This is a genomic window from Bacillus velezensis, assembly GCF_001461825.1.
GTDB classification, from domain to species: domain Bacteria; phylum Bacillota; class Bacilli; order Bacillales; family Bacillaceae; genus Bacillus; species Bacillus velezensis.
In genome coordinates this window covers 1-57,671 of sequence record NZ_LLZC01000021.1, presented here as the reverse complement: position 1 = coordinate 57,671, position 57,671 = coordinate 1, and the positions used below count along the sequence as shown (strand labels likewise).

The window sequence follows — 57,671 nt, the reverse complement described above, 5'->3', positions numbered from 1 at the left end:
TGAGCGGGCCGAAGAAATTTAAAATGAACGCATCAAAAACATACGGGTACAAGACAAGCACGCGATCCGCCGGAGAATGCTTAAAAAACGCCTTCTTCCATTGGAGCGAGTTTACAATGCCGCCGTGTTCAACCATGACCCCTTTCGGCTTTCCTGTTGTACCCGACGTATAAATGACATAGGCTAAATGGCTGTGTCCCGCTACTGGTGATAACAATGAGCAATCGGCATGGTATGATGTTTCATCATTCAAATCGATCACCGGGCCGTCAAAGGCGAGACTGTTTTTTAAATGATGCTGAACAAGGAGAACGTCTGCATCCGCATCATGAAGCAAATATTGAAGCCGCTCTTTTGGATATTCAGGATCCAGGGGCACATAAGCGCCCCCTGCCTTCCAAACGGCTATAATGGATACGATCATCTCTAAAGAACGATCAGCGAGAATGGCGACTAACGTATCGGGTTGAACCCCGCAATTACGCAATGTTCTTGCCAAACGGCTCGCCTTCTCATTCAGTTCCCTGTATGTCAAATGGTCGTTTTTAAACTTGACGGCCGCATGCTCAGGCGTTCTTTCTGCCTGCTCTTCAAATAATTGATAGACTGTTCTGCTCCCGGAGAAATCTGCGCCGGTGTCGTTAAAATCAAACAATAGCTTCTGTTTTTCCGCTTCCGGTAAGATCTCTGCCGTATGGATCGCGGCTTGAGGCTGAAACAGGATCACAGACAGCAGCTGATCCAAATGGGATACAATTTGATTGATATAGTGCTCATCGTACAGATTGCCGTTATAAAAAAGCTTCAAATGAATCCCGTTGTTCTCCAAATCAAAGTGAAACAGCGTATCGGCTGCAGTATCTTCTTTAAATTGCAAGGAATGAATTTCGTTAAGCGAAACGACGGTATGAATCAAAGGCAAATGCTCGTCATTGTATTGCACGCTCAGATGCCGGACCATTTTTCTAAACGGCAGGTTTTGATTTTTCAGAGAATCATTAACGGCTTCTTTCAGCTGCCCGAATACGGTTTTAAATGTGCTCTCGTTTGAAAGCGTATTTTTTAAGAGGACAATGTTGTTAACGGCTGACTGGCCGGCTTTTTGCTTCGATACCGTTGGAATGCCAAGAATCAGGCTCGTTTGATCCGTATATTTATATAACAAGCATTCAATACCCGCCAATAAAATCAGATAGGCCGCCATATCGGAATGATTCGCCATTGTGATGATTCTTTGAGATACTTCCGGAGATAAGGAACGGCAGATGCATTTTTCCTGGTAGCCGGTACGGGCCAACGATGCTTTATCCGCTGCTTTAAAGTAAGGGAATGCGCTTAGGCCGTCTTCTTCATCAAACAGGTTTTCCCAGTACGTTTCTTGAGTTTTAAATACCGACATTGGAGCACCTCATTTTATATATTTTAAAGAAATAATGCTTTTCCCTAAAAGTTCAATTGAATAGAATCAAGCGCGTTCTCTTCTTCCTCATTGCTGCCGCTCAATCCGATATGTTCGATTAGAATGCTTGGCTGTTCCAAAATCGCCGATAGGATGTGTAAGTAGTCGTTTGATAAAACCTCGATTCTGCTTTTCTTAAACAGTTTTTTCGAATATTCAAACAGTCCTTGATAGTTGTCGCGGTCTGCCTGAATCGACAAGGTCAAATCGAATTTGGCAACCGGATGATGAAATGGATACGGCTTGAGTTGAAGGGAATCGAAAGTCAATTCAGCATGATCAAGATTTTGCAGCACAAACATCGTATCGAATAAAGGATTACGGCTTGAATCTTTTGGAAGATGCAGATGCTGAATTAATTCTTCCAACGGATAGTCTTGATTTTTATAGGCGTTCAGCATGTTTTCTTTTACTTCGTTTAAGTAGGCATCAAATGTTTTACGGCCCGCCGGGTGATTGCGAATGACTAACGTATTGACGAACATTCCCACGACCGGCTCTACATCCAAATGAGTCCGCCCGGCAGATGGCGTTCCTACGATAATATCTTCTTGTCCGCTGTATTTGGATAAAAGAATCGTATAGGCTGCCAATAAAATCATATACAGTGTTGCTCCTGTGTCTTCTTCCATTTGGCTTAAACGCTGTTTCAAGTGTTCGGGTATAAGAAATTCAAATGATTCGCCTTCGTAATCGCGTATGGCAGGCCGCTCATAATCCGCAGGCATATCCAGTACAGGAATATCACCGTGAAACTGATCCAGCCAATACACTTTCTGGCTCTTGATGTTCCGTTTCTGAATGTCCGATTGCTGCCAAACTGCAAAGTCTTTATATTGAATAGAGAGCGGGTCCGGTTCGTTCCCCTCGTAGATTCGGCTTAAATCTTTCATCAGAATATTGACGGACACGCCGTCAGAAATGATATGATGCATATCAACCACAAGCACGTGCCGCGCAGGTTCAATTTCAATCAGTCCGGCCCGCATCAGCGGCGGTTTGGCTAAGTCAAACGCTTTGATGAAATCAAGCACACGGTCTTCCGCTTCTTCTTCGCTTGCTTGAATTCGTTCTATCGTAAAGTCGACGTTCTGATGAATACGCTGTGCCGGCTCGCCTTCATATAAATCAAAGCTGGTCCGCAACGCTTCATGACGCGCGATTAATTTTCGGAAAGCGGCGTTTAACCGTTCGGGATCGATCGTCCCTTCCACATTCATGGCACCCGTCATATTGTAAGTCAGCTCGCCGCCTTCTGTGTGACTTAACAAATACATCCGCCTCTGAGCTGAAGAAACCGGATAATATGGCATTTCCTTTGCAGCCGGAATCGGTACATATCGATTTTTGTCCATGTGTAACGCCTTGTCAGCCAATTGTTCAATGGTAGGAAACTTGAATATGTCTTTGAGAGACAGATTCACATCCAGCTCTTTGTGAATTCTGGCGGCTAAGGCAGCCGCTCGGATGGAGTTGCCTCCGAGATCAAAGAAATTATGTTTGATCCCCGCATGGCTTATTCCGAGCACTTCCTTCCATAAATCTGTCAGTTTGGACTCCGTCTCATTACCCGGCGGTACATATTCAGCTGTCTGCTGCAGACTCGCTTCTGGTGCAGGCAGTGCCTTACGGTTTATTTTCCCGTTGGATGTTAACGGCATATGCTCCAGATGGACAAAATAGGACGGAACCATGTAGTCCGGAAGCTGCGATGACAATTGTTCCCTAAGCTGCGCAGCCGCTATAGGCTTGTCGCTTACGTAATACGCGCATAATTGTTTTAAGCCGTCTTCTTCTTCTTTCACTGTAACCGCGGCTTTTTGCACCGCTTCCGCGTTATGCATTGCTGCTTCAATTTCACCAAGCTCGATTCGGTGTCCCCTGATTTTGACTTGTTCATCAACGCGCCCAATATATACAAGATTTCCGTCCTTCAATCGCTTAGCCAAATCCCCTGATTTGTACATCTTCGCTCCCGGGACATACGGGTTTTCAACAAATTTCTCTGCCGTTAAATCCGGGCGGTTCCAATACCCTCTGGCAACACCCGGTCCGCTGATATATATTTCGCCGATTACCCCGAACGGAACCAGGTTTCTGCTTGCATCGGCCACATAAATATCCGTGTTGGCAGCCGGAGTGCCGATCGGTACAAATTCCCGCTTGTCCCGTTCTGCGTCGAAGTGATAAATCATACATCCGACGACTGCTTCCGTCGGTCCGTATTCATTGAAAATGTCCAGCCGGCCTTTAAACTGCTCGCTGACACTTTTGGCCAGACGGGTGCTTAAATTTTCTCCGCCGACAATCATTTTCCGTATTGCGGTGCCGCCAGCGATATTCATCTCTTTGATGACGTGCAGGTGTGCCGGGGTCAATTTGATCATGTCTATTCTTGAGTCCCGCATAATCTCAGAAAGCACAGCGCTTTTGTCTTCGCCGTCAAAGACAATGATGGTATTTCCCGTAACCAGCGGTGTAAATATCGAGGTCACAGTCAGATCGAAAGAGATGGAAGAGTATAATGGGAAGTTGGTTTTCTCACCTCTTACATAAACCTCTTTCGCCCACCAAATATAATCAGCCAGTCCCTGATGCTCAATGAGTACACCTTTTGGATTTCCCGTGGAACCTGACGTATAGATCATGTAGGCCAAATCATGCGCATCGCTGTCCGGTTCAAGATTCGAGTGATCCCCATGGTATGAGTTTTCCTCATCCAAAAGCACAATGTCACCATCATACGGTAATTGATCCAGCAGGCTGCGCTGTGTCAACACAACCTCCGCCCTTGAATCTCTCAGCATATATTGAATCCGATCTTCCGGATATTCAGGATCAATGGGCACGTATGCGCCGCCGGCTTTCAGAACAGCCAAAATTCCGACAATCAGCTCGATCCGATGCGGGCAGATGATGGCAACGAATTGATCCGCTTGTACGCCTTTTGTCCGTAACGTCCGCGCCAATCGGTTCGCCCGTTCATTGAGCTGTCTGTACGTATACCGCTCATTGCCAAAAATAACGGCTTCATGATCGGGACTCTGTTCCGCCTGCATTTCAAACCACCGATATACCGTTTCCTTATGCGGATACGGCGTCTTTGTGCCATTACACTCCGTCAGCAGTTGATGCCGTTCGGTTTCAGACAGCATAGGAACGGAAGACAATGTCATCTCCGGCTGCTCAGCAAGGCTGTTTAAAATGCCGGTATAGTGTCTGGTGATCTGTTCAATGGTGTCTTTTGTGAATCGTCCCGGTTTATAATCAAAATGCATCTCTATCTGTTGACCGGCATCTTCGATCGTAAGCATCAAATCATATAAAGAGACCCCTGGATTTCGTTCTTTCACTTTAAATGTACATTCATTGTGCCGGATTTCATGAAATTCAATGTTTTGAAACACAAACATCGTGTTAAACAGAGACTTTCCGGTTGTTTCCCGCTGCACATTTAATTTTTCCACAAGCCGGTCGAATGGATAGTCTTGGTTTTCGAAAGCGTCAAGCGTCTGCCGCTTTACTTCTTCCAGATAATCCGTAAACGTTCTATTGGCGTGCGGCTTCGTCCGGATTCCGATGGTTTGTATGAAAATACCGATGATTTTTTCGATATCCGGATGATTTCTTCCTGAAGCAGGCGTGCCAACGACAATGTCTTCTTGTCCCGTATATTTATGAAGCAGCACATTATAGGCGGCCAGAAGCACCGTATAGAGAGTCGTTTCCGCCTTTTGTGCTAAATCTTGAAGCGAACGGATGACATCCGGCTGTAAGGAGCATGTCACACGCTGTCCCTTAGAAGACCGTTCTGCCGCTTTGGAACCGTCTGTCGGCAGGTCAAGGATGGGAATTTCGTCTTGAAATTGTTCCAGCCAATATGTCTCCTGCCGCTTCATGGCATCGTCATTCAGCCGTTGGTTTTGCCATTCTGCGAAATCTTTATATTCAAATTCAATGTCCGGTAATGGTTTCTGATGATATAAAGCCAGCAATTCATTTGTCAGGATGTTGACGGAATAACCGTCCGAAATGATATGATGCATATCGATGAGCAGTTCGGCCTGCTCGTTTTCAATCTTGATCAGCTCCGCACGAACTAACGGAGCTTGGTCCAGGCGGAACGGTTTTACAAACCGGTCTGAATAGGCATCAAATTCATCCCGGCTCATTGTCCGGACATGAACGTTAAAATCAACTTCGTTTTTAAGTTTCTGAACGATATCGCCATCTATAATGTCGAAATACGTGCGAAACGCTTCGTGCCGCTGCATCACTTGTTGAAGAGATGAGATCAGGGCTTGCTCATCGTACTTCCCTGTTATTGAGATGTGGCCGAACATATTTTGCGCCAGCTGATCCGGTTCCAGTTGGTGCAGGAAATATACTCTTTGCTGCGCCGGCGATGTCGGGTAATACGCTTTTTTCTCGGCAGCCTTCATCGGGAGGTGCACGACTTTCGTTTCGTTCTGAATGAAACGTGCTAATTCCTTAACAGTCTGGTGATTGAAAAATTGTCCGATGGAAACCTTTTGATGAAATGTCTTCTGAACTTTGGAAAGCATAAGCGTCGCCTGGAGTGAGTTTCCTCCCAGAGCCAGGAAGCGATCTGATCTGCCAACCCGTTCAAGGCCGAAAAGTTCCTCCCAAATCCGCGCCAGCTGCCGCTCCGTTTCATTTACCGGCGCCTCATAGGCTTCAGTAAAATTTGCCGTATTGCTTCCTATTGAAGAGACCCGCTTCTGGTGTTCGGCGTAAAGTGCTTGTAAATCATGCTGTTCTTCATCGGAAAACATCATCATGGCGTCAAGAGGGATTGAATCTCCCTCAACCATTTTTTGCAGCAATTTTGTAAAACCCGCTCCCCACTTTTTCATGATTTCCGGACTGATGACGTTCGTATTAAAGTCGAAATCAAGAACATATTCTTGATGCGCATCTGTTATGTTAAGAAATAAATCGTACAGGGTGCATTTTACCGGGTATGCAACGGGCTCCGCTTCCGCTTTTCCGAAATGCAGCTTTCGAAAAGGCCTGTCTAAATTAAAGATAATACGCATATCCGGCACTTGATCGTGCGGAAGCTCTCTGGCCACCAGTGTCATCGGGACGGCTTGGTGCCGCATTGCAAGATTCACGCTTTCTTTCATACTGCCAAGATAACCGGATAAAGTGCTTTCTGAAGAAGACGTGTTCTTCACCGGAATCATATTGACGCAATTTCCAATCAGATCATGCTGTTTCATATGCGATTGACCTGCTGCGGGGACCCCGATCACAAGGCCTGACTGTTTGGTAAGCCGGTGCAGAAAAAGATGAAATGCGCCCAGCATCGTCACAAATACGCTATTTTTCATCTGAATGCTTAATGACCTTAAAGCCTCGCTCAATGGCCGTCCAAGCCTGACGGTACACCGGTCTCCCTCATACCCGTTCGGATAACGGACAGAAGCTGTGCTTGGCAGAATTGGCTGCTGTATCGGTTCAGAGAAATGACGCCGCCAATAACGGACCCCTTCTTCATAATGGCCGCTGTCAATCTGTTCCTGCTGCCAGTCTAAGTATTGGCGAAACGAAACATCTGCCTCTTTCGGCGAAATCGGTTTTCCTTGTACTATTGCCGCGTAGTTGCTCTCCAGTTCTTGAACAAAAACGGCGATTGACCATCCATCGGCAATGATATGATGGAACGTGAGCACAATCAGATGTTCATTGTGAGCCGATGTAAGCACATGGATTCTAAACAAAGGCTTTTGTTCATGGAAATGAAACGGCTGCTTGGCATCTTCTGTCAGCCATTTTTGGATTTCCGGCCCCCGATGTTCATGCGGGAGGCCGGTAAAATCAATGACAGGTATATCTATATTCATCCGTTCCTGCACTTGCTGTACCTCGTCATCGGGATGAATCACCGTACGTAAAGCTTCATGACGGTCAAAGATATGCCGGACGGCTTGTTTTAATGATGTATACTGCAGTTCGCCCTTCACTTTCAGCATAATGGACTGGTTTAAAGCGGCGGAAGCTTCATTCCCGTAATGGGATGCCATAACCAACTGCTTTTGTTCAGGTGAAAGCTCGCGCGTCCCGGACTTTTTACGGCCTCCGCCATCAGGGGAATCCGGACCTTCCGGGATAAATCCGCCTCGGCGAAGATCCTCCACCGTGTCTTTCACCGCTTGAATAATATTTTCGATATCATCCGCGGTATGCGCGGCAGACAAGAAGCAGTTGCGTCCTTCCCACACATAGACCCCTTTATAGTTGAGGTGGTAAAAGAACAAGTCATTATCAAGCGATGAGACAAACCGGAATAAAGAACCGAATCGAACCATGCGGATAGGCACTTGCGCTTGTTCGAAGCAGCGATTCAGCTCATCGACCAGGTAGGCTGTTTTTTGATTAAGCTGCTCATACAGATGTTCTCCCTCGGTTTGCAAATGGCGAAGGACGGCTAATGACATCCTCATGGTAAGCGGGTGAGTATTGAAGGTGCCGGCCACAAACGTGCGCTTCGCCTCGTCTTGCGGGTAGGAATCGTCCCCATACTGCCAGGTACCCCCGTCGATCGCATTCATGAACTCAGCTTTTCCGGCAACTACCCCTAACGGCTGTCCGCCGCCGATGATTTTTCCGTAGGTCACTAAATCAGCCTGAATGCCGAACCATTCCTGTGCGCCGCCGAGACCGATCCGAAATCCGGTAATAATTTCATCCATAATCAGAGCTGTTCCGGATTGCTGCGTGATCGCCCGCAATTCTTTCAAAAATGCCTGCGGCTGCAAAGCCGGTCTGCGGCTTTGTACCGGTTCCACCAGTACGGCTGCCAATTCATCACCAAGACTGCGGATCACATCCAGCGAATCGGGATTGTTGTAATGTAAAATAATCAAATCATCCATAAAGCTCTGCAGTATACCCGGAGCCAGCGGATTCGCAGACGCAGCCCCGCCTTTTGTGCCGGCAACCCCTAATACGCCGTCAAACGTGCCGTGATAAGATCCTGAGAACGCCACGACTTTCTTTCTTCCTGTCGCCGCCCGCGCCAAACGCAGGGCAACCATGACGGCCTCTGTTCCGGAATTATAGAAAGCGACCCTTTCCACTCCGGTACATGTGCGGATCCGGTCGGCAACTTCACCGGCGACATCTGACATCGGGCCGAGCGGAGGCAATGATGAACGGGTTGAATCATCGATAACCTGTGTAATAAAGGAAGGATGATGCCCGAAAAGGTTAACCCCGAATCCCATGGTGATATCGATATATTCATTTCCGTCAATATCCCACATTTTAGAACCGTCAGAACGTTCGGCGATAATCGGGTATACGATTTCCTTCCAATACGAACGGAAGCTGGACAAATTGCGGTTGTTTGCATGAGCAAATCGGGTATTGTCCGTATATTGTTTGGAACCTTTCGTTTTATCTGCGTATTTCTTGATGAAATCTTCTAAGTATTGTTTTTGCCGTGCGGTATAGTGTCCCTGATCATTCAGGTTCTGAGGCTGGAAAGGAACATAGGGTTTCGCTTCTTGAGCCGCTTTCTGTTCTGCAATGACGGTCGGAGGCCCCTGCTTGACAGAAGGAATTGATTTCTCTTGCGCTTTAGCGTATTCTTTCTCATCGGAATGATGTCCGCTGTTTCTCAACAAATTAAAGCTATTTAATTGAGCTTGCAAGGCATCCTGAATTAATTGATTTTGAGATGCGATTATTTTTTCGAGCGTATGCTCTTGATGACCATCTCTGCGATCCGATTCAGGCTGCGCTTCTGAAATGACCTGTTTTTCCTGCGCCGGAACATTCTCTTGAGGCGGAGCGGATGCAAAGGACGATGGAACGGTATCAGCCAAGTAATCTATGACACTTTGAAGGTTGGTCAACGTATCAAAAAAACGATCCATCGGGATATCTACCCCAAATTCGTCCGCGATGGCTTTTTTGACCTGTGACAGCATGATAGAATCCATTCCGAGCCCGATAAAATGAGCATTCAGATCGAGTTCCTCTCCCCTGATCCCTGAAGCATTGCTGATTACAGTTTTCAGGAAGGATTCAATATGCGCCTTCGATTGATTGATATTCAATGCCGCTTCTCCTCTCTTTTCGCCCTCGTTTAAGCGCAATTGGTCAGCTTCAGCCCAGCATCGGCTCCGTTCAAACGGATACAGGGGCAATGGCGTCTTTTGTACAGTTTCACCGGAATACAGCGCGCGCCAATCGATAACGGCTCCTTGCACAAATAATTCGGCTGCGCGATGCAGCCATGTGATCCGTTCATCTTGCGTACGTAAACGCTGCTTAATCAGAGCGGCTGCTTGTTGATTCAGCTCTTCTTTATGAGCAGGCAGCATTTCCTTCATATTCTTGTAACCGATGTATACACCGGGAAGGTTTCTTTCTCCCTGAATCAGGCGGGTCAGCTTATCCGATAGTTCTTGTTTACCGGATACAATCATGGCAATGCCATGATCCAAATGAGCCCTGCCCGTACTGGCTGTATAACAAATGGACTTTAATGAAGCTTGGCTGTCATCCGATACATATTGCCGGTACTGCTGTGCGAGTTCATAGAGTGATTTTTCAGTATGAGCGGATAAAACAAATAGGTGCGGCCCATGTTCATCCTCGGGCGCATACTCACTTTGAGAAATATATTCTTCCAGTACCACATGAGCGTTCGTTCCGCTAAAGCCAAATGAGCTGACTCCGCCTCGCAGCGGCTCATCACCCGATGTGAACTCCGAAACTTCCTGATTCACATAAAATGGTGATGAGTGAAAATGAATGAGCGGATTAGGTTCATTAAAGTGCGCTAACGGCGGATTTTTCTTGTGATTCAGCATGAGGACAGATTTGATCAGCCCGACGATGCCTGCCGCTTCAAACAAATGACCGATGTTCGATTTAACAGAACCAATCGCACAAAATTGTTTTTTTGCCGTATACTTTTCAAACGCTTTACAAAGCCCGTTAAATTCAACCGGATCGCCGAGCTTCGTTCCGGTGCCATGCGCTTCGATGAAAGATAGTGTTTCAGGAGCAATGCCCGCGTCTTTCCAAGCCGTCTCAATGACCTCAGTCTGAGCTGCCGGATTCGGTGCTGTAATCCCGGCGGTTGTTCCGTCTTGATTCATCGCGCTTCCCTTGATTACGCCGTAAATATGGTCTCCGTCGCGAACAGCCTCCTGCAAAGGTTTTAGCAGGACTGCGGCGGCGCCTTCACCTGTGCCCGTGCCGTCTGAATCTTTGCTGAACGTTTTCGTGTACCCGTCCGAAGATTCCATATCAAGTCCGATACAGATCGGCAAGAGCGATGTCCGGATACCGCCGGCAAGAGCCATTTCACAATCGCCGGACATTAAAGATTTACATGCCATATGAACGGCGGCAAGCGATGAGGAGCATGCCGTATCCACTGTGACCGCCGGCCCTTTTAAATTTAAGAAATAAGCGATTCGGCTGGCTAGCACGGAAGGGAGATTGCCCACGATATATTGATGAAGTTCCTCCGGGTAATTCGCAGAAAGGAGACGTTCATAATCGTAGCCCACCTTTGAGTACCCTGCATATACCCCGACACGGCTCCCGTTCATGCTGCCGCCGGCATAGCCCGCATCTTCAATCGCATGCCATGCAGACTGCAAAAACAGTCTTTGGTTAGGGTCCATAAACTGAGCCGCTTTAGGAGCTAAACCGAAGAACGAATAGTCAAAGCGGTCGATTTCATCTAAATAGCCGCCCTTCACAAACTGATTCTCATTGAACTCGCTTTGGATGGACTTTAAATAATCCGCCGCATCTTTCAGCCGGGATTCGGGGTATTCTCGAATGCTGTGCTCACCTTTTTCAAGCAGATTCCAAAAATCACTTTTCGTTGACGCTCCCGGGACATTGAGCGACATCCCGATAATGGCGATATCTTTCGGTGTCACATGGCTTGGTTTCGCTGCCGCGTCCTGCTTGATTTCAGCCCGGCTTTCAGACAGATATACCGCTAAATCAGTGATAGAAGGATACGTAAAGAGATCTGAAACGGAAAGCTCGCGTCCGAATTTCTGTTCTATGCGCTCGGCAATCTGCGATAACTGTAATGAATTTGCTCCCATATCAAAATAACTGTCAGCGAGGTGAACCTTTTTTCCATCGAGCACTTCGGAAAAGATAGACAGCAATTCCGTTTCTATCTCATGAATGGGTGTCTGTCCGGATGTTTCCGTGCTGCTCTCCAAACATTCATTGATGGCGGCGGACTCTGTTGAAAAATTCCCTGCCTCATACTGTCTGGCAAGTTCGTAGCGTTTAACCTTTCCGCTGGTTGTTTTAGGGAGTTTTCGGATCGGAAGGACTTCTTTTATGCTCCAGCCGCCCCGCTTGTACAAATGTTTTTTTATCTCTTTGACAAGCGGTGCAAATTTTTCAGGTGATTTTTTGTAAACAACAAAGAGCACGATTTCTCCGCTTTGTGTCTTTTGATCATATACACCGCAGGCGGCAACCCTTCCTAAGTCAACCTCTTCCATTTCAATCGCGACCCGTTCAATATCGTGCGGGTAGATATTTTTTCCGTTCACGAAAATAATGTCCTTTTCTCTTCCGGTTACGACTAAGTTACCACTTTCACTAATGAATCCGAGGTCTCCCGTTTTTACCCAGCCGTCAGAAGTCAGCGCTTTTTCCGTACTCTCGGGGTTGTTGTAATACCCTTGCGTCACATTGTCTCCTTTGATTTGGATATGGCCGATGATTCCGTCTTCTACTCTTTCATTTGTTTCATCGGAGATCCGAAGCTGACAATAGTCAATAGGTTGTCCCACCTCGACGAATGAAGCGCAATTTTGGTCCTCTTTGCTGACTTTTACAGCTCTTTCACCAAGATTTAAATAGTCACGATGCAAATAAACGGGAACGAATTCTTTACCTATTTTAGAGAACGCTGCGCCAACCGAAGCTTCCGCTAAACCGTAAACATTCAAAATGGCGGATCTTTTCAGATTGAATGCTGCGCATCTTTTCAAAAATTCGTCACACAGCTCCGGCAATATCGGTTCTGCACCGTTTGCGATGACCTTGATGTGGGATAAATCCCAGTCTGGTTCGTTTTTCAGAAATTTAAGGAAGTAGTTGTACCCGAAATTAGGAGATGATAGAATACTGGCTTTATGTTCATGAGCTTTTTTCATCCAAAGAATAGGTCTGCGAATAAATAACTCTGTAGGCATTAGATTTTGATTGATTCCGGTTATGAAGGGAACAAGGTGGCAGGCGATGAGCCCCATATCATGCGTTAAAGGCATCCATGATAAGAAAGAGTCTTTCGAATGAACGTGTAGGGCATTCCCAATGGCGCACGTGTTATGTATTAAGTTGTGATGCGTTAACATGACTCCTTTTGGATCTCCTGTCGATCCGGAAGAAAATTGGATAAAGGCGAGTTCATCCGCATCAGGTTCATAAAACGAAGCGGGGTAATCGTAGGTTTGATCTTGAATGACGTCAGATTTTTCGTTTAATTGATAATGGAAATCCTGTAAATCGTGTTCTGCAGCGTATTTCTTTATTTTGTCCAATACTTTTTCAGAGGCAATCAGAAACGGATGATTTAATATATTCCAAATGCGCCAGACCTTCAGCTTATGGTCATCATCTTCTCCGATACTGACCGGCACCGGGATCATTCCTCCTAATATACAGGCCCAAAAAGCAACGACAAATGATTTGTTTTCTTGGATTTGAAATACAATTTCCTGCTTCGGCTGAATGCCGAGATGCTGTAGATAGCCAAGATACCCTTGCGCCTCTTCAAACAATTGGCGATAAGAGACAACCGTCTCGTTTTTATCGGATTCGATAAAACGGATCCCGCGATCAGAGATATTGCTTCTTTCCCGAATGACATCTACTAAGGTTTGGAATTGACTGGTATACATAGGTCCCCTCCTGGGCGCTTTATTTTAAAATCCGCAATTCTTCCCAAGCCGGAAGCTGTTTAGCTTCACAAATTAATTTGCATAAATGGATCGAATGTTCGAGTTCTTGTTCTGAAAGCACGTCTTCATGCCTTTTCATTCTCTCTTTCAGCTCTTGGATTTGCGTAAATAATGGCGTCGTTATATTGGAATAAGCCGCTGAATCCTTGTTGTAATTTCGCGCAATGACGGATTGAATCATCAATTTATTCAGTTGTTTTTTGCGTAAATGGACAATATGTTTCTTTCTTTCCGCTGAATTGGAAAGCGGGGGAACATCGGATGTCTGTCCTAAGGGATAAGGTACAATGTGATTCGTTGTTTTTCTCAGCAGACCGGCTAAGACATTGTTCGGACCCATTTCGATGACTTCCGTGACTCCGTGTAAAAGCAAATAATGCATCGATTCTGTCCATCTTACCGGCATCATCATGTGCTGCTTGAGGTGTTCGCTGATCGAATTTCCGCTGCTGTAAGGGCGCGCGGTGACATTTGAAATGATCGGCCATGCGGCATCCCGGAAGGAATACCGGTGTAATACAGTCTGGAATTGTTCGGAGGCTGATCGTATCATCGAACTGTGAAAAGGCGCACTGACATTCAAATAAGTGTATGCCGCACCCTTTTCCTCCGCCATCTTGATGACACGTTCCACAGCTTGCCGGTGTCCGGAAATCACATGCTGCTGTTCTGAATTCATGCAGGCTACTCCTGCCGGAAAGTCTTCCGTCGACACTTTCGAACATATTTCCTGTAACGTTTGAAGAGAGAGGTGAGTCACGGCGGCCATCGCCCCCTGCTGCTTGGGATCCGCATTTTGCATAAGAATTCCCCGCTCCCTTACAAGTGTAACGGCATCCTGAAAAGAAAGGGCGCCGGCACAGACAAGCGCTGAATATTCGCCTAAGCTATGGCCTGCCAGGAAGCGGGGCTTCACCCCTATTTCCTGCATATACACTTGAAAAGCAATCACACTGACCGTTAAAATAGCGGGCTGCGCGTTCATTGTCTTTGTCAATTCATTCATATCTCCGTTAAAACACAGTTTTTTTACATCCAAGGAGATCGCGTCGCTCGCTTCTTCAAACAATCTCTTTGCGAGCATAAAATCATTCCAAAATTGTTTGCCCATTCCTACAAATTGAGACCCTTGTCCAGGAAATAAAAAGGCAAGATTGTTCATGAGATTCCTCCGATCATATTGAACAAGGAATACAATATCCTACAAAATATCCCTTTATCTAACATCCTAGCATGATTATAACAAATGTGTATAGAATACTTTCGGAGGAGTTATTGTTCGATTTTACAAACGAATTAGATATATTTATTCATAAAATAAAACATGGAGGTTTCACCGAAAATCAGTCTTAAAGAGAGATGATGAAAGCCGGCGTGGAGCCTGTTACCGGCTCTTCTTCACTTAGAACGCGCTCTTTATGTTTCATATGTTTTAGGGCTATCGGCATAATTGTGTCAGAAATTACATATTTTCTGTTTATTGTAAAAAATCATTTGTATATCTGTGAAGGATTGTAAACTGATTGCGCTTGATTATAAATGTGGCGCAAGAGATGGATCTGAATGAGGAAAATCTGCAAGGGCGAAATACGCCGGAGAACATGTGAATGACCCAGCCCGGATAGCGATTGACGCAGTAAATCGGCCTATTGAGTGAACAAGGTTTTCAGGCATAAAAAAACAGCCGTTCAGAGCGGCTGTTTTTTTAAAAAGTATAAGAACTATTGAGCGGTATACCCGCCGTCCATGACTACGGCCTGACCTGTGACCCCTTTTGCTTTGTCGCTGGCCAAAAATACGGCGTAATCAGCGATTTCCTTCACTGACAGCAGCCGTTTTTGGGGAACGAGCGGAAAGATGACGTCCTCAAGCACCCGTTCGTACGGTACATTCCTTGTTGCGGAAATGTCCTTTAACTGATTGCGGACAAGCTGAGTGTCCACATATCCCGGACAAAGCGCATTGACGGTAATGCCGTCAGCCGCGCCTTCAAGTGCGCCGACTTTCGTTAAACCGATGACGCCGTGCTTGGCGCTGTTATATGCCGCTTTCCCGTGAAAACCGATCAATCCGTTGACAGACGCCATATTAATGATTCGACCGAATTGCTGTTTTTTCATAATGGGGAATGCATGCTTCATTGCGATAAATGGCGCGGTCAGCATGAGACGAATGAGCCGTTCAAACTGTTCGGTGGGAAATTCCTCGATGGGCGCGACATGCTGAATGCCCGCATTGTTCACAAGGATATCGAGACGTCCGAATTGTTTCTCGACCGTCTGCAGCATGTCGGCCACTTGCTTTTCATTTGTTACATCGCATGTGATGCTGACTGCTTCACAGCCTTCATCTTTCAGTCTTGCCGCCGCTTCTTTCCCCGCTTGTTCGTTTACATCAGAGATGATGACGGCTGCTCCTTCACGGGCGAATTCTTTTGCGATTTCAAGCCCGATTCCTCCGGCTGCTCCTGTTACAACGGCTGTTTTTTCAATAAGCAATGAATGCATGACGGCACCTCCTCATTTAGGTCTGACCCCGTTTTTTAACGACTGGCTGACAGTAAAATGACCTTCTGTTTTCTCAAAGACCTCCTCCATTGTTACACCTTCCTGCAGTTCGGTGAGCGTCATACGGCCATCATGAAAATCGAATACAGCCAAATCTGTGATCAGCCGATCGACCACCTGCCTGCCGGTTAAAGGAAGCGTACATTCCGTTCTCACTTTAGATTCCCCATATTTATTAACGTGCTCCATGATGACAATAATCCGTTTTGCTCCGTGGACCAAGTCCATGGCTCCGCCCATTCCTTTGATCATTTTTCCGGGGATCATCCAGTTCGCCAAATCTCCCCGTTCGGAAACTTCCATCCCGCCGAGGATCGCTACATCAATGTGGCCGCCGCGAATCATGGCAAAGGATTCGGCACTGTCAAAATACGAGGCTCCCTTTACCTCAGTAATGGTTTCTTTTCCCGCATTGATCAGATCGGGGTCCTCCGTTCCTTCCGCCGGATAAGGCCCGATCCCGAGCAAGCCGTTTTCAGACTGAAGCAGGACGTTATAATCATTCGGTATCTCATTGGCTACAAGCGTCGGCATCCCTATCCCCAAGTTCACATTCATTCCGTCCTTTATTTCCTTTACAGCCCGTTTGATCATTCGTTTTCTGCTATCTCTCATTCTGTCAGCCTCCTTTATCATGCTTGCCGGACGGTGCGGCGTTCAATCCGTTTTTCATGAATCCCGCCGGGCAGCACGTGCTGCACAAAAATACCCGGCGTATGAATTTGATCCGGATCAAGCTCTCCGGCATCGACGATTTCTTCAGCCTCTGCAATCGTCACTTTGCCTGCCATTGCAGCGAGCGGATTGAAATTTCTCGCCGTCTTTCTGAACATCAGGTTGCCCAGAGGATCGGCTTTCCAGGCCTTTACGATGGCGGCGTTCCCTGTAATCCCTTTCTCCAGAAGATAGGTGCGTCCGTCAAATGTCTTATGTTCTTTTCCCTCGGCTACTGATGTTCCGACGCCTGCAGGTGTATAAAACGCCGGAATGCCCGCCCCTCCCGCGCGAATTCTTTCTGCGAGCGTTCCTTGGGGCACCAATTCGACTTCCAGCTCTCCGCTTAAAAACTGCCGTTCAAAGGTTTTGTTTTCTCCCACATAGGATGCGACCATTTTTTTGATCTGCCGGTTTGCAAGCAAGAGGCCTAACCCCCAATCATCAACACCGCAGTTATTACTGACAACGGTCAAGTTTTTTACGCCGCTGTCCCTGATCGCGAGAATTAATTGTTCCGGAATGCCGCACAGGCCGAAGCCTCCTGCGATGAGGGTGTCTCCGTCCTTGATCAGTGCAGCAGCATCTTGATAAGAGTCCATCACTTTTCCTTTTCCCATATTCGTTTCCCCTTTCTGTTTTGGCTACACAAGGCCCGTCAGACTGAAAATGGCGATGATGACAAACACAGCGGCTGTTTTAATGACGGTAATGGCAAAGATATCCCTGTAAGATTGGCGGTGGGTCAACCCGGTGACCGCGAGCAGCGTAATGACGGCGCCATTATGCGGAAGAGTGTCCATCCCGCCGGAGGCCATCGAAATTACCCGGTGCATGACCTCCGGCGGGATGTGGAATGTATTGATTGCTTCTGTATACGCTGCTGACATCGTGCTTAAAGCGATGCCCATTCCTCCTGATGCCGATCCTGTAATCCCGGCAAGCGCAGTGGTCGTCACCGCTCCGTTGACGAGCGGATCAGTAAACGTCTGCGATATGCCGCTGCTGACCATTTTAAAGCCGGGAAGCGCCGCAATGATGCCGCCAAATCCGTATTCGGCTCCTGTATTCATCGACGCCAGCAAGGCGCCCCCGATGCCCTCATTCAGTCCTTCTTTCAAATTGAAGAGGACTTTTTTCCAATCGAACAAAATCGTTGTCATGATCCCGATGAACAGTGCGAGTTCTACTGACCAGATCGCAGTGACGGAGGAAAGGTCAATCTTCCCGAACGCTTCTAAACCGAGCGGCGCAAAATCAAATCCGTCAGGGTACCAATGCGGGAGCCACATCGTGAAGCATTTGTTCATGACTCCCACAAGGATAAGCGGAACAAAGGCGAGCACTTGCCGCGCGGGGCTGGGTTCTGCCTCCCGAGGTAAAACAGGCGTATGTTTTTCATTAGCCAGACCTGAGGATTCCTCTGCAGCGGAAACTTCAGATTGAAATCCAGCATAGCCTTCTCCGGCATTGGCCGCTTTTTTGCGCCGGGATTCTAAATAAATCATTCCGGCCGTAAGCACAAATGCTGCACCAATCAGTCCGAGCCAGGGAGCGGCATAAATGTTTGTTTTAAAAAATGCTGTCGGAATGACATTTTGAATTTGCGGTGTGCCGGGAAGCGCATCCATTGTAAATGTAAAGGCGCCCAATGCAATCGTACCGGGTATCAGACGCTTGGGAATATCAGCTTTAATAAATAGGTTTTTAGCAAACGGATAAATGGCAAACACCGCTACGAAGAGACTGACGCCGCTGTACGTTAAAATCGCACCCATTAAGACGATGGCGAGAATGGCTCTTTTTGCTCCTACAAGCTTGACGATTGTTTTTGCAATCGACTCAGCGAGCCCTGATATTTCAACAACCTTGCCAAAAACGGCTCCTAAAAGAAATACGGGAAAATACAGCTTAATAAATCCTACCATCTTCTCCATAAATATATTCGAGAAGAAAGGAAGTACGAAGCTTGGATCTGTCAGGAGCACAGCAAACAGCGCGCAAATCGGGGCGAATAAAATGACTGAAAAGCCCCGGTAAGCCGCAAACATCAGCATGCCTAATGCCAATAAAATAATAACAATGTCCACAAATCCCCCTCTTTTCTGCTCATATTAGTAAGCGCTTACAAAAAATCGAGAAAATAAAGCAATAAACATGCCGGTTTTGCACAGTTTCTGAGGCTGAAAAAATGTGCATCATGGTGAATTCTCCGTTAGGGCAAAAGAAAAGGAGACCCTTGCTGCATTATATTGATTGGCTGAGCAGTGAGTTTTTTTAGGGATAGTGAGATGGATCAGAGAGGATTTTTGCTTTATAAATATGTATTCTTTTTTCTTTCATTTATTTCCTGCAAGAGGAACCGATAAAATCCGGCCCTCCTGCATGGTCATTCAGCCAATGACAACCGGAAGCTCTTTGAGCGACCTAAAACCAATGAGCTTGCGGTATTCAAGGCGGTGTGCGGCCAGCCGAAGCTTAGGCATCCGCTCAAACAGTGTGAGAATTGCAATTTGTGCTTCGATACGCGCTAATGAGGAGCCTATACAAAAATGGGCGTTCTTTCCGAATGCAAGATGCGGATTCGGCTTTCTTTGGATATCCATTTTGTGAGGTTGATCGAATATGCTTGGATCGCGATTGGCTGCTCCTAAAAGGATATATACCTGCTCTCCTTTTTTTATGGTCTTCCCATTTATTTCACAGTCTTCTGAAGCGGTGCGTGCCGTCAGCTGCGCGGGGCTGTCGTAGCGCATACATTCCTCAACTGCAGTTTCAATAAGCGAGGGGTTTTCCCTCAGTGCGCTAAGCTGTTCAGGGTGTTTCAATAAAGTAAACACACCGTTGCACATGAGGTTTACCGTCGTCTCGTGTCCGGCTATGACAAGTAAGATACATGTCCCGAGCACTTCCTCTTTTGAAAGCTGTTCCTCCATAATAAACCTGCTGATCAAGTCTTGCTGAGGGTGAGCTTTCCGCTTGTGAATCAAATCTCTGAAGTATGACGTCAGCCTGCCTGCGGTGTCGCTGGCTCTGACTAACGTCTTTCTTGATCGGGTAAGATCAATGGCCTGAATGACGTCTGCCGTCCATTGTCTGAATTGATATCTCTCCTCTTTCGGCACTCCGAGTATCTCCGCAATGATAAGGCTTGCCAATGGAAAGGCAAACTCTGAAACAAGGTCAGCGTTTTTTTTGATTTGGACTTGATCCAACAAGTCATGAACCGTTTCTTTTATACAAGGGCGAAGTGATTCCGCCGTCTTTACGGTAAATTCTTTACCGATAAGCATCCGCATCCGCTTATGGTCTGATTGATTTTTAAATAACAGCATATCGTGCTGGATATGCGATAGATTTTGATATTTCGTTGAAGCTTCCGGAAGAGGAATGCGGTTTTTAAATCGGGTGTCTTTCAGAATCGCTGCCGCCTCTTTGTACCCGGTGACATACCAGCCCGGATATTTTAATACGGTTCCTTTATAAATAGGATCAATGGATCGCAGTTTGTCATAAAACGGGTAAGGGTCATTCCAAAAATCCGAATCCGCATGAAGAGACGGATGTGCAATCGATAGGCCCGCCGTCATCTTATACCTCCGTATTGCAGGCGGATTGCAGGCCGGCTTTCATTTCTTCAACGGATTCGACTTCAAAACCTAAATCATGGAGCATTTGATGATCCTCTGTTTCATGCTGCCCTGCTGTCGTTAAGTAATCTCCGACGAAAATCGAATTTGCGGCGTAAAGTCCCAGCGGCTGCAGCGAACGAAGGTTGACTTCCCGGCCTCCTGAGATACGGATTTCTTTTGACGGATTGATAAAACGGAACAAGGCGAGCACTTTCAGGCAATACACCGGATGTAATTCGCTTACCCCTTCTAACGGAGTTCCGTCAATCGCATGCAGAAAATTAACCGGGATGCTGTCGGCGTCAAGCGCTTTTAAGCTGTTCGCCATATCAATGACGTCCTGTTTCGTCTCTTTCATGCCGACGATGACACCAGAACAAGGTGACATCCCTGATTGTTTCGCCGTTTCCACTGTGTTGACCCTGTCGTCATACGTGTGGGAGGTCGTAATGTTTGAGTGATTCCTTTGTGATGTATTGATGTTATGATTGTACCGGTCTACTCCTGCTTGTTTCAGCCGCTCTGCCTGTTCGGGCTTCAGCAGACCGAGGCATGCGCAGATTTTCAAACCGTACGTTTCTTTAATTTCTTTGACAGCATCAACAACTTGATCTACTTCTCTGTTCGACGGTCCCCGCCCGCTGGCGACGATGCAGTATGTCCCTATATTCAGGTCGTGGGCGCGTTTTGCCCCCTTCAGCAATATATGCTTATCCACCATCCGATAAGACTCGATCGGCGCTTTTGATATTGAAGATTGTGAACAGTACCCGCAATTTTCCGGACACAGGCCTGATTTTGCATTCATAATCATATTCAGCTTTACTTTTTTTCCGTAAAATCGTTTTCTGATATGAAAAGCGGCATGCATCAACAATAAAAGATCCTCATCAGGACAATTTAAAATGGCCAGCGCTTCTTGATTCGTTACTTCCGCCCCGTCCAGCACTCTCTCTGCAAGATCCATCCATTGATTCATGTTTATCTCCCCATTTGTGTCAGATTCATGAAAGAGGAAACATCTATATGTTTCTCAATCATGTGTTGAATGTTTTCCGGTGAAACGTGTTCCAGCTTCGGTGTGATTCCCAAAATCGGAACTTTGCATAATGTTTCAATCATGCTCGGGTTTGTCTTTTCGTCCAGCCCCGGCCTGCTCCTTACGCCGTTGATAATAATGCCGAGAACCTCTATCCCCATGTTTTTCGCATATTCAACGGTTAAATATGTGTGGTTGATGGTTCCGAGATCAGGCCTGGTGACAATCACTGCCGGCAATTCCAAGGCTTTTATCAGATCACTGACTAAGTAATTTTCACCAAGCGGGACGGAAATGCCGCCTGCCCCCTCGACGATGAAACACTCATGACGATTTTTGATCTTACTCCAGTGGGCCATGACTTCATCCATGCTCACGGATTTCCCCTCAAGCATGGCGGCCGTGTACGGCGCAAGCGGCTCTTTCCATTCAAATGGCGTAATTTCTTCATGAGACAGTGCGGTTTGTGACATGTCTTTCAACAGCGAGGTGTCACTTTCCGGATGAGTCCGCGGCACGCCGCTTAAAAACGGCTTAAACACTCCGATATCCGCCTGTTTCTGCCGGAATGCCGCGGCAAGTCCGCAAGAAACGATGGTTTTTCCGACGCCGGTATCTGTTCCTGTAACAAAAAAACTTCTCATTTGTTTATATTCAGCTCTTTTCTAATGGAATCAAATGCTTCTGTCAGCTCGTCTATGTCCTGTAAGCTGCGATCCGCCGTAACGGTCAGCCTGATTCTGCTTTCGCCTTCCGGAACGGCGGGCGGGCGGATGGCCGGGGCGCAGATTCCCTTTTTCTCCAGCAGCGCAGCGGCTGAAACCGCTGTTTTTGCATCACCGATGATGACGGGGATAATCGGTGTATCTCCGCCTCTTACGGTAAAGCCCATATCGGCCAGACGCGTTTTTATCGTTTTGACAGACGTCTGCAGCTCACGGCGCGTATCGTGCATATCTGATATGATGTCAAATGCCGTATGCGAAGCCGCACAAATTGACGGCGGGAGGGCCGTCTGAAAAATAAACGTCCGCGCCTGATTCAGCAAAAAATCAATGAAAATGTTTGATCCCGCGGCAAAACCGCCTTCCGTTCCGACCGCTTTGCTTAATGTGCCGATGACAACATCAGGACAAACACCGAAATAGTCACTGGTTCCCCCGCCGTTTTCCCCGAGTACACCGGTTGCATGCGCGTCATCTGCTATCACAAATGCCTGGTACTGCTTTGCAAGCGCCATTATGCGGTCAAGAGGCGCGATGGTGCCGTCCATGCTGAAGACGCCGTCTGTGACGATAAAGCGGCGGTTCCGAGCCTGGACGGAGGCAAGTTTTTTCTCAAGATCAGCCATATCAATATGGCGGTACACGATGGTTTCCGCTTTTGATAAACGGCAGCCGTCAACAATGCTCGCATGGTTCAGTTGATCGCTTAAAATGACATCGCCTTTTTGAGGCAGTGAGGCAAGCACGCCGATATTCGCCAAGTAACCGCTTGAAAACAATAAAGCCGCTTCCGTCTGTTTAAAGTCCGCGATTGTTTGTTCAAGTTTTTCGTGCCACACAGTATTTCCTGTCGTTAACCGTGAGCCGCCGCTTCCCGCTCCGAACCGGCTCAGCGCCGTTTGCGCAGCTGTGATCAGCCGCTCATCTTTTGACAGGCCTAAATAGTCATTGGACGCCCAGGTCTGCCGCTTTTGCCCCTTGGTTTTGAGAGCGGTTTCCTGTGTTCGCAGCGTCCGATACAGCCCGTCTCTTTTCACCGCATCGAGCCTTTTGAGGAGCCATCCGTCAAAATCCACGGCCGGTCACCTCGGCTATCGCTTCTTTCATAATGGAGATCATGGCTTGTAACTGATCGGTTGTGCTGGCAAGCGGCGGCAGAAAGGCGATGACGTCTCCGAGCGGCCGTGTCAGCATACCAAGCTCTCTCATTTTCAAGGACACCTTGTATCCCATCCGCTTTTCAGGCGGATAAGGCTGTTTTGTCCCCTTATCCTGCACAAGCTCTATGCCGCACATGAAACCGAGCTGGCGGACATCGCCGACATGGGGAAGCTGCTTCAGATCATGAAGAAATTCCGCTGCCGTTTTTGATTTTTCGGCGACTCGTTCAACGATGCGTTGTGATTCGAATAATCGCAGATTTTCAATTGCTGCGGCACAGCCAAGCTGATTTCCTGTATAGGAATGGCCGTGGAAAAATGTTTTCATTTTGTCGTAGTCATCGTAGAAGGCTTCATAAATGGCTTCTGTGGCAAACGTCACAGCGATCGGCAAATAGCCTCCCGTAATGCCTTTCCCTGCCGCCATCAAGTCCGGCTGGACATTTTCATGCTCACAGGCAAACATTTTTCCGGTGCGGCCGAACCCCGTCGCCACTTCGTCAACGATCATTAACACATCATATGCCGTACACAGCTTTCGTACGCCTGCCAGAAAGCCTTCAGGCATGACGATCATCCCGGATGCGCCTTGCACCATCGATTCAATCGTAAGTGCGGCAATCTCTTCGTGGTGCTTTGCAAGCAGCTGTTCGAGCGCGTGAAGGCATTCATCCCGGCACTGTACGGGGGCGCCGCTTTCAGATCTGTATACATACGGAATCGGGGCTTTGTAGCTTTCAAACATCAGCGGGCCGTACACATGGTGGAAGAGTTCAATGGAGCCGACGCTGACGGCTCCGATCGTATCGCCGTGATAGCCGTTCTGCATAGAAATAAACGTCTGTTTCTCGGGTCTCCCTATGTTTTTCCAGTATTGAAAGGCCATTTTCAGAGCGATTTCCATTGCTTCCGCTCCGCTGTCGGAGTAAAAAACGCGTGTCAGCTTTTCCGGTGTGATGCCTGTCAGCATCTCGGCAAGTTCTGTTGCGGGAACGTTCGTCATACCCAGCAAAGTCGAATGAGCGATTTTTTCAAGCTGTTTTTGAATCGCTTCATCCATTTCTTTTTTGCGGTGGCCGTGTACATTGAGCCATACTGAAGAAAAGCCGTCATAATATTCTTTGCCGCTGATGTCTTTCAGCATGATCCCGTTTCCGCTTTCAATGATTAACGGATCTTCATCGTAATCTTTCATTTGTGTGAAAGGCAGCCAAAGATGCTGTTTGCTTTTTTCAATCATTGATTGTTTCATCATTTCTCCTCCCGCTGAATGAATACAGGCTGCTTCTCCAAAAAATGGATACAGCTCTCTGTATCTATGGAGCCATCTGTAAAGAAAATCCGGCAGCCGCTTTCATCTCCGGCATTTTTCATCTTGGCAATCCGCTGATATCCCAGCTTCTTTGCGGCAACGTAGCCTGTTATGTAATCAGGATCATCCGACCAGCACAATTCAGCAATAATCCCCGGATATGCGCAAACTTTTGCCGCGATGGCATGTGCTTCTTTTATTCGTGAATTTTCCGGCATGTTGTGAGTAAAAGCCCATTTTTGAAAATCATGTGACGGCCAATCCACTCGAGATACCCGCACACCTCTATTTCCTCTGCCGTCAATGCGTTTTCCTGCCCGGATATCAAACAGGACCGCTCCTCTTGCGTCTGCATATTCCGCAATGTTTTCGTACGCTTTCTCTATCATGTGCGGGGGAATTCCCGCCTTTTGCAGAAGCTTGCGGGCGATCGCTTGTCCTTTTTCCGGCGTGTCTGTTTGATGGAAAGCAACCGGCAAAGGGCGGATCGTTTCGATCGGTTCATTAACGCTTTCAAGCTGAATTTGCATAAAATCAGGTATCCCTCTTGAGTGCGAGAAGCCTTTATGTAATAAGCCATCTACCGCTTCCTGTAAACCGCCGTAAGTGATGAGCCGTTCTCCGCCGGAAATGTGTTTTCCGCCCTGCTCATGGGGGGCGTTTCGGGAAGCTCTCATTCTGACGCTGTAATAGGTTTCTTCCCGCATATATTCCCCTCCTTTCTCTTACTTTGAAAATTAATGTTAACCAAAATAATTAAAGGTTAACACTTATACAGAATATTAGTGCCCCTCACGGAATATGTCAACCTAAACTATCAAACTGTTAACTTAATGAGTTTTGCAAAGCCTCATTACGTTTTCATGTTTTGTTCATATTTTAGTAATTGTTTATTCAACACTGTCCGTTAAAGTAATCCATATCAACAAATAGGACAGCGATCCGCATCTTACTTATGAAGGGAGGTCAAAGCCGGATGCCGTTATGCTGAAAGAAAAAGTAAAGACAGCAGGCCGTTTTTGCACTGTAGGCGTCGGAAATACGCTGATTGATTTTGGTGTCTTCTTTCTTCTCGCCGCTTGTCATGTCCCCTATCTTCCGGCGCAGATCTGCTCCTATTCGGCAGGGATCATCAACAGCTATGTATGGAACCGGAAGTGGACGTTTCGTGTAAAACGCAAGGCTGACGGGAAAGAGATCATTCGATTTCTCATGATTAATCTTGCCGCGTCGGGAATCACCTTTTTGCTGCTTTACGCGTTTCAAAAAGGCGGCTGTTCGCTATTGGTGAGTAAGTTAGCCGCCACTATCGGCGGAATGATGATGAATTTTATCGGAAACCGAATCTGGGTATTTGGAGATTCGCTGAAAAACATACAGGATCAGGAGTGAAGATGAATGAGAAAAAAAGTGAGAAAAGCGGTCATTCCCGCAGCAGGTTTAGGAACGAGATTTCTGCCGGCGACAAAGGCGCAGCCGAAAGAAATGCTGCCGATTGTCGACAAACCGGCCATCCAATATATTGTCGAAGAGGCCGCAGCGTCAGGAATTGAAGATATACTGATTATTACAGGGAGAAACAAACGCTCGATTGAAGATCATTTTGACCGGTCGGCGGAATTGGAATTCAATCTGCGGGAAAAAGGCAAGACGGAGACGCTGAAGGAGATGCAGCAGATCGCCGATTTGGCCAATATTCATTACATCCGTCAGAAAGAACCGCTCGGATTAGGACATGCGGTGCTGTGTGCGGAGCATTTTATCGGAGATGAGCCTTTTGCCGTTCTCTTAGGTGATGATATTATGGTATCTGACACTCCCGCTCTTTCACAGCTCATAGACGTCTATAACCAACACGGCACAGAAACGATCGGCGTACAGCCCGTCGATCCTGCTGATGTCAGCAAATATGGTATTATACAGACGGGGCGGCAGAGCGGTCATGTATACCAGGTTGAGGATCTGATTGAGAAACCGGCTGTTGAAAAGGCGCCCTCTCATATTGCCGTGATGGGCCGCTACATATTAACCCCTGCTATTTTTAAAACGCTGAAGACGATCGGAAGAGGCGCGGGCAACGAAATCCAATTGACAGACGCGCTGCGCGAAGTGTGCCGCACCCGAAGCATTTATGCGCGGGAGCTTGAAGGAAGCCGGTTTGATATAGGAGATAAGTTCGGCTGTTTTAAGGCCGGCACGGAGATCGGGCTTCTGCGGGAAGAAATGAGACCGAAACTTTTAGCTTATTTAGAAGAGGTGTTAAAAAGAGAATCTGAAGAAATCGTGCGTTAAAAAATAATTTGTAACCATTTTGCTTGTCAATCAGTCATATAATTGGGTAAAAAGATAAAGAGGTTGTGAACAGTGTGGGCAATTTTATTAGTGAAATATTATCCTGGCTGACAAGTATGGGCTATTTAGGGATTGCGCTCGGATTAATGATCGAAATCATTCCGAGTGAAATCGTTCTGGCTTACGGAGGCTATATGGTGTCAGAAGGCACGATCAGCTTTATCGGCGCCATTGTCGCCGGTGTGATCGGGGGAACGATCGCGCAGTGCTTTATTTACTGGATCGCCCGTTATGGGGGACGGCCGTTTTTGGACAAGTACGGCAAGTACTTACTTCTGAAAAAGCATCATGTTGATGTTGCGGAAAACTGGTTTCGCCGTTACGGCGCCGGCGTGGTGTTCTCGGCGCGGTTTATCCCGGTCGTCAGACATGCGATTTCCATCCCGGCCGGCCTTGCGAAAATGCCTCTTTCCAAGTTTGTCATATTGACGACGCTTGCCATTATTCCGTGGTCTGTCATTTTCGTTTATCTCGGGTATCAGCTCGGGGGACAGTGGAAAGACGTAGACAGCTATGCCGGAATGTATACAACTCCGATCATTATCTTGGCTCTCGTATTTATTGTTGTTTATTTTGTTGTGAAGAAAATGAGATCAAGACTGTGAAAAAAGACTGCATAAGAACGGCTGTGAGCCGGATCTATGCAGTCTTTTTTTTATTTATACCGGGTATACGGGGTGTTTCCGGTGTGTGAATGTCAGTTGTTTGGACATGTAAGCAGTGAGGCGTTTATTGAGTTCATCCCGCAAGGAATCAGCAGGAACAATGCCGTCAATCACCATTTCAGAGGCAAGCCGGTAAAGGTTAATGTCTTCCTTATATTCATCACGCTTTTCTTGAATAAAAGCCGGCCTTTCTTCAGGGGCTAGCTCGCTGATTTTCTTTGCGTAGACCGCATTCACCGCTGCTTCAGGACCCATTACGGCAATTTGCGCAGTCGGAAGCGCTAAACAGCAGTCCGGTTCAAAAGCAGGCCCCGCCATCGCGTATAATCCGGCACCGTAGGCTTTTCTGACGATAACGGAAAGCTTCGGAACAGTCGCTTCCGCCATTGCGGAGATCATTTTTGCGCCATGCCTGATGATGCCCGCCTGCTCAACCTTCGTTCCGATCATGAATCCGGGAATGTCTGCTAAAAACAGAAGCGGAATATGGAATGCGTCGCACAAAGCGATAAATTTTGCGGCTTTATCCGCCGAATCGAGAAATAAAACCCCGCCTTTGACACGCGGCTGATTGGCGATAATGCCGACCGGCTGTCCGTGAATCCGCGCAAGCCCCGTTATTAATTCCTGCGCAAATAACGGTTTAATCTCAAAAAATGAGTCTTCATCAATGACACGTTCAATTAAATCCATCATGTTGAACGGTGCGTTTTGATGTGCCGGGATGACATCTGAGAGCGGTTTTTCAAAAGCTTTCGGGTTCTTAGATTTGTTGACGGGCGCTTTTTCAGTATAATTTGCCGGAAAGTAGCTGAGATATGTCTGCGCCATCATGATTGCTTCCTGTTCCGTCGGGGCGAGGAGATCACCGCAGCCTGATACGGAACAATGCATACGGGCGCCGCCCATTTCTTCAAGCGATACTTTCTCGCCAATCACCATTTCCGCCATACGCGGGGAGCCTAAGTACATGGATGCATTGCCTTCGACCATAATGACAATGTCGCAAAAGGCCGGAATGTAAGCGCCGCCCGCAGCGGAAGGGCCGAACAATAAACAGATTTGCGGAATGCGGCCCGACAGCTTTACTTGATTATAAAAGATGCGGCCGGCTCCCCTTCTGCCCGGGAACATGTCGACCTGATCCGTAATTCTCGCACCTGCGGAATCGACTAAGTACAAGAGCGGACACTGAAGCTTTTCCGCCGTCTCCTGAATACGGATGATCTTTTCCACCGTTTTCGCGCCCCACGACCCCGCCTTTACGGTTGAGTCGTTTGCCATCACACAAACGGTTCTGCCGCCGATGGTTCCGATCCCGGTAACGACCCCGTCAGCCGGCAGTCCGTCTGACATGCACTCGGCGAAAAAAGCGTCTTCAACGGATATGCCGTCATCGAATAAAAGCTTCAGCCTGTCTCTTACAAAAAGTTTTCCCTTCTTTTCGTTGCTTGCGTGATATTTCGCGGCTCCTCCCTTTTCAATCGTTTTGCTGCGTGTCTGCCGTTCTTTTTCGTAATCCATCCGAGTCCCTCCATGTTTTATTTTCCTTTGTATTCAGGGGGTCTTTTTTCTTTAAAAGCGCGCAGGCCCTCTTCTCTGTCAAGTGTGGGGATGACTTGTTCATATGCTTTTCGTTCGATTTCGAGCCCTGTATTGAGATCTGTCTCCAGACCCTTGTTTATCGCGGATTTTGCTTGTCTGACGGCGATCGGCCCATTAGCGGCGATGCGGCCGGCCAGTGCTTTTGCTTTTTCCATAAGTTCATCGGCTTCACAAACATGCTCGATCAGCTTCATGTCTTTTCCCTCTTCGGCAGAAAGCCTTCGGCCGGTATAGATCAATTCTTTTGCCGCGCCGGGGCCGATAAGCCGGGGAAGTCTCTGCGTTCCGCCCGCTCCGGGAATGATCGCAAGCCCTGTTTCAGGAAGGCCGAGGCCCGCCCGGCTGACGGCGATTCTGATATCGCAGGCGAGAGCGAGTTCAAGGCCTCCTCCGACAGCGGTTCCGTTCAGCGCTGCAATGACCGGCTGCGGGAGAGCTTCAATGGATGCGGCCGTTTCACCGATACGCCTGACGCTTTGTTTGACTTGTTCATGGTTCATCCCCGCTCTTTCTTTTAAATCAGCACCGGCGCAAAATGTGTTCCCGGTGCCGGTGAGAATGACACAACGAATGGACGGCGAGTTTTTGATGTCTTCAATCACACGCTGTAAATGATCAATCATTTCTGAAGACAGCGAGTTGGCCGCATGCGGGCGGTTCAGCGTGATCAGACCGATCGTTTCTTGACAGACGGAATACAAGACGCAATCTTCCATGGCTTCTCCTTTCTCATTTCGTTCTGAATGCCTGCAGGTTTCTGCTTGGCAGGTCTTTGCCTATTTTATCCGCGATCCAGCCGGCGGCATAAAGAAGTTTATTCATGTCCGTCCCGGTATCAATCCCCATTTGTTCGAGCATATAAATGACGTCTTCTGTGGCAGCGTTGCCTGCTGATCCAGGAGCGTACGGGCAGCCGCCAAGCCCGCCTGAGGAAGTATCAAAGGATGTGATGCCCATATCAAGAGCGGGAATGATATTCGCTAGAGCCGTTCCTCTTGTATCATGGAAATGGAGTGCGATTTTTGAGGCGGGAATTCTCGGCAAAAGGGCTTCAAGCACGGCTATGACCTGCAAGGGGTTTGCCGCGCCGATCGTGTCGCCGAGCGATATTTCATCAACACCCATTTCGAGCAGGGTGTCTGACAGGCGGATGACTTGTTCGACCGGCACGTTCTGTTCGTACGGACAGCCGAACACAGTGGACAGATAAGCTCTCGTCGCCATTTTTTCAGCTTTTGCTTCAGTAATAACCCGCCTGAGCTCTTGAACGGTCCGGTCAATCGGTTTGTTTACGTTTTTTTGGTTATGGGTTTCGCTTGCAGATAAAAATACACATGCCTGATCGATTCCGCCTTCTGCCGCATGCTCCAGCCCGATGAGGTTCGGAACGAGAGCCGCGTAGACCGTATGTTCAGATCTGGCAATGCCTTTTGCGACGTCCAGGCTGTCACGAAGAGCCGGAATCCATCTCGGATGCACGAATGATGTCACTTCGATATAGGGAAGGCCTGTTTTTGAAAGCATATTGATCCACTCAATCTTTTCTTCTGTATCCACCCACGCCGATTCATTCTGCAAGCCGTCACGCGGTCCTACTTCATTGATGCGGACATGTTTCGGACAGTTCATGCTGCACCTCCCGTTTTATTGAAGTTCAATCAGGACCTCTCCTTCATCAGTGAAATCACCTTCTGATTTTTTCACTTCTTTCACCGTACCCGCTGCATCAGCGATAATCGGAATTTCCATTTTCATAGATTCCAAGATGGCCACTTCCTGTCCTTCTTCAATGACATCACCCGGCTTCACATGAATTTTCCACAGGTTTCCCGCCATCTGAATTTTTATGACGCTCATTTTGACGCCCCCTCGTTCATTGTTTGTAAAAAGCCGGTTGTCGCCTCACCCTTTTCAAACACTTCTGAATGGGCAATTTTTGTCAGCAGCGGAATGTTGGTTTTAATCCCTTCTACATGATATTCGCCAAGGGCGGTTTTCAGTTGTTCAATGGCTTGTTTTCTCGTATTCGCCGTGACGATCATTTTGGCAATCATCGGATCGTAAAACGGAGAAATGACGCTTCCCTTTTCGACGGCGCATTCGTGTCGCACTGACGGGTGTCTTAAAACGGAAAAAGACGAGATGGTACCGGGTGACGGGTAAAAGGTGACCGGATCTTCCGCATAGATCCGCACTTCTATTGCATGACCGCGGTGGTTGATATCTTTCTGCGAGAAAGTCAGCGCCTGCCCAGCGGCAATTTTCAGCTGTTCTTCCACAAGATCCAGTCCTGTAATTTCTTCTGTCACCGGATGCTCCACCTGCAGTCTTGTGTTCATCTCTAAAAAATAGATTTGTTTCTTTTGGTCGACGAGAAATTCTATTGTGCCTGCATTTTGGTAGCCGATCGATTTTGCGGCTTTAACGGCGGTTTCACCGAGTCTTTGTCTTAATTCATCGTCAACAAACGGTGACGGCGCTTCTTCTATCACTTTTTGGTGGCGCCTTTGGACTGAACAGTCACGTTCAAACAGATGAACGGTGTTGCCGAAAGAATCTGCGAGTATCTGAATTTCAATATGACGGGCATTTTCAATGACCTTTTCCATGTACATTGCGCCGTCTCCAAAAAAGGAGGCGGCCCGCTTTTGATTGCCTTCGAACGCTTTGGCCAGCTCTTCTTCTGAATGTACGATCTGCATGCCGATTCCGCCGCCGCCTGCGGACGCTTTCAGCATGACCGGAAAACCGATGGCACGGGCTTCGGCTAAGGCGGAGTGAACATCGGGCAATGGCTCTGGAACACCGGGAACGATCGGGACCTTTGCTTTTTGCATCGTTTTTCGGGCTTCTATCTTGCTGCCCATCTTGGCGATGATATCACCGGGCGGACCGATAAATGTGATTTGTTCCTTCCGGCAGCGTTCGGCGAACAGGCTGTTTTCTGACAGCAGCCCGTAGCCCGGATGAATGGCGTCCGCTCCGGCGGATTTAGCGGCTTCTATGATTCTGTCGATATGTAAATAGCTTTCATTTACTCTCGATTTACCGATCGGATAGGCCTCATCAGCCGCTTTTACATGCAGCGCGTCCCGGTCGGCTTCTGAATACACAGCTGCCGAGGGGATGCCGAGACGTTTGCAGGTGCGGATAATTCTTAAGGCGATTTCTCCTCTGTTGGCAATCAGGACTTTTTTAAACAAATGTGAAGCACTCCTTTTTCATTAAGTTAACTTGAGCTCTTCAATCGTTTTTTTCCGCAGCTTGAATTTCTGAATTTTTCCGGAGGCTGTCATTGGATATTCATCTGTAAACAAAACATACCTGGGGACTTTATAGCGGGCGATATGTTCTTTGCAAAAGGCTCTGATGTCTTCTGCGGAAGCGGTTTGTCCGTCTTTGAGCCTGATCCACGCCGCGGCCTCTTCTCCGTATTTCGGATCAGGCACGCCGACGACCTGAACGTCTGCTACCGCGGGATGCCGATATAACATTTCCTCAATCTCGCGCGGATAGATATTTTCGCCGCCCCTGATCAGCATGTCTTTCAGACGGCCCGTGATTTTGCAGTATCCGTCCTCGTCCATGACCGCTAAATCACCGGTATGCAGCCAGCCGTCTTTGTCTATCGCTGCTTCGGTCGCTTCTTGATTTTTATAATAGCCTTTCATGACATGATATCCGCGGGTGCAGAGCTCTCCTTGTTCGCCCCGGGCGGCTTCTTGGGATGTTCCGGGCCGAACGATTCTGACTTCGATATGGGGAAGCGCGCGCCCCGCTGTTTCCACTCTTCTTTCAAATGAATCATCCGTTCTTGTCTGCGTAATAACAGGTGATGCTTCGGTCTGTCCGTAGGCAATGGTAATGTCGGTCATCCCCATTTTGCCGATCACTTCTCTCATGACTTCCGCCGGGCATGGCGAGCCTGCCATAATCCCGGTTCGGACGTGGGAAAGATCATATTCAGAAAAACGGCTGTCATTTAGGAGGGCGATAAACATCGTCGGTACACCGTGCAGAGCCGTGCAGGCTTCTTTCTCCACCGTTTTCAGAACGGCCGGCGGAGAAAACTGTTCGATCGGAATCATCGCCGCACCCGCGGAAACACATGCCAGCACGCCGAGCACACACCCAAAGCAGTGGAAAAACGGCACGGGAATACATAAACGGTCACATGAAGTAAGCTTCATGCATTCTGCGATATTGGCCGCGTTATTTACGATATTAAAATGTGAGAGCATGACGCCTTTCGGAAATCCGGTCGTACCTGATGTATATTGCATATGAATGCAATCATCCTTTTTCAGGCTGTCCATCCTTCCGTCAAGCTCTGCATCCGTTACAGACTCGGCATCCTTCAGCAAAGAATCCCAACGGTGCATCCCGGGCGGGCTTTTATCACCGATATATAACACCGTCCGTAAAAATGGATAACGTTTCGAACGCAGCCTGCCGCGCTCACAAGTTTTCAGTTCGGGAATCAGCTTATTCACCATCTCAACATAAGATGTCTGCCGGTAGGAATCCATGATTATCAAGGCCGAGACGTCTGAATGTGCCAGCAGGTAATCGAGCTCTGCGATTTGAAAATTGGTATTAATGGTGACCAGAACGGCGCCGATTTTCGCCGTTGCAAATTGCGCCGCGAGCCATTCCGGAATGTTGGATGCCCATATGGCCACATGATCTCCTTTTTCAACTCCCAGCTTCATCAGCCCTTTTGCGGTTTGCCGGCATAACCGGTCAAACTCGGCATACGTATAACGAAGGCTGCGCTCAGGGTAAACAACCGCTTCATGATCCGGAAAAAGCTTCGCGGTCCGCTCAAGCAGCTTTCCGGCTGTTAAATGGATAAGTTCAGCCATATGACCTGCCCCCTTCCATCCCTGTCTTGGTAAACGTTTTCATTTCACTTCAAAAGCTGTCTTGCGATGACCATTCTTTGAATTTCTGACGTTCCTTCGCCAATCTCCATCAGCTTTGCGTCACGAAGCATACGTTCGACACCGCATTCCTTCATATAACCGGAACCGCCATGAATTTGGATGGCCTGAAGGCACGTTCTGACGGCCATTTCTGAAGCATAAAGCTTGGCGAATGCCGCTGCTTTCGTAAATGGCAGGTTTTGATCCTTCAGCCATGCCGCTTTAAGCACCATCTGTCTGGCAAGGTCAATTTCCATCGCCATATCGGCCAGCTTAAATTGAATGGCTTGAAATGACGATATCGGACTGCCGAACTGCTTGCGTTCCTTCGCATATGACAGCGACGCCTCCAGCGCGCCTTGAGCGATACCGACAGCCAGTGCCGCAATCGAGATCCGCCCGCCGTCTAATGTATATAAAAATTGTTTAAAACCTTTTTCAGGATCACCGAGCAGGTTATCGGCAGGCACCCTGACATCCTCCAGCACAAGCTCGGCCGTATCCGATCCTCTCACACCCATCTTGTCGTACGGATTTGTGATCGTAAATCCCGGTGTGTCTGTGGGGACGATGAGAGCTGAAATGATCGGTTTTCCGGCGGAGTTCTTTCCCGTAACGGCGGTGACAATGACCGTGCGGGCGTAATTTGCGTTTGTGATCCAGCATTTCTCTCCGTTTATCACATAGTCATCGCCCTTTTTCTCGGCTTTTGTCTGGGTACCGCCGGCATCTGAACCGGCATTCGGCTCTGTCAGCCCGAATGATCCGAGCGCTTTTCCCGAAGCAAGCGGAATAAGATGTTCTTGCTTTTGCTGTTCAGTACCGAAATAGTATAATGGGCTTGCGCCGAGTGACACGGCTGCCGCGTAGCTCAGCCCCGTGCTGCCGCAGGCTTTTCCGATTTCTTCGACCGCTGCTGCATATGAAATGGTATCACCACCCGCCCCGCCGTATTCTTCCGGAAACGGAATTCCGAGCAGCCCGAGTTCGCCTATTTTTTTAAATGTGTCTATCGGGAAGACGGCTGATTGATCAACCTCATGGGCTTTCGGGGCAATTTCATTTTTGGCGAAATCTCTGACCATTTCGCGCACCATCTGCTGTTCTTTTGTCAGTTGAAAATTCATTAACCTTCCTCCTTCTGCTGCTTTCTACATTTTATTAATGGGGGTCTTTATTCATTCCATCCAAATGAAGTCTGAACATTCGGACTCATCCGCCGCAAAAAAACTGACAGCGCCGCAACTGTCAGTTTATTAATAATGGCTATTTAACCGTCCGTTTTGCGGAGGGACGGCTCTCATGGTGTAGCCTGTCAACGGAAGTAACGATATAGGTACAGGCTTCTTCCGCCCGAATATCAGTATCTGAAAATGTTTGCGTCCGTGACGATGTTTTTCTGACTGTATCCACTAAATAAGGCTGCTTTCCCTTTTCTGCGCGGTAAATGGCGTAATAAGCCGTTTTTTCACCGTTGGATTTCGCATCTTCAATATAGAGTGTATGGCCTGAAGCATTCTTCTCCGCCCGTTTGACAGCCGGTTTTTTTAAAGCGGAATGTCCGAGCCAAGGCATCTCGGGAATTAATGCGGGCCGGCTGTACATGTCTTTGATCAAACGGTTTTTCACATCGAGCGGATTACGGTTTAAATCCTTTAAACTGAAATGCATGCTTCCTTTAATCCAAGCTGATCCCCTGTTAAGAGCAATCTGTCTTCCGTATTCCCCCGGGTCGGCCCAGGCCGGATCAGCATTGTTGTTGATTTTATAAGCTGCCTGCCCGATATATAAATGCACCGGCCGATTGTTCACTTCTTTTCCCCACCAATCCGCTAAGACGTCATATGCCGCCGCTTTAAATCCGATGCTCCAGTAAATTTGCGGTGCGATGTAATCAATGTATCCTTTTTGGATCCATTCTCTCGTATCAGCATATAAATCATCGTAGTTCCGCACCCCGGCGGCCGTTTCGGAGCCTGTCGGGTCATCTGCGACATTTCTCCATACGCCGAACGGGCTGATTCCGAATTTGACATAAGGTTTTTCTCGTTTGATGGTTTGGTTGATTTCTTTTACAAGCCGGTTGACATTATCCCTGCGCCAGTCATCAACTGATGCAAAGTGAGCTTTTCCGTACCGTTCGTATTCCGCCTGATCGGGGAATTCCTGTCCGGCAATTTTATAAGGATAAAAATAATCATCCATATGAACCGCATCAATGTCATAACGGCTGACCACCTCTTTGATTCCATCCGTTATAAATTGTCTTACTTCCGGAATGCCCGGATTATAGTACAGCTGTTTTCCGTATGCAGCGACCCAGTCCGGATGGGAACGCGCGGGATGATCATCTGAAAGCGCATTCAAATTTGTATGATTCATCGTGATCCGGTAAGGATTGAACCAAGCGTGAAATTCAAGATTCCGTTTATGTGTCTCTTCAACTAAAAAAGCAAGCGGATCGTAGCCGGGATTTTTGCCTTGTGTTCCTGTCAGATACTCTGACCAAGGCCCGTAATCTGATGGATAAAAAGCATCAGCCGCAGGCTTAATTTGGACGATAACGGCGTTCATTCCCATCTCCTGAACGTCATCCAGCAGCTTGCTGTATTCTCTTTTTTGCTCTTCCGGTGACAGCCCTTTTTTAGAGGGCCAGTCGATATTGGTGACAGACGCGATCCATACGGCTCTCATTTCTCTCTCCGGCTGAGTGCCGCTTGCTTGTGCGGATGCTGAGAATGTAAAGATGCCGGCTGTCAGTACAACGGCCAAAAACCATATCATGCTAAAACGGCAGCTTTTCATGTTTTTCCCCCTCTCTGCTTTACGGTATTCCGAAGCATTCCGGGCGGTGAATCAGAAAGCCTGCTTTGCTCCTCTTAGCCTAAAAGGGAAAGAAAAAAGTCCTAAAGCGAATAAACGCTTCAGGACTTTTTATGTTTCATGGCGGCGAGCACGTCAATGATCTTCGTTCCGACGCCGACACAAGTTTCAAGAATGGCCTGCGCTCCGGCGATGGACAAAATGAAAATAACCGGATGTGCATAGCGGGGCCAGACCAAGTAGCAGATGCCGATCAATATGGCGCACCAGACGCCCGCACACCAATAACATTGCAGCATATAACCGAATGCGGAGGAAGGGACTTTTTTTTGGACGGCGCGCCCGTTTTGATCGACGGTTTTTTCTTGCTTTATAAAGGGTTTTCTTATGAATTCCGTAATCTTATCAAATACGATCAAATGGGTCAGCCGGTAGCTGGCAAGAATAATCATTACATACGTAAGCCAAGATAGGTTCGTCATGTCAAAGCCTCCAAAAAAACTGAGTTTGATTCCCCTATCTTGCCCTTTGTCTTCTTCAGCCATTCTGCCGGATGTTACAGATTCCGCGCCAAGAGTCTTCCGCTGTTTGCAATGATGTCCAGTATGACCTCAGCATTTTGCTGTGCAAAGGCGGGTTCAAACATATCTTTATGGGCGCCCTCGCCTTGATATTCCTGATAGAGTCCCGTTGTGGCGCCTTCCCATTTCATCGGCTCGGTCTTATCACTGTGTTCTTCCTTTATGCCGGCCTCGATAAAATGGAGGTTGGCCGCGATTTGGCCGTCATTTATCAGTTCCGCCCAGTACGTTTGATAGCGCTCTGTCTTTTTGATGACTGCTTCTCTGACGGCTTCCGGGACGTTGTCGGCTGTTGCGTTTGTTGGCTGCGGCGGCAGTGCGTCAAGCTTTCTGTACGCGTCTGCGATAATGACGTCACTGATTTCTAAGCCGCGCTTTTCCATCGCTTTTGCCGCCTCGAATGCCGTATTGCCGCCTGCCGAATATCCGAAGAGGATATAAGGGCCTTCCGGCTGGATTTCCAGCATTTTATCAATGTATTGTTCCATTCTGCTGTCTTCTTCAATAAAGTTAAAACCGTACACAGCAGCCCGTCCATTTAATGCCGCCGCAAGATCTTTAAAGAAAATGCCGAAACCTGAGATAGGCGGAAAACAGAAAAGATTGCGGCCTTTCGGCTGGTTCAGTCTGCTGATATGCTGCTCTGCAGCTTCTGACAGTGTGCTGGAATATAGCTTTTCAGCCAATTGTTCAATTGTCGGATATTCAAATATCATTTCAATCGGCACATCCATCTGCTGCCTGGTCTTCAGCTGATGAATCACTTGCAATGCTTTCAAAGAATGGCCGCCCAGCTCAAAGAAGTCATCCTGTATGCCCAGCTCCCCGCAGCCGAGGATCGGCGTCCAAATGTCGATCAGCTCACGCTCCACCCAGTTTCGTGGCGGAACGGCTTTTGATGACGTTTTTTTCCGTTCTGGCGCAGGCAGCCCGCGGCGGTCCACTTTGCCGTTTGCGGTAAGCGGCATACGGTCAAGCTTAATCACATACTGAGGAATCATATAGTCGGGAAGCGACCTGGCCAATAGAGATCGAATGGTTTTTTCTTCAACATGCGCGCCCGTATAATACGCACAAAGGATTGCTTCTTGTCCTTCTTTTGCTACGATGACTGCCGATTCCCTGATTCCATCTATTTCAGTCAAGCGTGCTTCAATTTCGGCCGGCTCAATCCGCTTCCCGCGAATCTTGAATTGACGGTCAATACGGCTGATGTATCCGATGCTTCCATCAGGCAGCCAGTGTGCCAAGTCGCCTGTTTTGTAGATCTTTTCTTCAGGATGAATCGGGTGGCTGACAAATGCTTCACTTGTTAAGTCAGGCCTGTTTAAATAGCCTTTGGCAACCCCGTCACCGCCGACACAAAGCTCACCGGGCACGCCGATCGGCGCAAGTCCGCCATTTTTATCAATGATATATGCGGTTGAATTGCTGATCGGTTTTCCGATTGGGATCGGCTGAGAAAAATCGTGCCTGATTTCGTAAAAGGTGGAAAACGTCGTATTTTCCGTCGGTCCGTATATGTTATAAAGGCTGAGATTCGGACAGCGGTGTCTGACCTTATTGATGAGCGCCGGGGACAATGCTTCTCCGCCGACATATAAGGTGTGCAATCCGGAAAACATCTCCGGATCTGCCTGGGCAAACTGGTTAAAGAGCGCCGTCGTCAAAAACAAAATCGTAATCCGGTTGGATGAAAGATAATTGCCGAACCTCTCAGGGGCAAGCATTGTCGAGCGGTCAACCATATGAAGACAGGCCCCGTTCAAAAGCGCTCCGAAGATTTCAAACGTCACTGCGTCGAAACCGATGGACCCTGTCAGAATGAGACGGTCCGTCATGCCGGCCGACGTGTAATTGCTGTTTGACACGAGCGATACGACGTTTCGGTTGGAAATCATCACGCCCTTCGGTTTTCCTGTTGAACCGGATGTATACATAATATAGGCAAGGTCATCAGGTGCTGTATCGGTATTCAGTTTTCCCGCATCAGCGGTTTGTTTCTCTGCGGCAGCCGGGATAGAGATGATGTGAGAAAAGTCAAAGTCAGTCTCAATCCCTTTTTGCACCGTTAACAGCTGTGCTCCGCTCTCAGTGAGCATATCGGCGATCCTGTCGGTTGGCAGTTCTGCATCAAGAGGAAGGTACGTCCCTCCCGCTTTCAATACAGCGAGAACAGCGATGATAAATTCCGGTGAGCGTTCGGCCAGAATCCCGACAATTCCCTTTGGCGCCAAACCGTTTTCCAGCAGGGTGCGGGCGAATGCAGTTGACCGTTCATCGAGCTCCCGGTACGTCATCGTCAGCCCGCCGGCGTGAAGCGCCTGATGGTCCGGGGTTTTCTTCACCTGTCGGCTGAACAGGCTGATGATGCTTTCGTCTCTTTCATAAGTTGTTTTCGTGTCATTAAATTCGCCGATTATTCTTGATTTTTCCTTTTGTCCGAGCATCGGTAGCCGATCAGCGGGAACATCGGGATTGAAGGCGGCGCCGCGCAGAGCTTCTTCCAAGTGTCCTTTTACGCTCTCTATCCATACTTCGTCATAAACGTTCGCATTGTAGCTGAATTTGATGAGCAGCTCATCGCCGGGCGCTATGATGAGGTTAAAATCGTAGCCCGATTGTTCCGACACGTTGACATTCCCGATCCGGAACGGTGCATCCGATTCCTTTTCCGCGTCTTTCATCTGCTGCTGAATCGGATAATTTTCAAACACGATGATATGGTCGATTAAATCCTGTTTCAGCTCAGTCTGAGATTGGATGTCAGCAAGCGGATGGTAGCTGAACGCCTCTGAATCAAGCATTTCTTTCTGGCAGCGGCCCAGCAGTTCTCTAAAGCTTTCATCACCCGTTTTAATGCGTACCGGCACGGTATTGATAAACAGCCCGATCATGCTTTCCACGCCGTCAATGACGGAAGGCCGCCCTGATACGACGGCGCCGAATACGGCATCGTCCGTCCGGTTGTAGCGCTGCAGCATCAGGCCCCATACAGTCTGCATAAGAACCGCGAGCGTAGCGCCCTCTTCTTTGGCGATGGTTTTCAGCCTGTCTGTCAGATTTTGATCTAAAGAAAACAGCAGCTCTTTCTTACGGTAGCCTTTTTCCTGAGGACGGGCCGATATTTTCGGGAGTCCTGAGGGTGTCTCGCAGCCTGCTAAATATCCTTTCCAATACTCAGAAGCCGCGTCTTTGTCCTGATCAGTCAGCCATGTAATATAAGTGCTGTAAGGCTTTGCGGGCGCCAGTGTGACGGGTGAGCCTGATTCAATCGCCCGGTACATATGCATGAATTCCTGAAGGACGATGCCGAGGCACCAGCCGTCCATAAGGATGTGATGGTGGCTCCAGACGCATACATATTCCTCGTCTGCCGTTTTAAACAAAGAAACACGCATCAGCATATCCTTTTGCAAGTCAAAGCCTTTTAAGCGGTCACGTTCCTTAAATCGCTGTAAATAGGCGCTCTGTCCCGCTTCGTCCAAATGTGTAAGATCTTCGCGGTGCAGCCGGAATTCCCGCTTACGCAGCACAACTTGGCGGGGGCCGTTCAGCTGAGCGACATGAGGTAAAAAAACCGTTCTGAAAATATCGTGGCGGCTGATGACAGACTGTACGCTTTGCTCAAACAATTCCGGACGAAGCCGGCCTTTTATGGTGAAGACGGATTGCTCGATATATGCAGCCCCCTCCTTTTGCAGAAAGGAATGAAAAAGCATTCCTTCCTGCATTCGGCTGAGGGGATAAATGTTTTGGATATTTTTCGTTTTGTCCATGTGTTCCTCCCGCTCGGTTTAGTGGAAGCTGAGTAAGTCGGCAATATCCTGCAAGGCTTCCTCAGTCAGCTCCCGATCATCAAAGTCACTGACGGTCTTCTCCGTATCGGTTTTGCTGAGGCAGTGTTCCGACAGTTTCAGGAGATAATACCGGCAGCTTTCGGACAGCCGTTCGATCGTATCTTGCCGGAAGCGCTCCGTTTCATAGGAAATGCTGACGGTCATCCGGCCTTTTGCCGCAATCGCGCTGATTTCAAGTGACTGCTCCCGTTTCCATGTATCTGTCACATCATCTCCGCCTCCCAAAGGAGAAAACTGAAACGCGTCAGGCTGTTCCGTTTCTGCCGGATTCCCGCCGGGCGCATCGAATTGTCCGAGATAATTAAAGCTGATCTCCGGTGCTTTCCCGAAAGTCATCCCGGCAAGCTTCGGCGGTGTTAAATATTTGAGGACGCCGTATCCGTTCCCTTTATCCGGAATGCGCCGCAATGTGTCTTTGACGGTTTTCAATGTGCGAATTTCATATTCTTCATGAGGTTCATAAACTCCGCTCCGGAAAAGCACCGGGTAAATGGAAGTGAACCACCCCACCGTCCTGCTGATGTCCGCACCTGCCTGCTCCGATTGGCGTCCGTGTCCTTCAAGGGCGATTTTCAAAGCGTGCCGCGGCGACCACTTTTGAACGGCAAGCACGGCGGAAGCCAAAAGCACATCTTGCGTATCCGTATTGTAGGCGCTGTGCACATCTTTCAACAGGGCGTCCGTTTCACTTTCTGTCAGAGTGAAGGATACCGTGTTCCGTTTTTTTGCAGGAGTTTGAGATAAATCTGCCTGCTCGTAAGGAAGACTTTCTGTTTCATAGTGTTCAATCTCCCGCCAATACTCCGCCTGCTGAAGAAGCTGTCTGCTTTCGGCATAATCGGCCAGCTGCTCCGTATATGTTTTGAATGACATGGTTTTCGGAGGGAGTTTGATTTCCTGTCCAGAGACGGCCTGCTCATAAGCAGAAGCCAAGTCTTCCAATAAAATCCGCCATGATATCCCGTCGACAGCGAGATGATGGACCGTCAGAAACAAGTAATCTTCTGCTTCGGAGCGGAACAGCCCCGCCTGTACAAGCGGCCCGTTCTCCAAATCCATGTTTCTCTGAAGCTCTGCGACGCGGCGTTTTACAAAACGTTCCTTCTCATGCTCATCGCCTTCCGTTTCTAAAATGGTCAGGCTGTAAAGCTGCTCATCTGCGAGGTCAGCCGGTCTGTTGAAGAGGAGAAGACCTTTCTCTTCGTCTTTTTTGCAGACAAGGCGCAAGGAATCATGATGAACGGTAATGGCTTTTAACGTTTTCCTCAGGGCCTCTTCATTTATTGAATTTGTTCTCGTCAGCATGACGGACTGGTTAAAATGGTTTGCTTCCTTCATGTCTTGTGTGAAGAACCATTTGTGGACCGGCGACCACTTCACTTCTCCTTCTGCAGGAGCTTGGCTGACCGGCTGCCGCTCTGTACGGACATAAGGCGCCAGCTCTCTAATTGTCGGCCGGCTGAAAATATCTTTTACGGCGATTTGTTTTCCTGCCTGATGTAATCGGGCTGATACTTGCAGGGCTTTGATGGAATCGCCGCCCAGTTCAAAAAATGATTGATCCGCGGCAATGTTTTCAGTCCCGAGCACTTCGCTCCAAATCGCGGAAAGCTCTTTTTCCATGTCGCTTTCAGGCTCGGTAAATGCCCGTCCGGTGTGCGCTTTTTTCCGCGGCTCAGGAAGCGCGCGGCGGTCAAGCTTCCCGTTCGGTGTGACAGGCAGGGCTTCAAGTGTTTCAAAGAACGCCGGCACCATATAAGCGGGCATTTCATTTCTGAGCGCCTGCTGCACGGTTTCACTTTCCGTTCCTTCTTCTGTCACGATATAAGCGCATAGTTCCGTTTGGCCTGCTGATGCGGGCAGAGCGGTGACGGCTGCTTCTTTGACACCTTTTATGCCTGTTAAGGCGGATTCAATTTCTTTCAGTTCCACCCGGTAGCCTCTGATTTTGACTTGCTCGTCCATTCGGCCGATATATTGCAGCGTGCCGTCCGGCAGCCATTTTGCCAGGTCGCCCGTGCGGTACATGCGCCGGTTCTTCCGGAACGGGTCTTGGACAAAGGCTTGAGCCGTTTGCTTAGGAAGATTGCGGTACCCTCTTGCAAGGGCGGAACCCGAGATGCAAAGTTCTCCCGTTACGCCGATCGGCTGCGGGTGATCTCCGTTTAAAATATAAACGTGTGAATGCTCAATCGGACGGCCGATCGTGATGTTCTCACTTTGTTCTATATGTCTTGCCGCTGTAGTGGCGACGCTGTTTTCCGTCGGGCCGTACTCATTGGCAAGCTCAGTGTGTGGACAAACTGATAAACTGCGGCTGATAACGTTTTGGTCGACGGCTTCTCCCGCTAATGTGACAATCCGGAGAGACTCGGCATCACCCGGCTCCAGTACGTCAAGCAGTGTGCGATACAGCACGGGTACAATGATCATGTGAGTGATGCGGTAAGATGCAAGATAGTGTTTAATAGCAAGAATATCTCTTGCTTCATCTTCGGCTAAAACGGCCGCTTTCGCACCGGAAATCAGCGGTGTGAACATACTTGTTACAAAACCGTCAAATGAAAATGAAAAGAGCTGAAGAATCGTATCTTTCTCATTCAGATCATAAAATCCGCTCCGCCATTGAAGGGTTTGGCTGACGGAACGATGTTCGACCATAACCCCTTTCGGCCTGCCTGTCGTCCCGGACGTGTAAATGATGTAAGCCAAATCTTCCGGTGCTGATAATGACTGAACCGGTGATGCGTCTTGTTCTTGGATATCCTCCAGTGCGAGCACTTCACCTTTAAAATGATCAGGCACTTGATCTATTGCGCCGTGTACGGTAAGGAGAAGCGCTGTGCCGCTGTCTGAGATGATATATTGCTTGCGTTCCTCCGGATATTCAGGATCTATCGGGACGTAGGCGCCCCCGGCTTTCCAAACCCCGAAGACTGCCGCGACTTGTTCCGGTGATCTTGGTATCACAATGCCGACGGCGGCATCCGGTCCGATCTGCCGTTTTTGCAGAGCTCTGGCGATTTTATTCGACCATTCATCTAATTCTTTATATGTGATTAAAGTTTCCCCGCTGATAAGGGCTGCCGCATCCGGTGTTTTTCGCGCCTGGGTGATGAACAGTTCATGAACTGTTTTTTCAGGCAGCTGTTGATCCGCCATGCCGTTAAAGTCCGAAAGAATCCGGTTCCGTTCCGGAGCAGTCAGCATGCTGATCGCTTGTATAGAAGTTTCCGGTTCACGGACAATGTGTTCAAGCATCGTCATAAAGTGGGAAGCCCAGCGCTGCATCGTTTCTTTCCGGAATAATGACGCCGCATATTCAAACAGAAAATGAATCTGTCCCCCGCCTTCAGAAGCCTGCAAAGTGACATCAAATTTGGAAACCGGACGGGACACGTCCGCATTCTGAATATGCAAACCGTCCAACAGCAGTTCCTCATGCTCCATATTCTGAACGACAAGCATGGCGTCAAACAGCGGATTGCGGCTTGTGTCCCGCTGCACGCCGAGCCGTTCCACAAGCTCTTCAAACGGGTAGTCCTGATGCTCATACGCTTCAAGCGCCGCCTGGCGGACTTCCGCCAAGTAATCGGTGAACCGTTTGTCTCCTTTCGGCTCCGTTCTGATGGCCAGCGTGTTGACGAACATGCCGAGAATCGGTTCAAGGTCTTTGTGCGGACGCCCGGCAATCGGCGAGCCGACGATGATGTCTTCCTGCCCGCTCAGGCGCGCGAGTAACGTATTGTACGCGGCGAGAAGCACCATATACAAAGTGGAGCCGTGATCCCGGGCGATGCGGTGAAGGCCGGATGCCGTTTCGGCGTCAAGCGTGCACGATACACTGCCGCCCGCAAAGCTTCTGACAGCCGGTCGGGGCTTGTCAGCTGGGAGCTCAAGCACCGGAAGCTCGCCTTCAAGCCGCTTCAGCCAATAGGCTTCCTTCTCCTGATATCCTTCCTTCTCCTGAAACGACCGCTGCCAGACGGCATAGTCTTTATATTGAAGGCGCATCGGCGCAAGCGAACGGCCTGCGTACAGCTCGCCGAATTCTTTTATCAAGGTGTTGACGGACACACCGTCAGAAATAATATGATGCATATCCGTTAATAAAAGATGACGTTCATCCGATTCTTTCACGAGGGCCGCACGGAAGAGCGGCGCTTCCTCCAGACAAAACGGCCGGACGAATGCGTCAGCTGACTCGGCCTCATCCAGCTGAAACGGTACGCTGTCATGGATGCGCTGCACCGGTTCGCCGTCAGGCCCCGTTTCAAAGGACGTTCTGAGCGACTCATGCCGCTCAACAAGCTGCCGGAACGTCTCCTCCAGCCGGCCGCGGTCAAGCGGGCCCGTCAGTTCCAGCACAGCCGGCATATTGTAGCCGACACCGCCGTCTTCAAGCTGTTGGAGCACATACATCCGTTTCTGCGCCGAAGACACCGGGTAGGTGTCCTGTTTTTGCGCAGGCTGAATCGCTTCATACGGGCTCTCTTCCAAGTCCTGAATAACCGAAGCGAGCTCTTCCACCGTCGGCCGGGCGAAGATGTCCTGTAACGGCACCTGAACACCGAACTCTTTGGCGATGCGGGAGACGAGAGCCGTCGCTTTTAACGAATGGCCGCCCCGCTCAAAAAAGTGATCCCGGATGCCGACGGGGCCGTTTTTCAGCACCTCTTCCCAGAGGGCGCAAAGCTTCATTTCCGTGACGTTCCGCGGGGCGGTGTACGCCCGTCTGTCTGCCGCTCCGCCGGGAGCCGGCAGTGCGCGGCGGTCAAGCTTTCCGCTCGGCGTGACCGGCCATTCGCTCATCTCTATAAACTGAGCCGGCATCATGTAGGCCGGAAGGCGTGTCGCAAGCTCCGCCCGCACGTCATCGCTTTCCCGTCCTTCGATATAGGCGTAAAGCGCGGTTTCGCCGTGTTCGGTCCGGGCGGTGACCGCCGCCTCACGAATGCCGTCGATGCGCCGGATCGCCGCTTCAATCTCCCCCGGTTCGATCCGGTAGCCGCGGACTTTCACCTGTCCGTCTGAACGGCCGAGCCATTCAACAAGGCCGTCTTCTGTCCAGCGTGCGATATCGCCTGTCTGATACATGCGTTCTCCCGGATAAAACGGATCATCGAGAAAACGCTCCTCCGTCAGCTCAGGCCGGTTCAGATAGCCCCGGGCCACCCCTGTCCCCGCGATGTACAGCTCTCCGATACAGCCCGGCGGCAGAAGCTGTTTCTTTTGATTTAAAATATACAGCCGCATGTTATGTCCGGAAATGCCGATCGGAACATTGTGAAATTCTTTTCCTTGCGGCAAATCAAAGTACGCCGCTTCTACTGTCGCTTCCGTCGGACCGTAGGAATTTGTCAATTCCGTTCCCGGCAGAAGGTCATAAAAACGGGAAGCCAGGTGCGGGCCCAATTGTTCGCCGCCGGCAAAAACCCTTTTTAAGCAGGTCTTTTTAATCGGCTGTTTTCTGGAATTTATATATTCCAAGAAAGCATGAAGCATGGATGGCACAAAATGGGCCGCTGTTATGCGGTTATTCTCCAATGCGTTCAGTATCATTTCAGGGTCCTTTTCGCCTCCTTGCGGAAGGAGGAAAACAGAAGCTCCCGCGATCGGCCACCAAAACAGCTCCCAAATCGAAGCGTCGAAAGAGTATGATGTTTTATGCAAAATGATGTCAGAATCACTTAATCCATAACGCGTTTGCAGTGAGTATAAAAAGTTTACGGCTGACTGATGTTCAACCTGCACGCCTTTTGGGCGTCCCGTAGAACCGGATGTATAGATGATATAAGCCAATGAATCAGGTTTTACCGGAACATTGGGGTTGGCCGCAGCTTCAGGGTTTCCTGTTTGTCCGCTTTTCAGAGAGATCATTTCTCCCTCAAAAAGATCTGCAGCCAAAAGTTCTGGTTCTGCCAGTAAGAATTTCACGCCGCTGTCTTTCAGTAAAAAGCGAATCCGCTCTTTCGGGTAATCCGGATCAATCGGCAGATATGCACCGCCTGCTTTTAAGACAGCGTAAATGCCGATCAGCATATCAGGAGAACGCCGGCCCATAATGGCAGTTTTATCCTCCAGCCTTATCCCCCGCTTAATCAGCCGGTGCGCAAGCTCATTCGCTCTTTCGTTCAGCTCTTGATACGTAATCGAAATGTCATCAGTTAAAATCGCCGGACGGTCCGGCGTTTTTTCCGCCTGCTGTTCCAGCAGATCATGAAGAGACTGATGAAGCGGAAACGCTGTTTTCTGCAAGGGGCTGAAATCTTGAAGCAGAGACGCTTCTTCTATTTCTGTCAAAACAGAAATATCGTCTAATTCCAAGCCCGGATCAGCCGCGGCGTTTTCGGCAAGTGTCGTAAAAAATTCGGCCCATTTTTGAATCGTTTTTCTCTTAAACAAATCGGTGCTGTATTCAAACTGGCAGTACAATTCACCGGCGTTTTCAGAGATGTACAGCGATAAGTCAAATTTAGAAATCGGCAGGCTGACGTCTGCCGGCTGCAGTTCAAGTCCGGCTGCCCTAAGCTTCTGCTGTTCCATATTTTGCAGCGCAAATGTTGTGTCAAACAGCGGATTTCGGGACATGTCCCGCGGCACACCGAGCTTATCGACGAGCTCTTCTAACGGGTAATCCTGATGTTCGTAAGCCTCAAGCGCTGTTTGGCGAACTTCCTTTAAATATTCTTTGAATGTCATGCTTCCGTCGGGACGCGTCCTGAAAGCAAGCGTATTGACAAACATGCCCAGAACGACGTCAAGGTCGGCATGAGGCCTTCCGGCAATCGGAGACCCGACAATCATATCTTCCTGTCCGCTTAAACGGGCTAACAGAACCGTGTACACACCGAGCAGCGTCATATACAGTGTGCATTTGTTTTCTTTCGCCAGCTTTTTCAACTGTGCTGTATGTTTTTCGCTGATGACAAATGACACCCGGTCACCGGAAAAGCTCCGCACCGGGGGACGCGGCTTATCAGCCGGCAATTCAAGCACGGGAATCTCCCCGGCAAGCCGGTTCAGCCAGTACTCCTCTTGTTTCCGATATGCGGCGCCCGCCATAAATGATTGCTGCCAGACGGCATAATCTTTGTATTGAATCCGTAACGGCGGCAGACTTCTCTCAGCATACAGCTCACTGAATTCACGTATCAAAAGATTGACGGATACGCCGTCTGAAATAATATGATGCATGTCAGCTAAAAGCAGATGCCGGTCTTTTTCTATTTGGACAAATCCCGCCCGGAAAAGGGGCGCTTTGCCGAGATCGAACGGCCGGATAAACGCTTCGGCTGATTGTTCTTTTGTAAATGCAAACGGCACTTCGTCATGAATTCTCTGCACGGACAGGCCGTTTTTTTCTTCAAAGGACGTTCTGAGCGGTTCATGCCGCCGGATCAATTCCTTGAACACGGCTTCCATCCTGTCTCGGTCAAATGGCCCCTTCACCTCTAAAACGGCTGGAATGTTATAGCTGACACCGCCATTTTCAAGCTGGTGAAGGACATACATCCGTTTTTGGGCGGATGAGACAGGATATGTTTCTTTCGTTTCTGTCTTTTCTATGGATGCGAACGGGTTCTCTTCTGCTTCACTGATGATTTTGGCGAGTTCTTCTACAGTCGGATGGCTGAAGACATCGCTCAGCGGGATTTGCACACTGCACTCTTTAGCTATTTTTGCAACGAGTGCCGTCGCCTTTAATGAATGGCCGCCAAGCTCGAAAAAGTGATCGTGAACGCCGATCGGACCGGTTTGAAGCACTTCTTCCCATATGCGGGTAAGCTTCAGCTCGGTCACATTCCGGGGAGCTGTATATCGACGGCCCGTTGCGTACGCCGAAGCTTCCGGAAGGGCCCGCTGATCGACTTTTCCGTTCGCAGTAAGCGGAATCGCGTCAACAAAAGCCCATTTGACCGGAATCATATAATCAGGCAGCTCTTTAGCCAAATCTCTTCGCAGCTGAGAAGGATCAGTCGCTTGTGAGACGCTGCAGTAAGCGCATAATTCATTTTCGCCCGACTCATTCGTTTGAATCAGAACGGCAGCTTCTTTCACGGCATGATGATTTGCCAGGACGGTTTCAATTTCCTTCGGTTCAATCCGGTACCCTCTGATCTTCACTTGATCATCTGTCCGGCCGATGTATTCAATTTGGCCGTCCGCACGCAGTCTTGCCAAATCTCCGGTCCGGTACATGACGGCGTCCGTTCTGAACGGATCGGGCAAAAATTTCTCTTCGGTCAGCGCCGGATTGTTCACATAGCCTCTTCCTGTATTCGCTCCGGAAATATACAATTCTCCCGCAATTCCGAGAGGCTGAAGCTGCCTGTTTTTGCTGAGAATATACATCTTGTTATGATGGATCGGTTTCCCGATCGGCGGATGTTCAGGTATGTCATCTCCTGCAGAAATCGTATACGTTGAAACCACATGAGTTTCTGACGGGCCGTAATGATTATGCAGATGCATACCGTGTAAACGGAGCGTCTGCCTGAACAAACGCGAAACGGTCAGCTGCTCCCCGGCCGTAATGACATGCTTCACACAGCGGGGAAAAGACTGTGCATAACCTTCTTCATTGAAAAGCATCTTGACAAACGCAGTCGGGAAAAACACCACTTCCGTGTTGTGCTGATCAATAAACGAAAACAGCTGAGAAACATCCCGTTTGATTGATTCCGGCACGATACAGAGGGTGCCGCCGCTCAAGAGTACTGAAAATAACTCCTGATAGCAGACGTCAAACGCCAAAGATGCGTACTGCAGCACATTTGTGCAAAAATCAATGTCTGTGTTCGTCAATTGGTGAGAAAGCAGGTTGGCCATATTTTTATGTTCGAGCAGCACGCCCTTCGGTTTCCCTGTCGTACCGGATGTATAAATCATATAAAGGAGGTCGTCCGCCGTATTAATGGATTGCACATTGCTTCCGTCCGCTTCCGTCCCGGCCTCTTCTATGTATGTAACTTGCAGCGTTTGTTCCGCGGGGACTGACTGATGCCGCTCTGTTACAACATGGACGCAGCCGCTGTTTTCAATGACATATCGGATACGCTCCTTTGGACTGCCCGGATCTATCGGGACAAAGGCGCCGCCCGCTTTTAAAATACCGAGAACAGCCGCCGCTAAAGAAGGGGAACGGCCGAGCATGACGCCTACCGGCTCCTCCCGCTTTAAACCGCGTTTTTTCAGCAGGCGTGCCAGCTTATTAGCCGATTCGTTCAGCTCTTTGTACGTCACTGACTCACCTTCATACCGAATCGCGATTTGATCCGGCGTTTTTGCGGCCTGCCGTTCAAACATTGCATGAACCGTGTCATATTCAGGCTTTTCGGTCTCTTCAGAAATCGGCGCAAGCAGCTGCACTTTTTCCCCTGGAGTGATGATTTCAAGCTTGTCCGGCGTGATGTCCGGTTTGTCGAGAACTTGGGAGACGATGTGTGCCAAATGGCCTTTGATATTTTCAATAAATTGGCGGTCATACACGCTTGAATCGTATCTCATTTTCAAGTGAATCTCGTCACCCGGCGCCACCATCAGGTAAAAACTGTAGTTGGTTTCGTCTTCCATGCTGAAATCATGGATGTGAAAAAGGTCTTTCGTGTCCCCCTTGCTGTTCAGCACATCAAGCTCCTGTTCAACCGGATAATTCTCAAAGACAAGAATGTGGTCAATTAAGCCTTGTTTTACCTGTGAATTCGCCTGTATGTCATAAAGCGGATGATAGCTGTATGCCTGTCCTTTCAAAGCATCCTTTTGCACATTTTTGATCAGCTTTTGAAACGGGATGTTTGCCCCGCTGATCCGGACAGGCACGGTATTAATAAACAGGCCGATCATTCGCTCGATGCCTTCGATTTCAGACGGCCTTCCGGAAATGACAGAACCAAAAACCGCATCTTCTGTCTGGTTATACGCCTGAAGCAAAATGCCCCAGAGCGTGTGGAAAATGGTGCTCAGCGTGACCTCTTCTTTTACGGCCAGCTCTTTCAGCTTAGCCGTGTCCTCTTTTGAAAAGGAAAACGTCACTTCCTCTTGTCTGCTTTCGCCGGATTTTTTCTGCTTCGGCAGAACAGTCTGCTGCTCAAAGCCTTCAAGGTACCGCTCCCAGTACGAAGCGGCTTTTTCTTTATCTTGCTCCATCAGCCACTTGATGTAGGTCCCGTACGGCACAGCGGGCTCAAGCGTTAACGGTGTCCGGCGGAGCCGCGAGGCGTATATCTGGAAGAACTCTTTCAGCACGATTCCGAGACACCAGCCATCCATAATGATGTGATGGAAACTCCATATGCACGTATATTCACATTCACCGGTTTGAAGCAGCGTCACCCGCATCAGCATGTCTTTTTGCAGATGAAACCCTTTCTTACGGTCTCTTCGTTTGGCTTCTTCAATATGCTTGATTTGATCAGCCTTGTTTAAATTGGTGAGATTTTCCTCAATGATGCTGACGTTCCGCTCTTTTAATACGACCTGCTGCGGCACTGACACGTTCTGGCTGATAAAGATCGTTCTGAAAATATCATGTCTTTCGAAAAGGGCATGAACGCTCTCTTCAAACACGCGGGTGTCAACCTTCCCCGTTATTGAAAAGGAGGCCTGCTCGGCGTAAGCCTGTGATTCCTTTTGCAGGAGGGAATGAAAAAGCATTCCTTCCTGCATATAAGACAGCGGATAAATATCCTGAATTGCATTCTTTTTTGTCATGTTATAATCTCCCCGTCGCCTTTTTCTACAGTTCCTCGACAAAACTCGCTATGCTGTCCAAATCATCAGATGTTAACGTTTTGCTGCTAAAATCACTAACGGTTTTTTCTGCTTCCTCTTTGCCGGTGCAGTGCGCCATAATATCACGCAAATATTGCTGTAAAGTTTGCAGCAGCTGTTCCATCGTTTCTTTGCGGAAGCGGCTCGGCGGATAGCTCAAACTGAAGTGAAGTTTGTTTTGTGCGGCCATCGCGCTCATTTCCACCGCTTGTTCCCGCTGCCATGTCGGCGTGATGTCGTGCCCGCTTGCAAGACCGGACAGACTGAACGTGTGCTGATCTTCTGTATCATTGAATTGCCCTAAATAGTTAAAGCTGATTTCAGGCGCTTGTCTGAAGCGGATTGTTTTTTGTTCAGGCGGTGTCATGTATTTTAAAATGCCGTAGCCTATTCCTTTATCCGGTATTCTTCCGAGTGTGTCTTTGACCGTTTTTACCGCCGTTCCAAGCTCAGCGCCTGCTGTGTTCAAGTCAATGAGCACCGGATACATGGAGGTAAACCAGCCTACGGTGCGGCTGATGTCGAGCTCCGGCATGATGTGCTCTCTCCCGTGCCCTTCCATCGCGATGCGCAGTCTGCCGCCCCCTGTCCAGTCCCGTAAAGCCAAAGCTGCGGCAGTCAGAAGAATATCTTGCGTATCGGTATGGTAGGCCCGGTTGACCTGCTGAAGCAAAACGGACGTTTCTTCTTCTGTAAGCGTAAAGCTTACCGTTTGCCGAATGCTGTCGGCTCCCGTCTGATGCTGCGGTTTTTCATAAGGAAGTTCGGCGGCTGTTTCTTCTTCAATAAAACGCCAATATTCCTCTTCACGCATCAGCTTGCTGCTTTTTGCGTATTCTGAAAGCCTTTCAGCGTATTGCTTAAACGAATCGGTCTTTGGCGGAAGCTGGACCGGCTGACCTTTTACAGCTTGAGTGTAAGCGGCAGATAAATCCTCCAGCAAAATACGCCATGACACTCCGTCAACCGCCAGGTGATGTACGGTGATGAATAAATAATCTCCGGACCGGGTTTTGAACCAGCCGGCTTTTAATAACGGGCCTTTTTCAATATCCATCCGCTGTTGGAGCGCAGCCACTTCAGTTTCTATTTCTCTTTCCCAAGTATCTGTCCCAGACATATCCCAAATGTCCAAGGTGTACAGTTCGTCTTTTTGAATACCGTGATTGATTTGTCTGAAACTTTCGTTTTCTGCACTGACGGTGATCCGGAGTGCATCATGATGAATGACAAGATGCTCCAAGGCTTCTTTGAGCGGCTGTTTATGCAATGCGTCAGAGCTGAACATCATGACGGACTGATTGAAATGATTTCTGTTTTCCATCCGCTGTGATAAAAACCAGTGCTGAACGGGTGTCCAAGGTATGTCTCCTTCCACCGGCCGCTGATCGATGACTCTTTCCGCTTTCCGGATAAGTGGCGCGAGCTCCTTAATGGACGGATGCCGGAATAAGTCGCTTGCCGTCATTTTCCGCCCATAGCGTCCGAGCCGTGCGGAAACTTGCAGCGCTTTGATTGAATCGCCGCCCAACTCAAAAAATGAGTCCTCAATCCCGACTTGTTTTGTGCCGAGCACTTCCTGCCAGATCACGGAAAGCTGTTCTTCAAGCTCATTGCGGGGAGCTGTGTACGCGGTTTGAAGCGCGAGCTCCGGTTCGGGCAGATTTTTCCGATCCAATTTACCGTTCGGCGTAAGCGGCAGCTTCTCAAGTTCCATCATATAGGCCGGAACCATGTAATTCGGCAGTTGCTTAGACAGTGAAGAACGCACTTTTTCTGTATCCATGTCCGCCTGCAGACTCATATATGCGATCAGTTCTTTATTGCCGGACTGCCCGGTTCTGACTGACACGGCAGCTTCTTTCACACCGTCCAGGCTCCTCAGTGCGGCTTCAATCTCTCCCAGCTCGACCCGATAACCGCGGATTTTCACTTGATCATCCATCCGTCCGGCATATTCGATCGTTCCGTCCGGCAGCCAGCGGGCTAAATCTCCGGTGCGGTACATCCGTTCTCCGGGAACAAAAGGATTGGGGACAAATTTTTCTTCCGTCAGCTCAGGGCGGCCGAAATATCCTCTTGCCACACCGTCTCCGCCAGTGCATAATTCGCCGATGACGCCGATCGGCTGCGGTGTTCCCCTGCCGTTTATGATATATGCGGTTGAATTTCCGACAGGGCGCCCGATCGGGATTGAATGATCGTATGATTGTTCAATCAAAAAGCAAGTCGAGAACGTCGTGTTTTCAGTCGGTCCGTATCCATTCCATACTGAGAGATGCGGCAGCGCATTCCGAACCCGGTTTACATGGCTCGGGGACAGTGCTTCCCCGCCGATAATCAATCGGGATAATCCGGAAAACACGTCTTTATTTTGTTCTGATAAATGGTTGAACAGAGACGATGTCAGCCACAGTGTCGTAATGCCGTTTTGCTGTATAAATGTTTCCAGAACATCAGAGTCGAGATAGGTTTCCTGGTCACTTACATATAAAGAAGCGCCGTTTAAAAGCGGACCGAATATTTCAAATGTCGTAACGTCAAATCCTAATGATGAAGTAAACAACAGTCTGTCTTTCGGCGTAAAATCAATATAATTGCTGTTTTTCACAAGGCGGATCACGCTTCGCTGTTCAATCATGACGCCTTTTGGCGCACCTGTTGACCCGGACGTATAAATCATGTAGGCCAATGATTCAGGTCCGCCGAGCGGTTCGGGATTTTCCGAACTCAAGCCGGCCTTTGTTTGAATATCCTCTATGAATAAACGTTTTCCTGAAAGCGGCAGACCGTCAAGTTTATCAGATTGGAGAAGAATATCAGCTTTACAGTCTTTAAGCATCCATTCAGCCCGTTCCCGCGGCACATCGTCACCGATAGGCAAGTAGGCGCCTCCCGCTTTTAATATTCCGAGGATTCCGGAAGCAAGCTCTGTTGTGCGGCCGGTTAATAAGGCGACAACGCTTTCCGGACCGACGCCATTTGATCGGAGAGCCGCCGCTATTCTGTTAGCCCGTTCGTTCAGCTCACGGTATGTCAAGATTTGTCCATCATATACAACTGCCCGGGCATCGGGGGTTTCTTTTGCCTGCCGCTCAAATAAACGGCTGATGGTTTCGTGTCTTGGGTAATCGCTTTTCGTCTGATTAAACTGATAAATGACGCGATTTGTTTCAGCATCATCCAGTACGTGAATGTCACCAAGCGGTATCGCTTGGTTTTCAATTACTTTTGTAAGAATACGGGTAAAATAAGAAAGCCATTTTTCAATTGTCTGTTTTTGATAGATATCTGTATTGAATTCAAAATCAAAGCTGATGGAACCGTCAGACCCTTCTGACGCGTAAAGCGTGGCATCAAACTTTGCGGTTTTATGACTTGTATCCGCAGCTTGAGCCAAATGCAGCTTATTTAACCCCAGGGATTCACGCTCCATATTTTGGAGCACAAACATAACGTCAAACAGCGGATTGCGGCTCATGTCCCGCTGCACGCCGAGCCGCTCCACAAGCTCCTCAAACGGGTAGTCCTGATGCTCATACGCCTCAAGCGCCGCCTGGCGGACTTCCGCCAAGTAATCGGTAAACCGTTTGTCTCCTTTCGGCTCCGTTCTGATGGCCAGCGTGTTGACGAACATGCCGAGAATCGGTTCAAGGTCTTTGTGCGGACGCCCGGCAATCGGCGAGCCGACGATGATGTCTTCCTGCCCGCTCAATCGCGCGAGTAACGTATTGTACGCGGCGAGAAGCACCATATACAAAGTGGAGCCGTGATCCCGGGCGATGCGGTGAAGGCCGGATGCGGTTTCAGCGTCAAGCGTGCATGATACGCTGCCGCCCGCAAAGCTTCTGACAGCCGGACGGGGCTTGTCAGCCGGAAGCTCAAGCACCGGAAGCTCGCCTTCAAGCCGCTTCAGCCAGTAGGCTTCCTGCTTCTGAAATCCTTCCTTCTCCTGAAACGACCGCTGCCAGACGGCATAGTCTTTATATTGAAGGCGCATCGGCGCAAGCGAACGGCCTGCGTACAGCTCGCCGAATTCTTTAATCAAGGTGTTGACGGACACACCGTCAGAAATAATATGATGCATATCCGTTAATAAAAGATGACGTTCATCCGATTCTTTCACGAGGGCCGCACGGAAGAGCGGCGCTTCCTCCAGACAAAACGGCCGGACGAATGCGTCAGCTGACTCGGCCTCATCCAGCTGAAACGGCACGCTGTCATGGATGCGCTGCACCGGTTCGCCGTCAGGCCCCGTTTCAAAGGACGTTCTGAGCGACTCATGCCGCTCCACAAGCTGCCGGAACGTCTCCTCCAGCCGGCCGCGGTCAAGCGGGCCCGTCAGTTCCAGCACAGCCGGCATATTGTAGCCGACACCGCCGTCTTCAAGCTGTTGGAGCACATACATCCGTTTCTGCGCCGAAGACACCGGGTAGGTGTCCTGTTTTTGCGCAGGCTGAATCGCTTCATACGGGCTCTCTTCCAAGTCCTGAATAACCGAAGCGAGCTCTTCCACCGTCGGCCGGGCGAAGATGTCCTGTAACGGCACCTGAACACCGAATTCTTTGGCGATGCGGGAGACGAGAGCCGTCGCTTTTAACGAATGGCCGCCCCGCTCAAAAAAGTGATCCCGGATGCCGACGGGGCCGTTTTTCAGCACCTCTTCCCAGAGGGCGCAAAGCTTCATTTCCGTGACGTTCCGCGGGGCGGTGTACGCCCGTCTGTCTGCCGCTCCGCCGGGAGCCGGCAGTGCGCGGCGGTCAAGCTTTCCGCTCGGCGTGACCGGCCATTCGCTCATCTCTATGAACTGAGCCGGCATCATGTAGGCCGGAAGGCGTGTCGCAAGCTCCGCCCGCACGTCATCGCTTTCCCGTCCTTCGATATAAGCGTAAAGCGCGGTTTCGCCGTGTTCGGTCCGGGCGGTGACTGCCGCCTCACGAATGCCGTCGATGCGCCGGATCGCCGCTTCGATTTCCCCCGGTTCAATCCGGTAGCCTCGGACTTTCACTTGTCCGTCTGAACGGCCGAGCCATTCGACAAGGCCATCTTCTGTCCAGCGTGCGATATCGCCCGTCTGATACATGCGCTCGCCCGGATAAAACGGATCATCGAGAAAACGCTCCTCCGTCAGCTCAGGCCGGTTCAGATAGCCCCGGGCCACCCCTGTCCCTGCGATGTAAAGCTCTCCTGCCACACCCGCAGGCTGGATGGTTCCTCCGCTATCTAATACATACAGACGGGCACCAGGAACGGGTTTTCCGATCGGAAGCCTTGTCCGTCCGCTGTCCCGTTTTCGGTCACAGACGTAAAACGCCGCATCAACCGTCGCTTCTGTCGGTCCGTAGCCGTGAATAAGCATGGTCTCCGGCAACAGATCGGCAAACCGGGCAGCCGTAAGCGGGGAAAGAGCTTCCCCTCCGGCAAACACGCGTGTCAGTGTTCTGCCGAGGCGTGTTCTTGTTTCCTCAGGCTCTGTTTCCAGCGCG

At 49.0% G+C, this 57,671-nt stretch carries 28 protein-coding genes (1 of these 28 running past the window's edge); 3 read left to right on the top strand and 25 right to left on the bottom strand.

The window, feature by feature from the left end; all coding sequences use genetic code 11:
* From bamB to AR442_RS18160, 13 genes are all read right to left on the bottom strand, one after another.
* Positions 1-1,399: the 5' end (the start) of a bacillomycin D non-ribosomal peptide synthetase BamB gene (gene bamB, locus AR442_RS18220; protein ID WP_053285112.1), read on the bottom strand. It extends 14,693 nt beyond the left edge of the window; the window shows 1,399 of its 16,092 coding nt (coding positions 1-1,399); it begins with the start codon at positions 1,397-1,399; its stop codon lies beyond the left edge, outside the window.
* Between the two features lie 44 nt (positions 1,400-1,443).
* Positions 1,444-13,392, bottom strand: coding sequence for a bacillomycin D hybrid PKS/NRPS BamA (bamA, locus tag AR442_RS18215; RefSeq protein ID WP_053285113.1), 11,949 nt, complete (start codon positions 13,390-13,392; stop codon positions 1,444-1,446).
* A gap of 19 nt (positions 13,393-13,411) precedes the next feature.
* Entirely contained in the window at positions 13,412-14,614 is a 1,203-nt protein-coding gene (gene bamD, locus AR442_RS18210) for a bacillomycin D biosynthesis malonyl-CoA transacylase BamD (protein WP_053285114.1), read from the bottom strand.
* A gap of 559 nt (positions 14,615-15,173) precedes the next feature.
* Positions 15,174-15,959 (bottom strand): 3-hydroxybutyrate dehydrogenase, encoded by a 786-nt coding sequence (locus AR442_RS18205; RefSeq protein WP_014418050.1) that lies wholly within the window; start codon positions 15,957-15,959, stop codon positions 15,174-15,176.
* Between the two features lie 12 nt (positions 15,960-15,971).
* The gene (locus AR442_RS18200; protein ID WP_007410136.1) at positions 15,972-16,634 is read right to left on the bottom strand and encodes a CoA transferase subunit B; all 663 of its coding nucleotides are present in this window, start codon (positions 16,632-16,634) and stop codon (positions 15,972-15,974) included.
* A 17-nt stretch (positions 16,635-16,651) separates the two neighbouring features.
* Complete coding sequence (locus AR442_RS18195) at positions 16,652-17,353, bottom strand: CoA transferase subunit A (protein WP_014418052.1); 702 nt, start codon at positions 17,351-17,353, stop codon at positions 16,652-16,654.
* Positions 17,354-17,377: 24 nt separating this feature from the next.
* Entirely contained in the window at positions 17,378-18,823 is a 1,446-nt protein-coding gene (locus AR442_RS18190) for a GntP family permease (protein WP_053285115.1), read from the bottom strand.
* A 303-nt stretch (positions 18,824-19,126) separates the two neighbouring features.
* Positions 19,127-20,323: a cytochrome P450 gene (locus AR442_RS18185; RefSeq protein ID WP_053285116.1), complete on the bottom strand. Its 1,197-nt coding sequence runs from the start codon at positions 20,321-20,323 to the stop codon at positions 19,127-19,129.
* A gap of 1 nt (position 20,324) precedes the next feature.
* Complete coding sequence (gene bioB, locus AR442_RS18180; protein WP_003153914.1) at positions 20,325-21,344, bottom strand: biotin synthase BioB; 1,020 nt, start codon at positions 21,342-21,344, stop codon at positions 20,325-20,327.
* Between the two features lie 2 nt (positions 21,345-21,346).
* A complete protein-coding gene (gene bioD, locus AR442_RS18175; RefSeq protein WP_017417909.1) occupies positions 21,347-22,048 on the bottom strand; it encodes a dethiobiotin synthase in 702 nt (233 codons plus the stop codon).
* Positions 22,045-23,205, bottom strand: coding sequence for an 8-amino-7-oxononanoate synthase (gene bioF, locus AR442_RS18170; protein WP_014418057.1), 1,161 nt, complete (start codon positions 23,203-23,205; stop codon positions 22,045-22,047). The genes bioD and bioF overlap by 4 nt, the downstream gene beginning before the upstream one ends.
* Positions 23,195-24,541 (bottom strand): adenosylmethionine--8-amino-7-oxononanoate transaminase, encoded by a 1,347-nt coding sequence (gene bioA / locus AR442_RS18165; protein ID WP_032863993.1) that lies wholly within the window; start codon positions 24,539-24,541, stop codon positions 23,195-23,197. Before bioA ends, bioF begins: the two co-directional genes overlap by 11 nt.
* Positions 24,541-25,308 carry a 6-carboxyhexanoate--CoA ligase gene (locus tag AR442_RS18160; protein ID WP_014418059.1) on the bottom strand — a complete coding sequence of 256 codons (768 nt, stop codon included), beginning with the start codon at positions 25,306-25,308 and terminating at the stop codon, positions 24,541-24,543. Before AR442_RS18160 ends, bioA begins: the two co-directional genes overlap by 1 nt.
* Before the next feature lie 277 nt (positions 25,309-25,585).
* Between AR442_RS18160 and AR442_RS18155 the strand changes: the two genes are divergently transcribed.
* From AR442_RS18155 to uptA, 3 genes are all read left to right on the top strand, one after another.
* Complete coding sequence (locus tag AR442_RS18155) at positions 25,586-25,993, top strand: GtrA family protein (RefSeq protein ID WP_053285117.1); 408 nt, start codon at positions 25,586-25,588, stop codon at positions 25,991-25,993.
* Positions 25,994-25,999: 6 nt separating this feature from the next.
* Positions 26,000-26,893: a UTP--glucose-1-phosphate uridylyltransferase GalU gene (gene galU, locus AR442_RS18150; RefSeq protein ID WP_053285118.1), complete on the top strand. Its 894-nt coding sequence runs from the start codon at positions 26,000-26,002 to the stop codon at positions 26,891-26,893.
* 74 nt (positions 26,894-26,967) lie between these two features.
* The gene (gene uptA, locus AR442_RS18145; protein WP_007410125.1) at positions 26,968-27,558 is read left to right on the top strand and encodes an undecaprenyl phosphate transporter UptA; all 591 of its coding nucleotides are present in this window, start codon (positions 26,968-26,970) and stop codon (positions 27,556-27,558) included.
* Positions 27,559-27,612: 54 nt separating this feature from the next.
* Here the strand turns inward: uptA and AR442_RS18140 are convergent, their stop codons facing one another.
* The 12 genes from AR442_RS18140 to AR442_RS18085 all read right to left on the bottom strand — a co-directional run.
* Complete coding sequence (locus AR442_RS18140; RefSeq protein ID WP_014418062.1) at positions 27,613-29,142, bottom strand: acyl-CoA carboxylase subunit beta; 1,530 nt, start codon at positions 29,140-29,142, stop codon at positions 27,613-27,615.
* Between the two features lie 17 nt (positions 29,143-29,159).
* Complete coding sequence (locus AR442_RS18135) at positions 29,160-29,939, bottom strand: enoyl-CoA hydratase (protein ID WP_014418063.1); 780 nt, start codon at positions 29,937-29,939, stop codon at positions 29,160-29,162.
* A gap of 13 nt (positions 29,940-29,952) precedes the next feature.
* Positions 29,953-30,852, bottom strand: a complete 900-nt coding sequence (locus AR442_RS18130) for a hydroxymethylglutaryl-CoA lyase (RefSeq protein ID WP_014418064.1) — start codon at positions 30,850-30,852, stop codon at positions 29,953-29,955.
* Positions 30,853-30,867: 15 nt separating this feature from the next.
* Entirely contained in the window at positions 30,868-31,080 is a 213-nt protein-coding gene (locus AR442_RS18125; protein WP_007410121.1) for an acetyl-CoA carboxylase biotin carboxyl carrier protein subunit, read from the bottom strand.
* Positions 31,077-32,426, bottom strand: coding sequence for an acetyl-CoA carboxylase biotin carboxylase subunit (locus AR442_RS18120; RefSeq protein WP_014418065.1), 1,350 nt, complete (start codon positions 32,424-32,426; stop codon positions 31,077-31,079). Before AR442_RS18120 ends, AR442_RS18125 begins: the two co-directional genes overlap by 4 nt.
* Positions 32,427-32,447: 21 nt before the next feature.
* Positions 32,448-34,088, bottom strand: coding sequence for an AMP-binding protein (locus AR442_RS18115; RefSeq protein WP_014418066.1), 1,641 nt, complete (start codon positions 34,086-34,088; stop codon positions 32,448-32,450).
* A 44-nt stretch (positions 34,089-34,132) separates the two neighbouring features.
* Positions 34,133-35,275, bottom strand: coding sequence for an acyl-CoA dehydrogenase family protein (locus AR442_RS18110; protein ID WP_014418067.1), 1,143 nt, complete (start codon positions 35,273-35,275; stop codon positions 34,133-34,135).
* A 139-nt stretch (positions 35,276-35,414) separates the two neighbouring features.
* The gene (locus AR442_RS18105; RefSeq protein WP_014418068.1) at positions 35,415-36,953 is read right to left on the bottom strand and encodes a glycoside hydrolase family 10-like protein; all 1,539 of its coding nucleotides are present in this window, start codon (positions 36,951-36,953) and stop codon (positions 35,415-35,417) included.
* Between the two features lie 119 nt (positions 36,954-37,072).
* Positions 37,073-37,453 (bottom strand): DUF1360 domain-containing protein, encoded by a 381-nt coding sequence (locus AR442_RS18100; protein ID WP_014418069.1) that lies wholly within the window; start codon positions 37,451-37,453, stop codon positions 37,073-37,075.
* 74 nt (positions 37,454-37,527) lie between these two features.
* Complete coding sequence (locus AR442_RS18095) at positions 37,528-41,331, bottom strand: non-ribosomal peptide synthetase (protein ID WP_014418070.1); 3,804 nt, start codon at positions 41,329-41,331, stop codon at positions 37,528-37,530.
* Between the two features lie 18 nt (positions 41,332-41,349).
* Positions 41,350-52,125, bottom strand: coding sequence for a non-ribosomal peptide synthetase (locus tag AR442_RS18090; RefSeq protein WP_014418071.1), 10,776 nt, complete (start codon positions 52,123-52,125; stop codon positions 41,350-41,352).
* Between the two features lie 25 nt (positions 52,126-52,150).
* Positions 52,151-57,671: non-ribosomal peptide synthetase (locus AR442_RS18085; protein ID WP_060557618.1), on the bottom strand; the 5,521-nt coding region annotated here is incomplete at its 5' end.

Excerpts from the sequence above, each read along its gene's own strand:
- bamA (WP_053285113.1), bottom strand. The coding sequence starts at position 13,392 with ATGTATACCAGTCAATTCCAAACCTTAGTAGATGTCATTCGGGAAAGA.
- bamD (WP_053285114.1), bottom strand. The coding sequence starts at position 14,614 with ATGAACAATCTTGCCTTTTTATTTCCTGGACAAGGGTCTCAATTTGTA.
- AR442_RS18205 (WP_014418050.1), bottom strand. The coding sequence starts at position 15,959 with ATGCATTCATTGCTTATTGAAAAAACAGCCGTTGTAACAGGAGCAGCC.
- AR442_RS18200 (WP_007410136.1), bottom strand. The coding sequence starts at position 16,634 with ATGAGAGATAGCAGAAAACGAATGATCAAACGGGCTGTAAAGGAAATA.
- AR442_RS18195 (WP_014418052.1), bottom strand. The coding sequence starts at position 17,353 with ATGGGAAAAGGAAAAGTGATGGACTCTTATCAAGATGCTGCTGCACTG.
- AR442_RS18185 (WP_053285116.1), bottom strand. The coding sequence starts at position 20,323 with ATGACGGCGGGCCTATCGATTGCACATCCGTCTCTTCATGCGGATTCG.
- bioB (WP_003153914.1), bottom strand. The coding sequence starts at position 21,344 with ATGAATCAATGGATGGATCTTGCAGAGAGAGTGCTGGACGGGGCGGAA.
- bioD (WP_017417909.1), bottom strand. The coding sequence starts at position 22,048 with ATGAGAAGTTTTTTTGTTACAGGAACAGATACCGGCGTCGGAAAAACC.
- bioA (WP_032863993.1), bottom strand. The coding sequence starts at position 24,541 with ATGAAACAATCAATGATTGAAAAAAGCAAACAGCATCTTTGGCTGCCT.
- AR442_RS18160 (WP_014418059.1), bottom strand. The coding sequence starts at position 25,308 with ATGCGGGAAGAAACCTATTACAGCGTCAGAATGAGAGCTTCCCGAAAC.
- AR442_RS18155 (WP_053285117.1), top strand. The coding sequence starts at position 25,586 with ATGCTGAAAGAAAAAGTAAAGACAGCAGGCCGTTTTTGCACTGTAGGC.
- galU (WP_053285118.1), top strand. The coding sequence starts at position 26,000 with ATGAGAAAAAAAGTGAGAAAAGCGGTCATTCCCGCAGCAGGTTTAGGA.
- AR442_RS18140 (WP_014418062.1), bottom strand. The coding sequence starts at position 29,142 with ATGGATTACGAAAAAGAACGGCAGACACGCAGCAAAACGATTGAAAAG.
- AR442_RS18135 (WP_014418063.1), bottom strand. The coding sequence starts at position 29,939 with ATGGAAGATTGCGTCTTGTATTCCGTCTGTCAAGAAACGATCGGTCTG.
- AR442_RS18130 (WP_014418064.1), bottom strand. The coding sequence starts at position 30,852 with ATGAACTGTCCGAAACATGTCCGCATCAATGAAGTAGGACCGCGTGAC.
- AR442_RS18125 (WP_007410121.1), bottom strand. The coding sequence starts at position 31,080 with ATGAGCGTCATAAAAATTCAGATGGCGGGAAACCTGTGGAAAATTCAT.
- AR442_RS18115 (WP_014418066.1), bottom strand. The coding sequence starts at position 34,088 with ATGGCTGAACTTATCCATTTAACAGCCGGAAAGCTGCTTGAGCGGACC.
- AR442_RS18110 (WP_014418067.1), bottom strand. The coding sequence starts at position 35,275 with ATGAATTTTCAACTGACAAAAGAACAGCAGATGGTGCGCGAAATGGTC.
- AR442_RS18105 (WP_014418068.1), bottom strand. The coding sequence starts at position 36,953 with ATGAAAAGCTGCCGTTTTAGCATGATATGGTTTTTGGCCGTTGTACTG.
- AR442_RS18100 (WP_014418069.1), bottom strand. The coding sequence starts at position 37,453 with ATGACGAACCTATCTTGGCTTACGTATGTAATGATTATTCTTGCCAGC.
- AR442_RS18095 (WP_014418070.1), bottom strand. The coding sequence starts at position 41,331 with ATGGACAAAACGAAAAATATCCAAAACATTTATCCCCTCAGCCGAATG.
- AR442_RS18090 (WP_014418071.1), bottom strand. The coding sequence starts at position 52,125 with ATGACAAAAAAGAATGCAATTCAGGATATTTATCCGCTGTCTTATATG.